The sequence below is a fragment of the Escherichia albertii NBRC 107761 = DSM 17582 genome (assembly GCF_000759775.1).
Taxonomy (GTDB): domain Bacteria; phylum Pseudomonadota; class Gammaproteobacteria; order Enterobacterales; family Enterobacteriaceae; genus Escherichia; species Escherichia albertii.
In genome coordinates, this window is record NZ_BBMY01000003.1 from 1 (window position 1) to 55,903 (window position 55,903).

Here is a 55,903-nt window from a genome sequence, read left to right on the forward strand (position 1 = left end):
ACAAAAAAAGGCCTGACATTGTGTCAGGCCTTCTGCGCTTATCAATCGCGCTTTTCCAGAAGGGTCCGGTAAATCAGACCACCGATAATGCCGCCGACAATTGGCACTACCCAGAAGAACCACAACTGCTCTAACGCCCAACCGCCCTGGAAGATGGCAACCGCAGTACTGCGCGCCGGGTTAACGGAAGTATTAGTTACCGGAATACTGATTAAGTGAATCAGCGTTAATGCCAGACCAATGGCGATTGGTGCAAAACCTGCCGGAGCGTGTTTGTCGGTCGCACCGTGGATAACCAGCAGGAAACCTGCACTCAGTACCAGTTCAACCACCAGGGCAGAAAGCATGGAATAACCGCCAGGTGAATGCTCGCCATAACCGTTAGAAGCAAAGCCGCTGGCGGCAGCATCAAATCCAGCTTTACCGCTGGCGATTAAATATAACAGCGCCGCCGCAACAATACCGCCGACAACCTGAGCAATCACGTAGCCAATCACTTCTTTGGCCGGGAAGCGGCCGCCAGCCCATAAGCCAATAGTGACCGCAGGGTTAAAATGCCCGCCGGAAATGTGACCGACAGCAAAAGCCATCGTCAGTACGGTCAGACCGAACGCTAACGCGACACCGACAAAACCAATGCCTAATTCCGGGAATGCTGCCGCCAGCACGGCGCTGCCGCAGCCACCAAAAACAAGCCAGAAAGTACCAAAACATTCGGCTGCTAATTTTCTGAACATATCCACCTCAATTAAAAATTGACCCTGTGAAAATACGGTCGTTTTATATGGTCGCCGTAAAAAAGTGGCGACAGAAATAATGCGTGGCTATTGTAAAAACGAAAACAATATATTCACCAGATAAATAAATACATTAAGTTTGATTTAGGGCAACTGGCGCTTCCCCCATATAGTCATTTGTCTGATTGACAGTGTAGTGCAAACGGCTGAATTAAGCCTTTAGGCGTAATAAAAAATAATTTAGCTTGCTAATCATTTGATTTTGTTATTTTTGCTGACAAACCGCAAACGGATCATACGATCCAATTATTCGCTCATTTTTCAGACATTTGCCATGCTTAAATGTGAAGTCATCACGTATTGCTATGGCCTTTCCCGTTATACTGCCAGAGTAAAGGATAAGTTACATATTTCTGGAGGGGATATGATTCTTGAGCGCGTTGAAATTGTCGGCTTTCGCGGTATCAACCGATTGTCGTTGATGCTGGAGCAAAACAACGTCCTGATCGGGGAGAACGCGTGGGGCAAATCCAGTTTACTGGATGCTTTAACCCTGCTGTTGTCGCCAGAGTCAGATCTCTACCATTTTGATCGCAATGATTTCTGGTTTCCACCGGGCGACATCAATGGTCGGGAACATCATTTACATATTATTCTGACCTTCCGCGAATCGCTGCCAGGACGACATCGGGTACGGCGATATCGTCCGCTGGAAGCCTGTTGGACGCCGTGCACTGATGGTTATCATCGCATTTTTTATCGTCTGGAAGGGGAAAGTGCAGAAGACGGCAGCGTGATGACGCTACGTAGCTTTCTCGATAAAGACGGACATCCGATTGATATTGATGATATTAACGAGCAGGCGCGCCATCTGGTGCGCTTAATGCCAGTTCTGCGCTTACGCGACGCTCGCTTTATGCGCCGCATACGCAATGGTACGGTGCCGAATGCTCCTGATATAGAAGTCACCGCACGCCAGCTTGATTTTCTTGCCCGTGAATTATCTTCACATCCGCAAAATCTCTCTGACGGACAAATTCGTCAGGGACTTTCCGCAATGGTGCAATTACTGGAACATTACTTTTCGGAGCAGGGGGCCGGACAATCGCGATATCGCTTAATGCGTCGGCAGGCTAATAATGAGCAGCGGAGCTGGCGTTATCTGGACATCATCAACCGGATGATTGACCGACCAGGAGGGCGTTCGTATCGGGTTATTTTGCTCGGACTATTTGCGACTTTATTGCAGGCAAAAGGTACGCTACGGCTGGATAAAGATGCGCGTCCGCTATTGCTGATAGAAGATCCAGAAACGCGTCTGCATCCGATTATGCTTTCAGTCGCCTGGCATCTGTTGAATCTTCTGCCTTTACAGCGTATTACCACCACCAATTCTGGTGAGTTACTTTCGTTAACGCCAGTGGAACATGTTTGCCGCCTTGTACGGGAATCTTCCCGTGTCGCCGCCTGGCGACTGGGGCCAAGTGGGTTGAGTACCGAAGATAGCCGGCGTATCTCGTTTCACATTCGCTTTAACCGTCCGTCATCGCTATTTGCCCGTTGCTGGCTGCTGGTGGAAGGCGAAACGGAAACCTGGGTTATCAACGAGCTGGCGCGTCAGTGTGGGCATCATTTCGATGCAGAAGGGATTAAGGTGATTGAGTTTGCCCAGTCTGGATTAAAGCCTCTGGTCAAATTTGCCCGTCGGATGGGCATCGAGTGGCATGTGCTGGTTGATGGCGATGAAGCCGGTAAAAAATATGCCGCTACGGTACGCAGTCTGTTGAATAACGATCGTGAAGCCGAGCGTGAACACCTGACAACGCTACCGGCGCTGGATATGGAACATTTTATGTATCGTCAGGGGTTTTCCGATGTGTTCCACCGTGTGGCGCAAATCCCGGAAAACGTGCCGATGAATTTGCGCAAAATTATCTCGAAGGCGATCCATCGTTCCTCCAAGCCCGATCTTGCCATTGAAGTGGCTATGGAAGCCGGGCGTCGCGGTGTGGAATCTGTCCCCACTCTGTTGAAAAAAATGTTCTCGCGTGTGCTGTGGCTGGCGCGTGGTCGGGCCGATTAACCGCGAAACATTGTCGCCATTTGTGGCTGAATTGTGTCGAGCATCTCATAGCGTCGACGATATTCGGCCCGTTTTTTGCTGGCGATATCGGCAATCTCTTTGCGAGCGATGCTTGTCGGAAGACGGTAGTGCCGTTCAGCATCGCACTCACCGCCAACTGACTCCCAGAAGGCGTTGTAATCAGCGTGGATTTTGCCTTCTTTATCACGATAACGCAGGCTACGATAAATATGTGTTTCATTGCTGACAGCGATAATTTGCTCAACCTGTAAGCGTTGGGCAAAGATACAGGCTGCTTCCATCACGAGGCGTTTTGGAAACAGGCCGTGGCAGGCTTTCGTCGCATTTTGTATTTCCTGATGCGGCACTTCCCATTTCGCGCCTTGTAGCCCGCCAATAAACATCGTTCTTTTCCCCTGATATTCACAAAGAGTAAAGGTGAGCTCCGCCAGAGGGATACCGTCGCCGTTACGGAACAGAATTGTGCTGTCGCCTTCTTTATCCATAGAGATCATCATGGTCAGCTCAAGCGTAAACTGCTCGCCGTTTTTTCCTTCCAGCTTCGCCAGTTGCAGCCCGGGGGTATTCAAATATAAGCTGAACTCCTCTGCCGACATACACGCGCGCAGCAACGCATAATGATAACGTAACGCCCCCAGCAATTGCTTGCGATTAAGATTCGCAGCAAGGTAAGGGCGATGCAGACGAACAGGCAGACGCGGCTGGCGCGTTAACAGGGTATTGAGGTTAGGCCAGTGGGCAAGCTCGTTCATCCACTCGACGCTTAAACGCGGCATAATCAAAGAGCGCAGCAAAAATTTCTGGCGAAAGCTACGGCGATGCCAGAATTTACCCGGTCGCCATTGACCACCAGCCAGACGAAGGAAAAGAGACATGCTGCTAAGAGGTTCAGATGGTGTAAATGCCTGTTCAGTGAGCTGCGACATATTCATAAAATCAATGGTTATACATAACATCGATTTCACTATTACTTACCTTAACAAAACATCAATCATGTAATTACTAACGGAAATTTTAGGGGGTTGTTGATATTTTGTTGAAGTTAGCGACTCAGTTGCGCATATGGAGTATTCAGAATATTTATGAAAAAGCGGAGAAACGTGAAGAAGCGTTACGTTATTGCGTTGGTGATAATCATTGCTGGGCTGATTGCATTATGGAAAATTCTTAATGCGCCTGTGCCAACGTATCAGACACTGATTGTACGCCCTGGAGATTTGCAGCAAAGCGTGCTGGCGACCGGAAAACTGGACGCACTGCGAAAGGTTGACGTGGGGGCGCAGGTCAGCGGTCAGTTGAAAACGCTGTCGGTAGCGATTGGCGATAAAGTGAAAAAAGATCAGCTTTTAGGGGTTATTGATCCCGAACAGGCAGAAAACCAGATTAAAGAAGTGGAAGCGACGCTGATGGAGCTGCGTGCGCAACGTCAGCAAGCGGAAGCAGAACTGAAACTGGCGCAGGTGACATATTCGCGCCAGAAACGGCTGGCGCAGACGCAGGCGGTTTCTCAGCAAGATCTTGATACCGCCGCCACAGAAATGGCCGTTAAACAGGCGCAAATAGGCACTATAGACGCGCAAATTAAACGCAATCAGGCTTCTCTCGACACGGCTAAAACCAACCTTGATTACACGCGTATCCTTGCACCGATGGCGGGTGAAGTTACGCAGTTACGCAAATCACTACCCTGCAAGGGCAAACGGTGATTGCCGCGCAACAAGCGCCAAATATTCTGACGCTGGCGGATATGAGCACCATGCTGGTAAAAGCGCAGGTTTCTGAAGCGGATGTTATCCACCTGAAACCAGGGCAAAAAGCCTGGTTTACCGTGCTGGGTGATCCGCTGACGCGTTATGAAGGGCAGATTAAAGATGTGTTGCCGACGCCGGAAAAGGTCAATGACGCCATTTTCTACTACGCCCGTTTTGAAGTGCCAAACCCTAATGGCCTGCTGCGTCTGGATATGACCGCGCAGGTGCACATTCAGCTTACTGATGTGAAAAATGTGCTGACCATTCCTCTGGCAGCGTTGGGCGAGCCGGTTGGCGATAACCGCTATAAGGTTAAATTACTGCGTAGTGGCGAAACGCGTGAACGCGAAGTGGTGATTGGCGCACGTAACGATACCGACGTTGAGATTGTCAAAGGATTAGAAGCGGGTGATGAAGTGGTGATTGGCGAGGCCAAATCAGGGGTAGCGCAATGACGCCTTTGCTCGAGCTAAAGGATATTCGCCGCAGCTATCCCGCGGGTGACGAGCAGGTCGAGGTGCTGAAGGGCATCAGCCTGGATATTTATGCTGGCGAGATGGTGGCGATTGTCGGTGCTTCGGGCTCCGGTAAATCAACTCTGATGAATATCCTCGGCTGCCTGGATAAAGCAACCAGTGGCACGTATCGCGTTGCCGGACAGGATGTTGCCACGCTGGACGCCGATGCGCTGGCGCAACTGCGCCGTGAGCATTTTGGGTTTATTTTCCAGCGTTATCATTTGCTTTCACACCTAACCGCTGAGCAGAACGTTGAAGTTCCCGCAGTGTATGCTGGTGTTGAACGCAAACGGCGACTAGCACGCGCCCGGGAATTACTGCAACGGTTGGGGCTGGAAGAGCGCGTAGATTATTATCCTGCGCAACTGTCCGGCGGTCAGCAACAACGCGTCAGTATTGCCCGCGCATTGATGAACGGTGGACAGGTGATCCTCGCCGATGAGCCTACGGGCGCGCTGGACAGCCATTCCGGCGAAGAGGTGATGGCTATTTTGCATCAGTTGCGCGATCGCGGACACACGGTGATTATTGTCACCCATGATCCACAGGTTGCTGCCCAGGCTGAGCGGGTGATCGAAATTCGCGACGGCGAAATCGTGCGTAACCCTCCCGCTACTGAAAATATGAATGTCGTCGCCGGGACGGAATCAATAGTTAAAATGTCTTCTGGCTGGCGGCAGTTTGTCAGCGGTTTTAACGAGGCGCTGACCATGGCGTGGCGGGCGTTGGCAGCGAATAAAATGCGTACCTTGCTGACTATGCTGGGGATTATTATTGGTATTGCATCGGTAGTTTCTATCGTGGTGGTGGGCGACGCTGCCAAACAAATGGTGCTGGCGGACATTCGCTCTATTGGTACTAACACGATTGACGTTTATCCCGGGAAAGATTTTGGTGATGATGATCCACAATATCAACAAGCACTCAAGTACGATGATTTAATCGCCATTCAAAGACAGCCGTGGGTTGCTTCTGCCACGCCTGCCGTCTCGCAAAATCTGCGCCTGCGTTACAGCAATGTTGATGTTGCTGCCAGCGCCAACGGTGTAAGTGGTGATTATTTCAATGTTTATGGTATGACTTTCAGTGAAGGGAATACGTTTAATCAGGAGCAATTGAATGGCCGTGCCCAGGTGGTGGTTCTTGACAGTAATTCGCGTCGTCAGCTTTTTCCGCATAAAGCTAATGTGGTTGGTGAAGTGATTTTAGTTGGCAACATGCCTGCGAGAGTCATCGGCGTGGCGGAAGAAAAACAGTCAATGTTTGGCAGCAGTAAAGTGCTACGCGTGTGGCTGCCTTATAGCACTATGTCCGGGCGGATAATGGGGCAGTCGTGGCTGAATTCCATTACTGTAAGGGTGAAAGAAGGCTTTGACAGCGCCGAAGCTGAACAGCAGCTCACTCGTTTATTGTCATTGCGTCATGGCAAAAAGGATTTCTTCACCTGGAATATGGACGGTGTCTTGAAAACGGTTGAAAAGACTACACGTACATTACAACTGTTTTTGACGCTGGTAGCGGTGATTTCTCTGGTAGTAGGCGGTATTGGCGTCATGAACATTATGCTGGTGTCGGTGACCGAGCGAACGCGGGAAATTGGCATTCGTATGGCTGTAGGAGCGCGTGCCAGCGATGTTCTGCAACAATTTTTGATTGAAGCTGTGCTGGTCTGCCTGGTGGGCGGCGCGTTGGGGATTACGCTTTCGCTGTTAATCGCTTTCGCCTTGCAGCTTTTTTTACCCGGTTGGGAGATTGGATTTTCTCCGTTAGCGCTGTTGCTGGCGTTCCTTTGCTCGACCGTTACTGGCGTTTTATTTGGCTGGTTGCCTGCAAGAAATGCGGCGCGCCTGGATCCAGTGGATGCTCTGGCGCGAGAGTAATTATGAGATAAAAATGCCAGCCGATCGGGCTGGCATTTTGCCTCCAGGATGTACACAATGAAACAGAAGAGCTATGCGACTGCTGCTTCTACTTCAACGGGCACAATGACACTGGCATGATTGCCTTTTGGCCCTTGGTGGACATCAAACTGAACGGATTGTCCAGCTTTTAGCGTTCTGTAACCATCCATCTGAATGGTGGAATAATGAGCGAAAATATCTTCGCCGCCGCCTTCAGGGCAGATGAAACCAAACCCTTTGGCATTGTTGAACCACTTAACAGTACCCTTTTCCATGCTTCGACATCCTTCGCAAATCTTATACAAGTAAGATGGAATAAACCGGGGTCAGAGAGGGGGCTGTTCAAAACCTCGCCAACTCTAGAAATACAATTTAGAGAAATAGGGCGAGCCGTCAAGCGTTTGACAGGGGCCTGGGGGCAGGTATGAATCAAAAATTTGAAGCAGTTAACGCTATTGGCAGGAATGTGACAGATGTCGCTGATGCCAACGATAGATGATAGTTATCTATCATGTGAAGTAGATTGGTCAGGCAAATAAGCTCTTGTCAGCGGCAGAGCGTTCTGCCGATAACCGTAACCGAAGATGATAACTGACAATGGGTAAAACGAACGACTGGCTGGACTTTGAGCAACTGGCGGAAGAAAGAGTGCGCGACGCGCTAAAACCGCCATCTATGTATAAAGTGATATTAGTCAATGATGATTACACTCCGATGGAGTTTGTTATTGACGTGTTACAAAAATTCTTTTCTTATGATGTAGAACGTGCAACGCAATTGATGCTCGCTGTTCACTACCAGGGGAAGGCCATTTGCGGCGTCTTTACCGCTGAGGTTGCAGAAACCAAAGTAGCGATGGTGAACAAGTATGCGAGGGAGAATGAGCATCCATTGCTGTGTACGCTGGAAAAAGCCTGAATGCAGGCATAAAAATTGGGGGAGGTGCCTATGCTCAATCAAGAACTGGAACTCAGTTTAAACATGGCTTTCGCCAGAGCGCGCGAGCACCGTCATGAGTTTATGACCGTCGAGCACTTGTTACTGGCGTTGCTCAGTAACCCATCTGCCCGGGAGGCGCTGGAGGCGTGTTCCGTAGATCTGGTTGCGCTCCGTCAGGAACTGGAAGCCTTTATTGAACAAACCACGCCCGTTCTGCCTGCCAGCGAAGAAGAGCGCGACACGCAGCCGACATTGAGTTTTCAGCGTGTACTACAACGTGCGGTATTCCATGTTCAGTCCTCCGGTCGCAATGAGGTTACCGGTGCGAACGTTCTGGTCGCTATCTTCAGCGAACAGGAATCACAGGCGGCTTATCTGTTGCGCAAACATGAAGTCAGCCGCCTTGATGTAGTGAACTTTATTTCTCATGGCACGCGTAAAGACGAGCCATCTCAGTCTTCTGAACCAGGAAACCAGCCGGGCAGTGAAGAACAAGCTGGTGGGGAGGAGCGTATGGAGAATTTCACGACTAACCTGAATCAGCTTGCACGAGTGGGCGGCATTGACCCACTGATTGGTCGTGAGAAGGAACTGGAACGCGCCATTCAGGTTCTTTGCCGTCGCCGTAAAAACAACCCGCTGCTAGTTGGTGAGTCTGGCGTCGGTAAAACTGCGATTGCGGAAGGTCTCGCCTGGCGCATCGTCCAGGGCGATGTGCCGGAAGTGATAGCTGACTGTACGATTTACTCTCTGGATATCGGTTCTTTGTTAGCAGGCACCAAATATCGTGGTGACTTTGAAAAACGTTTTAAGGCGTTGCTCAAACAACTGGAACAGGATACCAACAGCATTCTTTTTATCGATGAGATCCACACCATCATCGGCGCAGGGGCAGCATCTGGCGGTCAGGTGGATGCGGCTAACCTGATCAAACCGTTGCTCTCAAGCGGTAAAATTCGCGTTATTGGTTCAACGACATATCAGGAATTCAGCAACATTTTCGAGAAAGATCGTGCTCTGGCGCGCCGCTTCCAGAAAATCGATATTACTGAGCCGTCGATCGAAGAAACCGTTCAAATTATCAATGGCCTGAAACCGAAGTACGAAGCGCACCACGACGTGCGTTATACCGCGAAAGCAGTGCGTGCGGCGGTAGAACTGGCGGTGAAGTACATTAACGATCGCCATCTGCCGGATAAGGCGATTGATGTCATTGACGAGGCCGGCGCGCGTGCGCGACTGATGCCGGTCAGCAAGCGTAAGAAAACCGTCAATGTAGCGGATATTGAGTCCGTGGTAGCTCGTATCGCGCGTATCCCTGAGAAGAGTGTTTCTCAGAGTGACCGCGATACGCTAAGAAACCTCGGCGACCGTCTGAAAATGCTGGTTTTCGGTCAGGATAAAGCTATTGAGGCGCTTACCGAAGCTATTAAGATGTCGCGTGCGGGTTTAGGCCATGAACATAAACCGGTCGGTTCGTTCTTGTTTGCTGGTCCAACCGGGGTCGGTAAAACTGAGGTTACAGTGCAGCTTTCCAAAGCTCTGGGCATTGAGCTATTACGCTTTGATATGTCCGAGTATATGGAACGTCACACTGTTAGCCGTCTGATTGGCGCGCCTCCGGGATACGTTGGTTTTGATCAGGGCGGTTTGCTGACCGATGCGGTAATTAAGCATCCGCACGCGGTGCTGCTGCTGGACGAAATCGAGAAAGCGCATCCAGACGTGTTCAACATTCTGTTGCAGGTGATGGATAACGGTACGCTGACCGATAACAACGGACGCAAAGCAGACTTCCGTAACGTGGTATTGGTGATGACCACCAACGCTGGGGTACGAGAAACCGAGCGTAAATCGATTGGCCTTATCCAGCAGGATAACAGCACCGATGCGATGGAGGAGATCAAGAAGATCTTTACGCCGGAGTTCCGTAACCGCCTCGACAACATTATCTGGTTCGATCATCTTTCTACTGATGTGATCCATCAGGTGGTGGATAAATTCATCGTCGAGTTGCAGGTACAGTTGGATCAAAAAGGCGTTTCTCTGGAAGTGAGTCAGGAAGCTCGTAACTGGCTGGCCGAAAAAGGTTACGACCGGGCAATGGGTGCGCGTCCGATGGCGCGTGTAATTCAGGACAACCTGAAAAAACCGCTCGCCAACGAACTGCTGTTTGGCTCGCTGGTGGATGGCGGCCAGGTGACCGTTGCGCTGGATAAAGAGAAAAATGAGCTGACCTACGGCTTCCAGAGTGCGCAAAAGTATAAACCGGAAGCCGCGCATTGATCTGATGGTTAGGTAAGTTGATGAAGTCCGTAATCTCGTCAGAGGTTACGGACTTTTTGTTTGTAGGCTGGGGCGGTGAAAACCCTGTTTTTGGAGGTGAAGGTAAGTTGTTGATAATTAGTGCTGCTGGAAGGTAAGAATAAAAAAGGGGGGCAGCAGGAAAATGAGATGGTTTTGCTTTATTAACAACGGGCTAAACGTGTAGTATTTGAGTTCACTGCTGAGCAGGCAGCTTAGAAAATTCATGCCGGTAAGGTTGATAACTACGCGCAGTTCACTGCCGTACAGGCAGCTAAAATGCGAAAAAAAAGCCCGTACTTTCGTACGAGCTCTTCTTTAGAAGATGGCGGTGAGGGGGGGATTCGAACCCCCGATACGTTGCCGTATACACACTTTCCAGGCGTGCTCCTTCAGCCACTCGGACACCTCACCAAATTGTTTTGCTGCCCGACCTCATAGGTGGCAACGGGGCGCTACTATAGGGAGTTGTAGTAAATCGGTCAAGCAGAATTTATTAAGAACGATTCATTTGGTTACGCATTGTACATGCAGTTCGTTTGAATGAGATAATTGCAGAACGTGTTCTGAGCATTTGTTTATCAAAACTACGCAGAAAATATGAGATTGAAGCAATGTTAGACTAGCCCTTTTTGTGGTATGAAATGTAACTTATTGATTTTGTTTGGTGTTTTTTATGGCTGTAAAAAGACGTTAACCTGTTATTTTGTAAGTTTTGGCAGTAAATCAATCGGATAGCCAGTTATCATTTCTGCTCACTGCCGTGCAGGCAGTTTCCGAACTCCCACATCATCTCCCGATATTTATTCCCCGTAACTCCAAATGCAAAAAAGGCCGGTTAAACCGACCTTTTATTCGTTCTTTCTCTTCGCCCGTCAGGCGGTAAAACAATCAGCGACTACGGAAGACAATGCGGCCTTTGCTCAGGTCGTACGGGGTCAGCTCAACAGTCACTTTGTCGCCCGTCAGGATGCGGATGTAGTTTTTACGCATTTTACCGGAGATGTGTGCAGTAACCACGTGACCGTTTTCTAACTCTACGCGGAACATGGTGTTAGGTAACGTTTCCAGTACGGTACCTTGCATTTCAATATTGTCTTCTTTGGCCATCTAATCCTCTGGGGTATCACTACCATAATTTGAACCGGCAAGATAATGCCGAAGTTCTGTAAATAAGTAAAGATTTGTGCGCTAAATCGCAACAAACAGGTTTTGCACATAACTCCAAAAACACACGGCTAAGCCGCACCATAAGCGCAACATATAAGGGAGCGGTGAGATAAACGATGGGCGTTACCTGACGCGAAAAGTTCCTTATCGGCAGCGGAGTAATGAGCGTAACCAACTCTGCGATCGCAATTATAACACTCTGGTGAGAAATGTGCCGAAAACATTCATTCTTGCGGTGAAAACAATCGTCGCGGCACCCAGAAATTATTCGGTAATCGTCCGAGACGCATCTGATTGAGATAACTCAGATAATCCCGACGGGGAATTTCGCAGGCGCCAAGCGAAGCTGTATGCTCATTAAGCACCTGGCAGTCGATCAATTTACCGCCATGATGGATAAATTCTTCACAGAATACTAATAGAGCAGTTTTAGAAGCATTCTCCATCCGACTGAACATCGATTCGCCGCAAAACAGTGTTCCCTGCGCCACGCCATACATGCCACCGACAAGCTCGTTTTCACGCCATACCTCTATTGAATGGGCATGACCTAACTCGTGAAGACGGTGATAAGCTTCGATTACGCTGCGCGTAATCCAGGTCCCTTCTTCGCGATTGCTGGCACATCCTTCTATGACCTTACCAAAAGCATAATTCAGAGTGACACGATACGGTGAGCGTTTATGAAAGCGTTTCATACTACGGCTGATATGCAGTGATTCCGGCCATAGTACCGCGCGAGGATCGGGCGACCACCAGAGGATGGGGTCGCCTGGAGAAAACCACGGAAAAATACCACGCTGATAAGCCATTAGCAGGCGTGCCGGGCTAAGATCGCCTCCCAGCGCCAGCAGGCCGTTAGGCTCACGTAATGCGCCTTCCGGGGAAGGGAAGGCTATTGAATGGCGAGAAAGCTGAACCAGGCGCATGACTGCAAAACTCCACTACGCAAGTTGGATCGTTCAATAATAGCTTACAAACCCTGCTTAAACTGGTAATAACGCCCCTGTCTGGCAAGCAGTTCTGCGTGGCTACCTTGTTCAATAATTTGCCCATTGTCCATGACTATTATTTGCTGGAAATGAGAGAGGCCGCGAAGCCGATGGGTCACCATTAATACCGTTTTTCCGTGCATCATTTCAGCAAGCAATTCAAGGATCTGGCTTTCGGTTGTGGCATCTAAACCTTCGGTAGGTTCGTCCAGCAGAACCAATGGCGCATCATGCAGCAGCGCGCGGGCAATAGCCAGACGGCGCAGTTCACCACCGGAGAGTTGGCGTCCGCCTTCCCCTAGCCAACTGTTAAGTCCTGCATCTTCGAGCAGTTTCTCCAGGCCGACACGACGCAATACCTCCGCCAGCGCTTCATCACTGGTGCCAGGTGCTGCAAGTAACAGGTTATCGCGCAATGTGGCGCTAAACAGATGTACACGTTGCGGTACAACGCTGATGGCCTTGCGTAACGTTGACTCACTCAGGCTGGAGATTGGGTTACCATTAAATAAAATCTCGCCATGTTGCGGGTCCCATGCGCGGGTTAGTAGTTGTAACAGCGTCGATTTGCCGCATCCGGTTCGTCCCAGAATAGCAATATGTTCCCCGGTGTTTGCCTGAAGGGAGATCCCTTTTAGCGCTTGTTGGGATTGCTCGGGGTAAGTGAACGCAACATTGCGCAATGTCAGTGAAACGTGCTGTGGAACATCAGTGCTGGTGTCAGGGAAAGCCACTTCTGGTTTTTGTTCCGTTAAATCAGTGATGCGCATGGCAGAGGCAATGACTTGCCCCAGATGCTGAAAAGCGCCAGTCACTGGAGCCAGTGCCTCGAATGCAGCCAATGCACAGAAGACAAACAGAGCAATTAACGCACCGGGTTGGCTATTACCGCCAACGCCGCCGGAGGCCATCCATAACATCAGGATCACCGCCAGCGCGCCAATCAACAACATAATTGCTTGTGACAAAGCAGTCAGCTCAGATTGACGGCGCTGTGCTTCCAGCCACTGAATTTCGGTATTCTCTAACTGCGTGCGATAACGTTCGCTGGCGCCAAAAATGGTCAGTTCGGCCTGGCCTTGCAGCCAGGCGGTTAATTGCTGCCGATACTGGCCGCGCAAGTGAGTCAGATTTTGTCCTGTACTTTTTCCCGCACGATAAAACAGCGGCGGCATCAGGAACAGCGTCAGCAACATAATGCCGCCCAGCGTGAAGGCGAGGGTGAAATCAAGGAAACTTAACCCGACAGTTACCACCATAATCACCACAAAAGCGCCCACCAATGGCGAGATAACGCGCAAGTAAAGATGATCGAGCGTATCAACATCCGCCACGACACGATTGAGTAATTCGCCCTGACGATAGCGCGCCAGCCCGGCAGGGGAGAGGGGCAGCAATTTGCTGAAGGTGTAAATGCGCAGATGCTGCAATACGCGGAACGTCGCATCGTGGCTAACCAGACGTTCAAAATAGCGCCCGGCGGTACGGGTGATCGCCGCACCGCGCACTCCTGCGGCAGGCAACATATAGTTAAAGCTGTACAGTCCTGCAATGCCCGCAACCGCTGAGGCTGAGAGGAACCAGCCGGAAAGCGTCAACAGACCGATACTGGCGAGCAGCGTGACAATTGCCAGCACAATACCAAGACTTAACATCCACTTATGGCGTTTATACAGTGCCAGATAGGGTAGCAAAGCGCGCATTTAAATTTCCTCCTGACGATGGGCCAGCAACGTGGAGAAAGGACCGTTAGCTACGCTTAAATCCGCGTAATGGCCTTGTTCTATGATCTGACCGTCCTGCATTACCCAGATGACATCCCAGTCAGCAAGATCTTCTAACTGGTGGGTGACCATTAAGGTTGTCTGGCGCAGTGATGCGGCGGTAAGCGCCTGCATCACACGCTGTTCACTGTGTGCATCGAGGCTGGCTGCGGGTTCATCCAACAATAATAATGAACAGGGATTAAGCAATGCTCGCGCCACCGCCACGCGTTGCGCCTGGCCCACGGAAAGACGAGCAGCCTGATCACCCACGGGAGTATCGACGCCTTGTGGCAGTGACGGAAGGAACTCACTGACCCAGGCATTATCCAGTGCAGTCTGTAACTCTTGCTCACTGGCATCAGGGCGTGCCAGCAGAACATTTTCTCGTAGTGTTGCCGCGGGTAATTGCGGGTTTTGACCAACCCAGGAGAGGTGCTTACGCCACGATTCTGGTGATAAATCTCGCAATTCTATCCCGTTGAGCCGTAGCGACCCCTGATAGGAAAGAAAACCGGAAATCGCGTTCAACAGAGAACTTTTCCCTGATCCGCTACGACCAACTAACACCGCACGTTTTCCAGCTGATAGTGTGAAGTTCAGCGGGCCAGCCAGGGTTTTGCCTTCTGGTGATGTGATAAACAGATCCTCAGCCTCAATGGTTACCGGTTCGGTAGACGTCAATTCAGTCTCGCCGCGCTGTGGATGGGCGAGCGGAGTTTCCATAAACGTTTTCAGGCTATCTGCCGCGCCGACAGCCTGAGCTTTGGCATGATAAAAGGTGCCGAGATCGCGTAATGGCTGGAAAAACTCCGGGGCGAGAATCAGTGCCAGGAAGCCCGCGGCCAGCGTTACGCCAGTGTCGTAGTGACCAAAATCCAGCTCGCCGAGATAGGAGAAACCAAAATAGACCGCCACCAGGGCAATAGAAAGGGAGGTAAAGAACTCCAGAATGCCGGAGGATAAAAACGCCAGACGTAGCACTTCCATTGTCCGTTGGCGGAAATCTTCTGAGGCTGAACGGATACTTTCAATTTCAGCTTCTCCACGACCAAAAATACGCAACGTTTCCATGCCACGCAGACGATCAAGAAAATGTCCACTTAAGCGAGCAAGCGCGAGAAAGTTACGTCGGTTAGCATCAGCAGCGCCCATCCCAACTAAAGCCATAAATAAAGGGATTAATGGCGCGGTGCCCAGCAGAATGAGCGCCGCGGCCCAGTTAGAGGGGAAGATCGCTATGACAATCAGTAGCGGCACTGATACTGCCAGCGCCATTTGTGGTAGATAGCGAGCATAGTAATCATGCATATCGTCAATTTGTTCTAGCACTAACGTCGCCCAGCTTCCCGCCGGTTTGCCCTGAATCCACGCTGGCCCGGCCTGTTGCAGCCGATCCAGAACCTGACGGCGGATGGCAAAGCGGATATGTTGCCCGGCGTGATAACCCACTCGTTCGCGCAACCAAACTACCCACGCGCGCAGTATAAAGGTCAGCACCAGCATGGCGAAGGGAAGCAATAAAGCTTCTCTGGGAATGTTTTCCATGATCATATGTTGCAGAATACGCGCCATAAACCAGGCCTGGGCAATGATCAATATGCCGCTCACAAAGCCCAGCAGACGAGAAATATTCAGCCAACGTTGGGAGATGACGCTTTGCTGTTTTAACCAGCGAGTTAACTCTTTTTGACGAGATTTATTCATTGCACGCTTAGCAGGTGAGTTATCAGAATTTTTGCAGGGCAATGTTACAACGAGGAAAAAATAAAGGCGACCCATAGTCGCATGGCGCCGCCTTTTTTACCTTTGTTACTGATTTGTAAATTATTTTGCGTCAGCTAAACTGTCGAGATAGCGTTCTGCGTCCAGTGCAGCCATGCAGCCAGTACCGGCAGAGGTGATGGCTTGACGATAAATGTGATCCATTACGTCACCTGCGGCAAATACGCCCGGAATGCTGGTTTGGGTGGCGTTACCATGAATACCCGACTGTACTTTGATGTAGCCGTTTTCCAGTTCCAGTTGCCCTTCAAAGATGGCGGTATTCGGGCTGTGACCGATAGCAACGAACAGACCAGCAACGTCGAGGGATTCGATGTTATCGCTGTTTTGCGTATCACGCAGACGCACGCCAGTGACGCCCATCTGATCGCCAGTCACTTCTTCCAGCGTACGGTTGGTGTGCAAAATAATATTGCCGTTTTCCACTTTATCCATCAGACGCTTAATAAGAATTTTTTCTGCACGGAAACCGTCGCGGCGGTGGATCAAATGCACCTCGGAAGCAATGTTGGAAAGATACAGAGCTTCTTCAACAGCGGTATTACCGCCACCGATAACTGCCACTTTCTGGTTGCGATAGAAGAAACCATCGCAGGTGGCGCAGGCCGAAACGCCGCGGCCTTTAAATGCCTCTTCAGACGGTAAGCCGAGGTAGCGTGCAGAAGCCCCGGTGGCAATAATCAGTGCGTCACAGGTATATTCGCCGCTGTCGCCAGTCAGGCGGAACGGACGATTCTGCAAATCTACTTTGTTAATGTGATCAAAGATGATTTCAGTTTCAAACTTGGCAGCATGCTCATGCATACGTTCCATTAACAACGGTCCGGTCAGATCGTTTGCATCGCCTGGCCAGTTTTCCACTTCTGTGGTGGTGGTCAGTTGGCCGCCTTTTTCCATGCCGGTAATCAGAACCGGTTGCAGGTTGGCGCGCGCCGCGTAAACGGCGGCTGTATATCCTGCCGGGCCTGAGCCCAGAATAAGCAGTTTGCTGTGTTTGGTCGTGCCCATGAGATCCCCATAGTTGTTGGCAGACAATGAGCAGGATTGTAGGGAATTTACAGCCGTAAAAAAAGAGTATGGCAATTTTGTTAACAATTTGTGCAATCGTCAGAAGCGATGGATGCGCAGGAGCTGTGCGTCATTATCACGTCTGCTACTTAATTTTTTCGGTGTATGAGCTGATTAAATGATGATTAAACGTCACTGTTAATGAATAACTGGCATGTTGTACTAAAAAACGATGTTTTGCTTTGACAATCACCTGGCGTTTTGCGAAAACATTCGAGGAAGAAAAAAACAGTATTCTTATATGCGCATAATCATGCATGTAAATACCATGTTTACCGTGCTAGTGAAATCTACGTATGGCGTGGACAGACGCCATTCGTGATGTCGATAGCTGCCTCAAGGCGACGGTCTTCTCACCGTAGACCCAGGCATTGCGCGCCGTGAATCATCGTGATTTCGGTCTATCGTGACGGGTAGCGACTCTGAACAGTGATGTTGTAAGGGTCAGACAGGAGTAGGGAAGGAATACAGAGAGACAATAATAATGGTAGATAGCAAGAAGCGCCCTGGCAAAGATCTCGACCGTATCGATCGTAACATTCTTAATGAGCTGCAAAAGGATGGGCGTATTTCTAACGTCGAGCTTTCTAAACGTGTAGGTCTTTCTCCAACGCCGTGCCTTGAGCGTGTGCGTCGACTGGAAAGACAAGGGTTTATTCAGGGCTATACAGCGCTGCTAAACCCGCATTATCTGGATGCATCACTGCTGGTATTCGTTGAGATTACTCTGAATCGTGGCGCCCCGGATGTGTTTGAACAATTCAATACCGCGGTACAAAAACTTGAAGAGATTCAGGAGTGTCACTTGGTGTCCGGTGATTTCGACTACTTATTGAAAACACGCGTGCCGGATATGTCAGCTTACCGTAAGCTGTTGGGGGAAACCTTGCTGCGTCTGCCTGGCGTCAATGACACCCGGACATACGTTGTTATGGAAGAAGTCAAGCAAAGTAATCGTCTGGTTATTAAGACGCGCTAACACGGAACAGGTGCAAAATCGGCGTATTTTGATTACACTCCTGTTAATCCATACAGCAACAGTACTGGGGCAACCTGGTACTGTTGTCCGTTTTAGCATCGGGCGGGAAAAGCCTGTAACCTGGAGAGCCTTTCTTGAGCCAGGAATACACTGAAGACAAAGAAGTCACATTGACAAAGTTAAGCAGCGGGCGTCGACTTCTCGAGGCGTTGCTGATTCTTATAGTCCTGTTTGCCGTCTGGTTGATGGCAGCATTGCTTAGCTTTAACCCTTCGGACCCCAGCTGGTCGCAAACGGCCTGGCATGAGCCCATCCACAATTTAGGCGGAGCTCCTGGCGCGTGGCTGGCAGATACGCTGTTCTTCATTTTCGGCGTCATGGCCTATACCATCCCCATTATTATTATTGGTGGTTGCTGGTTTGCCTGGCGTCATCAGGACAGTGACGAATACGTTGATTATTTTGCCGTTTCGTTACGCATTATTGGTGTGCTGGCGATCATTCTCACTTCTTGTGGTCTGGCGGCAATTAACGCTGACGATATCTGGTATTTCGCTTCTGGCGGTGTGATCGGGAGTTTATTAAGCACAACGTTGCAGCCGTTGCTACATAGCAGTGGGGGAACAATTGCTCTGCTATGTGTCTGGGCGGCCGGACTGACGCTGTTTACCGGTTGGTCATGGGTGACCATTGCTGAAAAGCTGGGCGGCTGGATTTTAAATATCCTCACTTTCGCCAGTAATCGCACTCGTCGCGATGATACCTGGGTTGATGAGGATGAGTATGAAGACGACGAAGAGTACGAAGATGAAAATAACGGCAAACAGCGTGAATCACGCCGTGCCCGTATTCTTCGTGGCGCGCTGGCGCGTCGTAAACGTCTGGCGGAAAAATTCATCAATCCAATGGGGCGTCATACCGATGCCGCCTTGTTCTCTGGTAAACGGATGGATGATGAAGAAAATGCAACTTATAGCGCTCGCGGCGTCACTTCCGATCCTGATGATGTGCTTTTTTCGGGCAACCGCGCGACGCAGCCTGAATATGATGAATACGATCCATTATTAAACGGCGCGCCGATTATCGAACCTGTTGCCACAACCGCCGCAGCTAGCACGACGACGCAAAGCAGGGCTACGCCGATGGAGCCCCAAACTCCGCCTGTTGTGCCTGTTGAAGTTCCGCCGGTACAGCCTGGAGTGGCCTGGCAACCTGCGCCGCAAATGGGTGAATCGGCGAACGCTCCTGCATCTGAAGGATACCCGCAACAACCGCAATATGCGCAACCTGCGGTGCAATATAATGAACCGTTGCAACAACCGACTCAGCCGCAACAACCATATTACGTATCTGCACCGGAGCAATCTGTTCAGCAGCCGTACTACACGTCTTCGCCGGAACAACCAGTCCAGCAGCCGTACTACGCACCTGCGCCAGAACAACTGGTTCAGCAACCGTATTATGCGCCTGTACCGGAACAGCTGGCGACAGATAACACCTGGCAAGCTGAGGCGTTGCATTCCGCTTATGCTCCACAGTCTGCACACCAGCCGGAGCATACGTATCAACAGTCAGTAGCGCAACAGCCGCTGTATCAGCAACCGCAACCCGTTGAACCGCAACCCGTTGCGGAGCCTGAACCAGTTGTAGAAGAGACAAAACCCGCTCGCCCGCCGCTTTACTATTTTGAAGAAGTGGAGGAGAAGCGAGCGCGTGAACGTGAACAGCTGGCGGCCTGGTATCAACCTATTCCTGAACCGGTTAAAGAACCGGAACCGATCAAGCCGGTGATGACACGGCCGAGCGTTGCAACAGTGCCGCCGGTAGAAGCCGCGGCGTCTGTTTCGCCGCTGGCATCAGGCGTGAAGAAAGCGACTCTGGCGACAGGTGCTGCTGCAACCGTTGCTGCGCCAGTCTTCAGTATGGCGAATAGCGGGGGACCGCGGCCTCAGGTTAAAGAGGGCATTGGACCGCAGTTGCCGCGACCGAAACGCGTTCGTGTGCCGACTCGTCGTGAGCTGGCATCGTATGGCATTAAGCTGCCATCGCAGCGAGCTGCGGAAGAGAAAGCTCGCGAAGCTCAGCGTAATCAACCTGATTCTGCTGAACCGTTTGACGATGACGAAATAGATGCAATGCAGCAGGCCGAACTGGCGCGTCAGTTCGCTCAGTCGCAGCAGCAGCGCTATGGCGAGCAATATCAGCATGATGTGCCGGTAGATCAGGACGATGAAGATGCCGCGGCAGAGGCTGAGTTGGCACGTCAGTTTGCCCAGACGCAGCAGCAGCGTTATTCCGGTGAACAACCGGCAGGATCAAATCCGTTCTCGCTGGATGATTTTGAATTTTCACCGATGAAAGCGTTGGTCGATGATGGTCCGCAAGAGCCGCTGTTTACGCCAATTGTTGAACCAGTGCAACAACAACCTGCTGCCGCTGCCGCTGCCGCTGCCGCTGCCGCGCCGCAGCCACAATATCAACAGCCGCAACAGGCGGTAGCACCGCAGCCGCAGTATCAACAGCCGGCAGTGCCGCAGCCGCAAGATACTCTGCTGCATCCGCTGCTAATGCGTAACGGTGATAGTCGTCCGCTACATAAGCCAACAACGCCATTGCCATCGTTGGATCTGCTAACGCCTCCACCGAGTGAAGTTGAGCCGGTGGACACTTTTGCTCTTGAGCAAATGGCGCGTCTGGTGGAAGCTCGTTTGGCCGATTTCCGTATTAAGGCTGATGTTGTCAACTACTCTCCGGGCCCCGTTATCACTCGTTTTGAGCTGAATCTGGCGCCGGGAGTGAAAGCTGCGCGTATTTCTAACTTGTCACGTGACCTTGCTCGCTCGTTATCGACTGTGGCAGTGCGTGTGGTAGAGGTTATTCCAGGCAAACCATACGTGGGCCTTGAATTACCGAACAAAAAACGACAAACCGTATACTTGCGAGAAGTGCTGGATAATGCGAAATTCCGCGATAATCCGTCACCGCTGACAATTGTATTGGGCAAAGATATCGCAGGCGATCCGGTCGTGGCCGATTTGGCTAAAATGCCGCACTTGCTGGTTGCAGGGACCACCGGTTCCGGTAAGTCTGTCGGTGTGAACGTCATGATTTTGAGTATGCTCTATAAAGCACAGCCGGAAGATGTTCGTTTCATCATGATTGACCCGAAAATGCTGGAGCTTTCGGTTTATGAAGGTATCCCGCATCTGCTAACGGAAGTCGTCACCGATATGAAAGATGCCGCTAACGCGCTGCGTTGGTGTGTCAATGAGATGGAACGCCGTTATAAGCTGATGTCTGCATTGGGTGTGCGTAATCTGGCGGGTTATAACGAAAAAATTGCTGAAGCAGACCGTATGATGCGTCCGATTCCAGACCCTTACTGGAAGCCGGGTGACAGTATGGATGTTCAGCACCCAGTGCTGAAAAAAGAACCGTACATTGTGGTGCTGGTGGATGAATTTGCCGATTTGATGATGACGGTCGGTAAAAAAGTGGAAGAGCTGATTGCGCGTCTGGCGCAAAAAGCTCGTGCTGCCGGTATCCACCTCGTACTGGCAACGCAGCGTCCATCGGTGGATGTTATTACGGGGCTGATTAAAGCGAACATCCCGACGCGTATTGCATTTACAGTATCCAGTAAGATCGATTCACGCACTATTCTTGATCAGGCTGGCGCGGAATCATTACTGGGGATGGGGGATATGCTCTACTCCGGGCCGAATTCCACTATGCCGGTGCGTGTTCACGGAGCCTTTGTTCGCGATCAGGAAGTTCATGCCGTGGTGCAGGACTGGAAAGCGCGTGGTCGTCCGCAGTATGTTGACGGCATTACTTCCGATAAAGACAACGAAGGTGGTGCTGGTGGTTTTGATGGTGCTGAAGAGCTCGATCCGTTGTTTGATCAGGCAGTGGCATTTGTTACTGAAAAACGTAAAGCGTCGATTTCCGGCGTTCAACGTCAGTTCCGTATTGGCTATAACCGTGCAGCGCGTATCATCGAACAGATGGAAGCGCAGGGGATTGTCAGCGAACAAGGCCACAACGGGAATCGCGAAGTACTGGCGCCTCCACAGTTTGACTGATTAGTGCATTGTAGGCCGGATAAGACGCGATAGCGTCGTATCCGGCATTCGATTCCCTGAGAATTCAGTATTTTCTTCTTTCCTCAAGCTGATGATTAGCCTGGAATAGAGAGTAGAGGGAACTCCCGATCGGGAGTGACATAATTTGAGGAACAATGATGAAAAAAATTGCCATCACCTGTGCATTACTCTCAAGTTTAGTAGCGAGCAGCGTTTGGGCTGATGCCGCAAGCGATTTGAAAAGCCGCCTGGATAAAGTCAGCAGTTTCCATGCCAGCTTTACCCAAAAAGTGACTGACGGCAGTGGTGCCGCAGTACAGGAGGGCCAGGGCGATTTATGGGTAAAACGTCCAAATTTGTTCAACTGGCATATGACCCAGCCAGACGAAAGCATTCTGGTTTCTGATGGTAAAACCTTATGGTTCTACAATCCATTTGTTGAACAGGCTACGGCAACCTGGCTGAAAGATGCCACCGGCAATACACCGTTTATGCTGATTGCGCGTAACCAGTCCAGTGACTGGCAGCAGTACAATATCAAACAGAATGGCGATGACTTTATCCTGACGCCGAAAGCCAGCAATGGCAATTTGAAACAATTCACTATCAACGTCGGTCGCGATGGCACGATCCATCAGTTTAGTGCTGTAGAACAAGACGATCAGCGTAGCAGTTATCAGCTAAAATCCCAGCAAAATGGCGCAGTGGATCCAGCAAAATTTACCTTCACCCCGCCGCAAGGTGTCACGGTAGATGATCAACGTAAGTAGAGGCAGATGAGTGAGTAATTTGTCGCTCGATTTTTCAGATAATACATTTCAACCTCTGGCCGCGCGTATGCGGCCAGAAAATTTAGCACAGTATATCGGCCAGCAACATTTACTGGCTGCGGGGAAACCGTTGCCGCGCGCAATCGAAGCCGGACATCTGCACTCCATGATCCTCTGGGGGCCGCCGGGAACCGGTAAAACGACCCTCGCTGAAGTGATTGCTCGCTATGCAAATGCTGATGTGGAACGTATTTCTGCCGTTACCTCTGGCGTCAAAGAAATTCGCGAAGCGATAGAGCGCGCGCGGCAGAATCGTAATGCCGGCCGCCGTACTATTCTGTTTGTCGATGAAGTACACCGCTTCAATAAAAGTCAACAGGATGCTTTTTTACCGCACATTGAAGACGGCACTATCACTTTTATCGGCGCGACAACTGAAAATCCGTCGTTTGAGCTAAACTCGGCGTTACTTTCCCGCGCCCGAGTTTACTTGCTGAAATCTCTGTCTACAGAGGATATTGAGCAAGTACTGACTCAGGCGATGGAAGACAAAACCCGCGGCTATGGTGGTCAGGATATTGTTCTGCCGGATGAGACGCGGCGTGCTATTGCTGAGCTGGTGAACGGTGACGCGCGCCGGGCATTAAATACGCTGGAAATGATGGCGGATATGGCCGAAGTCGATGGCAGCGGTAAGCGTGTCCTGAAACCTGAATTATTGACGGAAATTGCCGGGGAACGTAGTGCTCGTTTCGATAACAAAGGCGATCGCTTTTATGATCTGATTTCCGCGCTGCATAAATCAGTACGTGGCAGTGCGCCCGATGCGGCGCTTTACTGGTACGCGCGAATTATTACTGCCGGTGGTGATCCGTTATACGTTGCGCGTCGCTGCCTGGCGATTGCTTCGGAAGATGTCGGCAATGCCGATCCGCGTGCGATGCAGGTGGCAATAGCAGCCTGGGATTGCTTTACCCGCGTTGGTCCGGCAGAAGGCGAACGCGCCATTGCACAGGCGATTGTTTATCTCGCCTGTGCGCCAAAAAGCAATGCTGTTTATACGGCGTTTAAAGCCGCGCTGGCCGATGCTCGTGAACGCTCGGATTATGACGTGCCAGTTCACTTGCGCAATGCGCCGACCAAACTGATGAAGGAAATGGGATACGGGCAGGAATATCGTTACGCCCATGACGAAGCAAACGCTTATGCTGCTGGTGAGGTTTACTTCCCGCCAGAAATAGCACAAACACGCTACTATTTCCCAACAAACAGAGGGCTTGAAGGCAAGATTGGCGAAAAGCTCGCCTGGCTGGCTGAACAGGATCAAAATAGCCCCATAAAACGCTACCGTTAATGTTATCGTTGCGGTAATGTTGTTACTGTATCCCTGTGGTCGCAGGCTGTGACCACATCTCCCATTTAATTCGATAAGCACAGGATAAGCATGCTCGATCCCAATCTGCTGCGTAATGAGCCAGACGCAGTCGCTGAAAAACTGGCACGCCGGGGCTTTAAGCTGGATGTAGATAAGCTGGGCGCTCTTGAAGAGCGTCGTAAAGTATTGCAGGTCAAAACGGAAAATCTGCAAGCGGAGCGTAACTCCCGATCGAAATCCATAGGCCAGGCGAAAGCGCGCGGGGAAGATATTGAGCCTTTACGTCTGGAAGTGAACAAACTGGGCGAAGAGCTGGATGCAGCAAAAGCCGAGCTGGATGCTTTACAGGCTGAAATTCGCGATATCGCGCTGACAATCCCTAACCTGCCCGCAGATGAAGTGCCGGTAGGTAAAGACGAAAATGACAACGTAGAAGTCAGCCGCTGGGGTACCCCGCGTAAATTTGATTTCGAAATCCGTGATCATGTGACGCTGGGTGAAATGCACTCTGGCCTGGACTTTGCGGCGGCAGTTAAACTGACCGGTTCGCGCTTTGTGGTAATGAAAGGGCAGATCGCTCGCATGCACCGCGCACTGTCGCAATTTATGTTGGATCTGCACACCGAGCAGCACGGTTATAGCGAAAACTATGTCCCTTATCTGGTTAACCAGGATACGTTGTACGGTACGGGTCAGCTGCCGAAATTTGCTGGCGACCTGTTCCATACTCGCCCGCTGGAAGAAGAAGCGGACACCAGTAATTACGCGCTGATCCCAACAGCAGAAGTTCCTCTGACCAACCTGGTGCGTGGCGAAATCATCGATGAAGATGATCTACCTATTAAGATGACCGCCCATACTCCATGTTTCCGTTCTGAAGCGGGCTCTTACGGTCGTGATACCCGTGGTTTGATCCGTATGCACCAGTTCGACAAAGTTGAAATGGTTCAGATTGTGCGCCCGGAAGATTCAATGGCGGCGCTGGAAGAGATGACCGGTCATGCAGAAAAAGTCCTGCAACTGCTGGGCCTGCCGTACCGTAAGATCATTCTTTGCACCGGTGACATGGGCTTTGGCGCATGCAAAACTTATGATCTGGAAGTGTGGATCCCGGCGCAGAATACTTACCGCGAGATTTCTTCCTGCTCTAACGTCTGGGATTTCCAGGCTCGTCGTATGCAAGCACGCTGCCGCAGCAAGTCTGACAAGAAAACCCGTCTGGTTCATACTCTGAACGGTTCTGGTCTGGCTGTTGGTCGTACGCTGGTTGCGGTAATGGAGAACTATCAGCAGGCTGATGGTCGTATCGAAGTGCCAGAAGTTCTGCGTCCGTACATGAACGGACTGGAATATATTGGCTAATATCCAACTTTTCTTACTCTAAAAAGCGCCTGCGGGCGCTTTAAGAAGAGGTTTAGCTATTTGAAAATAAATGGATTTTATTTTTAAGTGTCCATATAACGTCCATCTTTGAATGCAAAAAGCCCACAGATTCTATGTTGTGGGCTTTGTTCTTGGTGTCCTCATGAGTGAGGGAACCAAAAAGAAAACCCGCAGTTTTTACGCTGCGGGTTTCTGCTTTGGGATGTGTATAGGGTGCCTTATCGACCTTACCCTGGCAACCGATTGACGGGGAAGTTGCCTTCCCCGTCGCGGTTTTCTTACTGTCTACACTGTAAGAACGCCGCAAACTCCGCTCCCCAGAAGCTCATCCGTATCTCGCAGAGCGAACCCCGCAACATCCAGATGATGAGGATTGCCGTCACGCACAGTGTGGTGATGGCGATTAGCGATTTTTGCGACATAGCACTTGCTCCTTTTTCGGAGAGGCGCTAACCTACGACTTGCGAAGGTTGTATGGCTAGGGCCTCGGGTTAACGTTAAAGTTGACTCGGGGCCTTTCCACATCCGGCCTTCAGGTATTCCCTCCAGCCATCAGCCGAAAGGCACCCGCGCGAATTCTAGCCTGGTTTTTTCCCTTGTTTCAATCCGTTGAGGCCTGTCAGTCTTCTGATATAAAATTCCCGACCGCAGACATTATTCAGTCACGCATTTGATACATGCTTCCGCCGGCGTTCGCGCCGGTTTTTCGTCCTGTTGCTGCATAGATCGTCATGTGCGATCGAGGCGCGGCATTGATCCTTTTTTCAGTTTAATTTCGACTCTCAATTTTACGCAGGCCGCGCCGCGTCTGGCTTCGTTGTTTGACGATTTTTCTATGCGATCCTTTCGCGATCGTGTCTTACCCCACGTAAAGCATGAAAACTCTTTTAATATCATGCGGTTTCGTTGACCCCGCCATTTATGGGATCGTAAAAAACCTCTCTGAAAACTGCAAAAAATTTCAAAACGTGAAATTTCAGATCTTCGCTTTTCCCTCAGTTGCTGCGCGGGCTGGCGGTCATTTTTGCACGGCAGAAAACTGAAAAAGTGTTTCGACACAAAACCCGCGGGTTGGAGGGGGTAGCGCGGTTTACGTCACCTCACGCTTTACGTCACACCGTTTACGTGGTGTGCGCATACAGCGCCGGAATGGCACGCAGAACGCATTAATCAGGTGGCGGATATGAAAACGCACGACCGGAGCCGTGCGTTGCGTGATGGGGCGTTTATGGGGGTTTTATGCCCGGTGATCAGGCGATAAGGTCACAGTATTTTTCGCGCAGGCTCGTAGCCTGTTGGGCGTCTGCAGCAAGTTCGCTGCTGTTTGTTGGTGCGCCGGTGTTGCTGTGGGTGTGGTTTGCAGTGTGTGTGGCCAGCAACTGAACCAGATCCAGAATATCAATCAACAACGTCAGCAGATTAAGTCCGGATTTTTCCCGTGAGTCACCGCGACCAATAAATACTGTCGGGGCTGTAAACTCCAGACCACCGTCCGCTCGGCATGTTCTGCGACCTCCCACGTTTTCAGTAAGGTCGTGTTCAATCGTGGATGTCGCCCCTTTGAGTTTAGTCAGCAAATCCTGCGCTACCATCTGGATATGCTCACTGGCTGCGATCGCGTAATGACCGGTAGTAAGGTGCTCTATTTGTCCTGCCATTAGCTTGCTGGTTCCCAGAACGCTGGTTATATCGTTTGCCTGTACTGTGGTTGTTCTGGTTGTTGTTGTGCGTTCCTCCTGATCGCTGTTAATGGTTCGCCGGGCTGAATGTTCTCTGATTTGCTGGTCGGTTTCTCTGTGCCAGCTTCCGTCAGCCGTGACGCGCTGAAACACTTCTGCGCGCTGTTGCTGCAGCTGTTCGCCGGGCTTTACATCAGGCAGGTTATGGCCAGCGGGTAAGATTTGCCTGATAACGGGTTTGTCCGGACGTCCTTCAATGTTGGATATTTCCACGATGGTGCCTGCCGGTGGGTAGGCAAAACATCCCGCCTCACTGCCAGCCATGGGGACGGGGAGCGGTACTGCCGGGTAAACGGGCGTGTCGCTTTTATCGTTGCCGTTCTCATCAAGCAACTGCACATCGACGGCGTAGCGTGGGCGGAAACTGTCGGCCACATCGCCCAGGGTAGTTGGCTCCGTTGGCGCAATGACGCGCGCCAGCCGGGTATGTAGCGTACCGCTGGCCAGTTCCGGGAACTGTGTTTCCATTTGTCTGCGTAATGGTGATTTGGAAACAGGGTTACCCGTGGCGGTAAGGCGCTCCCATGTCAGGGTCATTTTCTCGTTGTTGAGGGCTACACGGGTAATGCGCCCGGCCGGTAGGTTCACGCCCGGTCGCACAGTTTCCATAAACATGATGTCGATGCTGTTTCCGCCGCTTTGCCCGAGTGTGTACTGTTGCGGAATATCCGGCATTGTAATACTGGCAAATCGTGAATCAGCTGCGCTTCCCACAAATACAGAACCGTCCGGCATAGGGTGCCAGACGTAATCGCTGATACTGAATGCTCGCCCCAGTTGGCTGAGCAGTTGTGCTCCGCTGCCGCTGTGGGTGATGTAGGGAGTTGGTATACTGGCATAATCCGCATCCGGAGTGATAAAAACGATACCGCTTTGTCGCCCCAGATTATCGAGTACCCCCCGCAACGTCGGGTGTTGCATGGAGCAAGGGAAATCAAAATCCAGCACAGCAGCCGCTTCACGAATAAAAAGGCGACGTGAGCCATTTTCAGCAGGTTGATCGCGCTCAATGTAGCCGGAGAAATAGCGCCATGCTTCACCGTCACGGCCGAGATCAATTTGTACCATTGCGCCGGCAAGGCTGTGTTCGGGTGACAGATTGTTAACAGAAATGAAGCCACGACCGGCAGCATTCAGGGTAAGAACAAGGTTTATATCGGCAATTTCCACCCGTTCGCCATTAATAATACAGCGTTGTATTAATTTCATGTTTTCCCTTCCTTTTTCACGCTCCCGATGCCAATCCAGTCCAGCCCGGAGCCAATACCATCATTGATATTTTTCCAGAAAGTTTCCTGGGTATTCATTCCTTTATCCGGCGTCAGCTCACTGCCGTTCTGTGTCTGCTGCTTTGCGATTGTTTTCTGTGAGCCACTGCGTGCCGATGCTTTTTCCGGCACGCTTAATTTTTCCCTGAGAGTAAAGGTGACCTGCCAGTGCATTTTCCCCTGTTGTTCCGTGGCATCAATGCCACCAGAAAATACCCCCTGTCGCATATTGATTGCCTTCGCGGTAGCGTTGGCAATGCGATACGTTTTTTTAGCTCCGTTACTTTCTGTTGCCTCCGCAAGCTGAAAAATACGGGTCAGAATAGCTTCATCGTTAAAGTCAATAACCCCCGACACGCGCAGCTCTTTAGCCTTGTTTCCCTGCTGAGCGCTCGTGGTGCTGGTTGACTGTCCGGACATATCTTTATCCGGTAGTTGCATGGTGGCGCTGACGGTGATGTTGCGCAGCAGAATGGCTTCCCCGTCAAGCGCAAGGACAATCATCTGGGTCATGTAGTGCTTCCCTTAGTGATGAGAGATCATCGCCGACGAACAGCATCACAGCTGTAAAAACCCACTCGGGGTGTGGGATGTTTTTTTGTATCAGCGCTGCGGCCTGGCTAAGGACTCCCTTGTAGCAAAAGCGCCACACCGGGCAAAATTTTTGCCGGAGTGCGGCCTGCTGATCAGCGATTTCCTGTAGAGCTTTATCTCTCGCATTCGCGAACTGACGCAGCTCTGATGACAATGTTTCCGGTGATGTGGCAGCAGGAGTAGCTGCCTGTGCAATGGTTGCAGCCAGCGACATGCTGCGAGTGGTCTGTGTCGACAGCATTATCGGTTCCGGAAGTGATGTTACCGGTCTGGCGGGGATTTGCATTCTGCTGATGGTCAGCGAAAGTTGGCTGGAGATCATACGGGACATTCTCCCTATTTCTGGCAACGGAAATGCACCTGAAAATTGTCTGGCAAGCGATAAAAACTCAGCAACAGACGGGGCGCAGAATAACATCGCCACGACGTCTTTTTGTGTATTTTCTGTCAGATACGGTAAAAGTGCAGACACTGCATTATCCGGACTGAGGTAGCGTCCCGATGGTGTGGTATTCCCTGTATTTACTGACCATGGGTGGAAACAAATCATTGAACTGGTGATGTTTATGGGGTGCGGGTGCAGAATTGAGACCGCCCAGTCAGGGCGGTTATTTTTATTGTCTTTCAAATGAATATTCATAGGTGTGTGAGATATTGCTGGTACTTGCGCGGTTACTGTCGGGAGGTTGTGGGTTGGTTATATAACTCCGTTGCAAAAATTATCTCTCCTTCAGTAAATGGGATATCTCCGTCAGGCTGTGTCGTAAAACTCTGTGAGACAGTCGTCCAGCTGTTTGTGTCAGCCTGCACGTCATTCTCTGTAACTGTTTCTCCTTCATGGCTTCCGCTTTTTACACTCCAGGCCAGGCAGTTATTGGGGGCGTCCGCACTGCGATAAGTGACAGCCGCCATAACTGCGACCAGATCGCCATTGCTGTTATCTACCGCACCAAACGTAACCTGTGCCGCCTCCGGGGACGGTGAGAGCATCAGGTATCCGGCATCACTGTCAGAGGTGTTCAGTCCCGTGACGATATCTTTATCCAGCGAGTTTTTCGCACTCCCCCCGGTAAATGCGGTTACCGGGCTGTATCTGACCTCAATAGCCCCAAGCAGGGCGGGTTCCGCGCTGTTATTTTTTCCGTATGCCACTGTTCCACAGTACATATCACCCAGCATTAACGTGCCGGATGCACCCGATGAAAAAATATTGTCACCACTACCAATACTCACCTGAATTTTGTCAGTCCGGTCATCTGATACATAAAACGATGTATTTCCAGCTAATGAGCGGTTGCAGTACAGACTGGCTGAGACATAGCCGTTTTCGTTTCGCGTTGCGAAAATTTCATAGTAATAACTGGCTGCTTCATCAGGATACGGGGTTGTAAATGAATAGCCATTAATCCTGATGTGGGATGGCGAAGATGAATATTTCTTTCCCGCACTTAATGTCAGACGAAATCCCAGCTGTACAGCTGAGGTCTTTAAGTCCGGGAGTGTGCTGTACAGTGTGACATATGAGGGTGTCGTAAAAATCAGCCCCGTTCTTTCTACAGTATTTACGGCCTGAGTGCCACGACAGACGGATGTTACAGAACCGGACATATCATTGATAAGCGTGACACCGTTTTCGTTCAGTGCTGAAATAATATTTGTTGAATAATAGTTCTCGCACAATCCCTCATTCGCCGGAATTTGTCGGAACCCTTCCAGATTAATAATATTCAAAATATTCCCCTTATTTAGTTTCTATTAAGCAGCAGATAAAACCGCAAACTGCAGTACTGCCCGAGCTACTGTCAGTGGCTCATTGGTTTGATATGCTGGTACAAATAAGCCCCTGTTAACTGTTACCGGCTCGCTCATCAGACGTCCGGTTTGTAATTGTATGTTGTTAATGGTTATCGGTTCGTGGATGGTGCGCCCTGACTGAACAAATTTTCTATTAATTGTTAAAGGCCCCCTTGTCTGTTCCCCGGACTGAAGCAGTACTCTGCTGATTTGCAAAGCGGGCTTTGGTGTTTCCGGTGGGAGGGCAGGTTTTTCCTGAGGAGCCATTGCCTCAGCTATCAACATTCGTACAAATCTGGCATTAACAATCTCAAGACCCGCTGCATCATTTGGTGGTGTTGGAGTGGTTGGCGCTCCGGAAAACGACGGGCTTTCCAGAGGAGCCTTGTTATTTAATTCAGAAAAAAAATCTACCTGCCAGCTTTGTGGCGGAGTAGTAATATGAGCGATTTGTGGCAGTCCGCTAAAAATGATGGCGAAATTCCGGATGATAGTTTCTCCTGTGTGTTTATGTCGAACAGGACCACTTATAACTCCGCACAATGTGTTACTGGCTTGATGAACCAGGCAAATCCAGTCGTAGTTGAAATTTTCGTTATCAGCAACAATGGCACTACACACAATGCTGTTTTGATCCAGTTTTCCATAATGTAGGTTATTTACCCTGTGCGTGATTTTTTCAGGAGGAATAATCGTATCATCTCTGGAAGGCTCTCTCTCCATCAGTGCAAAAACAATAGCGTCAGGGCGTGCCGGTAAATTACTGGCGGTGCATTCAGCAACCCATTTCTCAAATGCTTTCGTCAACAGTGCGCTCATTACTTCTTAATTCTCGCTAATGTTCTGCGGTAATTCTGGCCATACAATCGCGGCATACGATGCTTTATCTGTAACCTGGCTGAATGTCATCTCCCGTAACGTTTTTGTATAAATACGGCAGGCTTTCAGTTTTTCCCTGTCTTCGTCGCTGATTAATCCCAGCAGCAGGTCTTTTTCCCATTCGCTGGTCATGATGCTGACCTGTTTTAACAGTGCATCACGCTCATCTTCCGCTTTAAGTTTGTAGTCGAAGATAAAATTGCCATCGCGGTAAAACCAGTAACCAGGCACGGTAATACGGCGATTAGCGGTAATATCCGGAACTTCAATAACACTGGCATTACGGGGTTCAATGCCTGTCACATCCTTACCGACCCACACCACGCGCCCGTCCCCGGTGTAAACCATTTTTATTGTGTCGCTGGCAAAGTTCTTCTGTTCTTCATGCCAGTTTTTGTCGTCTTCCGAAAAAAGCCAGGTGACACCATATTGTTTTGTCATCTGATATTGTTCTGCGGTTTTCGGATTGCCCGCAGTAATATTTTTTAAATGCAACATTGTTAAACACTCGTCACGTTATACCAGGTGCCGTTAATCAGTTTCTGAAGCGGTCGGTAATACACGCCGCCGATGTTATCTGCCGAATTACTTCCGGTTTCCTGCACATTAATACCAGATAATCCATGGCCTGAAGGTGAGCGAAATGTCCAGGATATCTGGTTACCTCCCGGGTTGTAATACATTTCGGAACCATAACGCACATCCTGCACGCCGCCTGTTTTGGTCTGGTAACGGGCATCAAAGTTTCCGTAGTCTGACGGTGTTACCCGCCCGGTAACGTTTACAGGTTTATTGCTCTGAATGCTGCCACTCTGAAAACGCAACACATGCACGCTATTGGCATAAACATCCAGCAGGCCATCACCATTCTGTTTCAGGCCGGTATCGTTATCCCCGAAAGCAATTGAGTTTCCGCCCAGCGCGTTCTGAACGCCGATACCCAGCGCACCATTCACCTGAGAGCCGCCACCAACAGACACTTTATGCGACATGGATATTTCACCCGTCCGCAGATTAATAGTGAACGGACGCAGGGGACCAATATCGCCATTTTCGCCCTGATTTTCCCGGGTGGGAATAAGATGCAGGCACTCTTCAGAGCGACGAAAAATCAGGCCAAAAGCTTCGTTGAAAATCCTCAGTGCATTAACACCACGGACTTTCAGCTCCCCGGTCATGGTGTCGCCGTCGCGCTCAACAGCGTCTTTTGCTTTATCCATTGCAGCTTTTACTGCCTTTGATGTGGCGGCGCGGTCTTCTGCGTCGCTGTCGGTGGAGTTGCTGTACTGCGCAAAGCCTTTCTCCTTCAGTGTTGCATCCGGATGATGGCGGGATTTTTCGTGCTCTGCCAGTGCATTGCTCTGTTCCTCGTCGGGTGTCTCCGGGCGCAGGTCCTGTGGGCCGTCTCCTGTCATTTTTGCAAGTGGCGCGACAAAGTGTCGGAAGCCGTTACCGTCTGTATAAGACGCATGTTCCTGGCGGGCGCAGAACGTAAAAACGGTATTCCATTCGCCGGTAACAAATCCCTGCCAGCTTGCATCAATCCAGAGGGTATCCCCGACCGCAGCCGGCAGGCTGTAAGGTTTGCGCAGACTGACGCGCAGACCTCCCACATAACCCACGCCGGCGGCAACAGTAGCGGTACCATCCTGATAGCTGACCTGAAAACCATCCCCCAGAAAAGCGGCTTCACCGTAGTGATCAAACGCCAGCAGCCGGCGGGCCTCATCCATTCCTGCAAGGCGCGCAGTGAAATCAATCTGCCAGACATCGGCGCTGACATCGATATGCATTGCTGCGGCCGCGCCGTCAAACTCCATGGAAAATGTGCGGATCAGGTTGTTTCCCTGCACGCCGTTCGCTGTTTTAATTTTTTGCTGACGAGGTGTGTGTGCAATCATGCAGAGCACGCCGCTTTCTTCGTTCAGCAGACCGATCCAGTTGTATTCGAAGTCGCCGACTGTCGTGTCCAGAATGATGGAAAACGCGGTCGCGTTCGGCGACAGGAGGCCGTACTGGGTGACCGGCGCACGATACTGAATCATGGATTCATCAGGGAGTATCTCATCGCGGGGGATCTCTGCGGATTCATCCTGTCCCGGAATATATCCAAAAACAAATGTATCCGGGCGCGCAGGTTTTCCACTGATGAGCTGATTCGCACACCAGTGTTCGTACTGTTCAGTAATAATTGTGCTCATGCTTCGTCTGCCTGTAATGTGTAATGCTCCACGGACAGGCCGTAATGTCCTGCCTGTAGCGAAGCGGTTAACCAGATGGTGTCCTTTCTCACCGTTGCTTCTGCTGTGTGATACCTGTAATGACCATCAAATGTGCCGGCTGTCAGCCGGGCAGTGGTTGTATTGATTACCTGAAAGAAATAGCGCCTGCAGGTACGACCATACTGGCGCACGAGCTGCATCATCAGCGCGTTGTTTTCACTTAACTGGGTGTCATTAATGCGCAGTAAAATAACGTCCCAGTCATGCTGCAGTTGCCGTTCCAGTGTTTTAACGTCTCCCACGCCAAGACGCTTAAAGATGCGTTCGAAGCCGGCGCGTTCGCCAGAGTCCTGAGCGTTAATAAACGCGTGTTTCACTCTTAAGCGAAATAACGAAACCGGCTCACCTTTAAATCGGGTGATATTGCGCTGATAAGCCAGCAGGTTAAGTAAAGGCTCTGCGCAGGTGTCGACATCAATCTGCTGTAGTGGCCACGTCAGCCAGCTGTATACCTTTTCCCAGTAGCGATGCGATGAATGTGCCAGCGTTAACGGCTCGCCTTTATTCATCCAGGTGGGGAGCGGGAATTCAGGGATCTCCGGAAGTTTCACGCGCTCACCTCCACAGTAAGGGATTCCAGACGAGGAACAGCCAGATCACTGAGAATATCCGGAAGAGAAAATGTAACCGACTCCACCTGCGGAAATACCTGGTGGATCTCTTCGCCCAGTCTGGACATGCTGAAACGGCTGTACGGCCATGTTTTCTGAACGTCATAATCGCTGTTTTCTCGAAATGCACAGCGAACCAGATTTTCCACATTGCGCAATAACGTCTGAATTTCCTCATCGCTGAGGTTCAGTGTTGCATATAACCAGAGTGTCACGGTCAGGGTGTGGCGTGTTTCAGGCATGGAAAAACAGCGCAGATCATCACCGTGTCCGTGATGACCTTCATCGTTAATGAATGCGTTTACGGCATCAACGAACGGTTCGGATGCGATGCCGGTATCCAGCAGAATGTAAGCGTTTGCTGTTCCGGGGCCGCGTGGTGCGTCATGCAGAAAATAGATGCGGTCGGCACTGATGCCGGCAACGCCGGCAATTAATCCCCGGTAAACAGCATCTGTGTGATAAGCGCCGGCAAGATTAAACTGATTGCGAACACGATCACGCAGCTCGTCATCGCTTTCTTCGTTGGCACCCGGTGTGGTCAGCCAGTTTTCATCGTTCTCAACGCCGGCAATACCATCAATCGCCACCGGAAGGATGCGGTAATATCCCGGCGCAAGATTAAAGCCGGCTCCGGCCTGTTCCGCAGAAACATCGATGTTCATGCTGAGTGTTCCTGCCGGAATAACGGTATCCCTGACAACGGTCAGCGTATAAATCACGCCGTTAATGCGTTCTGTCTGAATCTGCGTACCGGCCGGCACGGTAACTGCGCGATCAATGTCGTTCTTGGTGAAACGAATCACGCCGGCTGCGTGCGTGGCGGCCTTGCGTTGCAGGTTTACCGCCCAGGCAAAAACATCAACGAATACACCGCTGGCATCGGCCAGAAACAGGTTTTTCATCACCACATTAACCAGCGCATCTTTCAGCCACATCACGGGTTTTGTGGTGATGGCTGTAATCAGTCGCCAGAACGGCGACATGCGGGATGTGTTGGTGATAAGCCCTTCGTCTTTGATAATGGCTTCAAATTCAGCGCGTGCCTGTTCTTCGGTTACCGGCATGCCGTTATCAGCCAGAATGCGCTCGTAATCTGCGGTGGGTTTGCCGTTAATCATCAAGAGATACCGTAAAAGTCAGGGGTTCAAAAAAATCTTCGGTGTGGGCGCTAATCAGCAGGCGACCAGAAAGCGGGGTTTCTTCTGTCACACTGACCGTGCCGGGTGTGATGCGCTCATCATCTTCAATCAGCAGTGTCATCTGCATCATGATGTCGGCACGAAGTGTCGGGCTTTTTTCAGCCAGCAGGCGCGTTGCCAGTCCGCTCTCAATGATGGCGTGCTGGCAGTCCTGGGCAATACTTTCCCTGTTGTTGCATAACACCGGCTCACTGGCGCTGTTCAGCGTGAGATTGCGGCCGGTGATGAGCAAATCAATGTAAAGCGGTTTATCAGTATGCATGCAGCTCCATCCACTCGTTAAGACGGGCAGGGGATGGATCCTGCACATTGACGTTAACCACACGACGGGAGTTGTCGATGGTGGTCTGGTTTTCGCTGTTGTTCTGCATCTCTGCCGCAATGCCGCCCGGTCCCGCACTGATGGCTTTGCCGCCGGTTAATACGGAGCCTTCGCCACTTCCTGTGCTTTCCGGTGTGTCGATATTGACGCCGGGGATCATGTTGAGCTTGCCTACAATCCAGCCCCATGAATCACTGAAGGACTGTTTCACCAGTTCCCAGAGGTTACTGAAAATATTCAGGATGCCGCCCGCGAGATCCTTCAGGGCATCCAGTGGTGAATGCGTGGAAAAATAGTTAACCAGTGCATTCCAGCCGTCCTGGATTGTGTTCCATGCATTGCCGAACCATGCCCCCATACTGCCGACCATTTCAGCCACCCACTGAAAGGCGGCAGTATCCATCAGCGCGACTTTAATCTCATCCCAGCGGGTGATCAGGAAATAAATGCCCACGCCCAGCGCAGCCAGTGCCAGGATGATTAATGTGATGGGGCTGAAAAGTAACTGTGTTGCAATTGCAGCTCCGCTGGTGACTGCGGTGTAGATTTTCATTGCTATGCCGGCGGCACCCAGCGCAACAGAATAAAGCCAGAGTCCGGCGCGCTGTAATTTCAGCAGCGCCAGCTGAATTTTTGCTTTGACGTTGTATGTTCCCATAGCAATGGACATGGCCAGATACAACGCCCTGACCGTTCGGGCAACTACAGTGAATGCCCACATGGTAGCCGTCAGTGTGCGTTTCAGCAGAATGAGAATCTTCAGGGGTGCAACTGCTGCCAGCCAGACCAGCCGCAGTCCTGTCCAGACAAACTTCGCCACACCCACCATAATGTTGACAACGGCACCCACTGCGGCAATGCCCAGCAGGGCGGCAGACAGTAAACCAATAGCCCGTGTGATATTGGGATACAGACGTAACCAGGCAACAAAGGATTTACCGCCTTCGTTGCTTTTCTGGATAAACGGGTACAGAACAGGCAGCAACTGCGTGCCGATTTCGATGCGAATGCCGTTAATAATTGCGGCGGCCTGTTCCCATGGATCAGCCATGGCCTGCGCCATTTCGACAGCCTTATCCATACCTTTGATATTGCCCAGCGTGGCGATATTCTTTTCAAGTCCGCCAATGTCCGCATTGAGTAATTTAATCATGGCCACAGCTTCATCGGAGCCAAAGGCGCTTTTCAGCAAATCGGAATCAGCCACTTTTGACAGATCACCAAATTTACCCCTGATAAGTTTCATGATCTCGACAACACTTTTCATCGTGCCGTCTTTATTCACGAAATTAAGCCCCAGCTTTTTCTGGGCGCTGCCTACTGCGGCAAGAAATGCCTTGTATTTTGTCCCGGCCTCGCTGCCACTCATGGTGGCCTGTAGTTGTCCCAGCACGGCGAACTGTTCAGCCGCATCGATACCGGCCGCTTTTGCACTGGCACCCAGCGTGGTGAACGCTGCTGACATGTTATCGCCGGTTGTTTTAAACATTTGCACGGCGGTGGCGGTTTGCCCGGCGACCTGCTCCACCCATTTGCTTTTTCCCATGGCATCAGCCTGGTCTTTAAAGATGCCGTACATGGTGCCCATGTAGGCGGTAATGGTCTGGCTGCTGGATTTGGTTGCTGCTGCCACCGTTGCTGATGCGGTGGTGAAGCGCGACAGCTCATCGTCAGTTAACCCGGCAATGGCTGACTGGATGTCGTAAGAAGCACGCACAAAATCCTGCGCAGCCCCGCCGTATTCCATAGTGAAATCAACGGCGGCGCGGCTGAGTTTACGCAATCCGGACTCTGCGACGCCCAGTGATTTCACCTCACCGAGCGCCCTGTCCATTTCAATGGCTGGCATCAGTGCCCCCTGAATGGCTGCACCCACTCCCCAGAGCGCAGCGCCTCCGGTAGCAATGTCCCGAAAGGCTCCCCGACTTGTTGCAGCAAATCCCTGAACCTGTCGCCCGGCTGCACGCAACGGCCTTGTCAGGCGGTCTGTCAGTTCAAGAAGTAATTCAAGGCGCTGTTGTGACATTACGATCCCTTAAAAGCACGGATAATGCCGTTATTGACGGCGATGCTCATATTTTCCCAGTAGTGGTTATCCAGCCAGACGGCGGCAGCCAGTGACTGCGGCGAGTCATCCTCGCCGGGCAGCCAGTGGCGGCGCAGGATCAGCATCCGGGTAAGGTCATTGCGATCAATGGCCCCCAGATGGCTTTTTATTTTTTTACGGTGATTTCCACTTCCGGCACAAACTCGTTATTCACGGCTGTTGCCAGGCTGGCCGGCATTCCTGGTTTTTCCAGCAACTGGTTAAGCAGATCGCGGTGCTCTTTAATCACGATACGGCGCAGGTAGTTTTTCAGCGGCGCGATTTTGTTATCCGGCATGAAGTCGTTCTGCAGGTCGTTGTAGGCTTTTACGGTCGGGATAAACGTCAGTTCATGCTCGCCGACCTGTAAAGTGATGGTGTTCTCTGCGGTAGTCTGGGTGTTTTTATCGTTCATCATCATTTCCTTTTAAAGTCAAGAATAAGAGGGCTTAATAAGCCTGCAGGAAGGCTTATTAAGCGTAAAATCAGCGCACGCCGTCGTGCTCAAGGCTGAAATGATTGCCATCCGGGCGTTTTTTAAAACGACCGCCCCATGCGCCACCAAGAGACTCCCAGTACTCGCCCAGCTCGCGGTAGGCCTCTGTGCGGGTCTGATATTCACCGTTAATAAACAGGTTAAAATCCACGGCCAGCCGCTGGCAGTGCAGGCTGTTGGCAATGCCGGATCCCTTTTGTGCGTTGAGTTTTGCCTGTTCTGGCGTGCGGTACGCCTCACCGAACGTCAGGCCATAACCGCGCTGATGGGCAAACTCGATGAGTTTTCCGATCATGACGGTAAATTGTTGTTGCTTATCGGAGAGTTTCATTTTTGCTCCTTATGAGGTTGCTGAGGTTTGCGCAGCCAGCGCCACAACGCCCGGATAATTTTCCATGCAATGGCGGCAGCTTTTTGTTCCCTGCGGGACAGCATTGCTGTTACTCCTCTTTGTTCTCTTTCTCGCCCAGCTTCCGGCGCATATGACGCAGGAAGATTTCCACAACCTGGTAACCGGCAACGCCCATTGCAGTGCCTGCGCCGGCAATGGCCAGTGGGTCAAGGTTCGGGTAACGAACCAGCAGGGCGGCGGCAGAAACACCCAGCGCGCTCCCCAGCAGGGTTCGACCCACAAACAACCGCAACGTAATCGGCTCTGCGCCAGCCAGCACCCGACTTGCGGCAGCGATTCCGCCCAGAATGCCCAGGGTGATAATGGTGCGCTCATGCTCCTGCATGGTTCACCCCATCAGTCCGCGCACGTCGTTCTCTGAGAGAACGGGCACGCCGTTGATACGCACAAAGTCAGGGCTTGCCACCACGTACTTGATTTTGTGCGTGGTCAGATCTGCGCTCTCGGTGTCAATGCTTAACAGGCCGGAAAGCATCAGCTCGCAACCGAAGGCTTCGACGCGGATTTCTTCAGTGCCCGTGTTGGCGTAAAACACAAAATCCATTGGCGGCAGATCGCGCCACGATCCCGCCTGAGCAGCTACTTCCCCGAGCTGGTTAAAGCTGCGGGTACTCATTTCGATTTCACCTTCGGCACTGACAGGTCCACGCAGTTTACCGTCAGGGATGCCACGGGTTTTGGCAACGGCGCTTTCATCGCTGATGTCCAGTGAGATGCTTTTCACATGGATATCCGTTCCACCGATAAAGGTGTCAAACGCCATGCCGTTAATGCGGGTCGTCATGCGTTTTCCTCCAGAGATTTATCCAGCTGAATGCCCACTTTGATGGTTTTAGGGCAGGCGTAAGGGCGGACAACAATGCTGATGCTGACCGTCTTTTCGTCCTGCCAGGTGATAACCACGTCGCCTTTCTTGGGCGATTTCACTTCGCCCGGAAACGTGATGCCGTTAATCTGCGTGGATTTCGCCATGGCACGCAGTGGGCGGGCAAACAGCGTTTCATGTGCGGCAATGCTGCCCGGCGTGCTGTTCAGCGAGCGATCTGCAATCTTGGGGATGGCCATCAGCCGCACGCGGCGCGCCACCTTATCAGCAATGCGGACATGCTCAATGACGTTGAAGTCCCCGCCTTCCACCTCAAGTGTTACACCGTCAGCCCAGTAAAGACCCTCATAGTCGGCATACCACATGGGCACGCTGTAGCGGGCGGTTGCCAGTGCCTGCAGGGTGTCGAGATCAATTGCCTGCCCTGCGCTGTCTTTCGGGCGCTCTGTGGTTTTCAGTGCGGACAGCGCCCCGGTTGCCACACGTGCCGGGCTGTCAGCAATGGTGACGGCGCTGTTACACAGACGACCGGCAAGAACGCCCGGTTCAAATCCAAAAATCTCCGGAACCAGCATGACCTGCGGGGCTGCAATGCCTTTCTGTAGCGTGGTCAGCTCGGCAACGTATTCCGCCCAGGTTTTACTGTTGTCGTTGGCGGCGATAGTCAGGATGAACCAGATGCGGCGCTGATATTTATTGATGATGGTCTGACGTAACGCCTGTATGGCGTTGATGTCATCCTTCGTGCTGACCGGTTCGGTGATCACCACGCCTTCAACTGAAACAGTTTCCTGAGCCGCCAGTATGGCGTTCTGCCATGCCTGGCAGGCTGGCGTCGCTTCTTTGCCCTTGCCGGCTTCCGGCAGAACGGCAACATAGAAAAAGGCATTCTGTCCGGCATTGGTCAGTGCGGACTGAAGGAAGTTCTTCAGCGGGGTGGCTTTCGTTCCCAGTAGCTCGTCCAGATCACTGTTGGCATTAACCGGCAGAACCTTACCTTTGTTGTTTTGTGCATTGCCCACAAACAGCAGCGTATTTTCCACGCCGTCCGGTGAACTGCTGAATGTGTTGTACTGTTCAATCGTGACAGATGGCCATGTCATGGTTTGTCTCCTGATTTTGTTATCTCGTGCCGCCGTAATGCAGGCTGCGCAGCTGCGCTTCCAGAATGCGGGCAAATTCAGCATCGCTGGCTCCCAGAAATGCGCGGGAGGGGATTTTGATTTCCCATACACGTTTTTTCTGCTCGCCTTTCAGAATGCTGATCACCAGTCCGGCCTGCGCCATACTCATGTTTTCCATAATCCATTTCAGAGAAGGCTTTCTGCGTCCCCTGCGTCCGGTTTTTTTGCTGACTGCGCCGACGGGGGCGCGAAAGCCCAGAGAAAGAAGGCGTTCTGCCTGCCGTCGTGTGGCGGGACGGGTGCGCATGGCTTCGCTGTCCCGGCGTTTTGTGGCGCGGCCTTTGATGGTTGCGCCGTGCTGTTGCACCCACGCGACCGCCCCACCATGAGAGCCGGTGTTGTAATCCCCTTTTTTGAAGAAAAGGCGGACACTTTTCCCGCTGCCGTCAACCCTGATGGTCAGCAGTTTCGGCAGTCCCAGCAGCATTTTGTTTTTATACCTGCCGCTGGCTTTATCCGGTCTTTTTCGTGGTGCCCAGGCTGCCCCCTCCGGTGTTCGCTGTGCTTTCACATTGCGTCGTGCAGCCGGTATCAGGCCGTATTTCGCAATGCGAACCAGCAGCTTTCTGGCCTTTGCCGGCGGAAGTTCTGCCTCTCTGATGGCGCGACGAACCTGCCGGAGTTGTGACTCGTTAATCACTGGGCGCGTCATGGCATCACCTGACAGTGAAGCTGATGCGCCTGAGCCACCCAGATTTCAGGCTTTTCCAGCTGGTAACGTTTCCCGCCTCTGGGGATGGGGCCGTTTTCATCCTCAACCAGGGTGATGGGATCAACCAGCGGCAGACTGATTTCCAACCATGCAACTTCATTTTCATCATCCACTTCGACGTCAACGGCTGGCGCATCCGGTGCCAGGCGCTGGCGCAGGTCGCCGGCGTTGTCTGCCAGCCAGGCTTCAACCAGAGAAAACACCAAATCCGGATTGAGCTGACGATAGGGCCATGCGTCCCATCGCAGAAAAGCTGTATATTTTCGGACCTGCGTACATAACTGCCCGTGCCCCAGCGACTTCGTAAACGGAAGGAGCGTTATGTCATCCATGTCACTGGTGAACGGAATGCGTGCGCGTGCCGGCAGATTGTTTTCAATGAATGCCGTCAGGCTGGCGAGTTGCGTCATACCATTTCCTTAATCAATCAGCGCGATGGATGCACGCGGTCGGCCCAGCAGCGCCCGCACCGCCATTACCGCTTCAGCCAGCAACGTCCGGCGGCTCTCGCTGGCTTCTGATGAGGGCTGCGCCTCGCGTCGCCCCACGCTGGCAGATTCCGGCAAAAGATCAGCCTTTGCGCGTGCATACACAGCCTTGGTGTACAGTGCTGTAATGTGGTTCTGCATCTGTTCAGGTTGTGCATCCGTATTGCGCGGCTCTGGTTGCAACACGGTGTAACCCGGAATATCAGCGGCCCGGATGTAGCCCTGTTCCTGCCAGTATTCACGGCGTGCAGCCAGTTCAGTGTTAATCTCTGTTACCGCGCAAAGCAGCGCCGTCAGCACCGTTTCGTGTGACGTGACGGCGGGGATGCTGCGGCTCTTTTCAAAATCGCCGGCATCAATATCCGGCCAGAATCCATCGTTCTGAATAATGGCCTGCTGATAGTGAATGCTTTTCCCGTCAAACATGCTCACTCCGGGGAAAGGCGGGCTGACCGGTTTCCGCAGTGTGCTGATGGCTTTTGCCGGCACACCTCCACCGCGCCCGCCCGGTTGTTGGGAGTCGTTTACGTGCCCTGCAACGCGCGCAGTCTTGCGGCAATGCGCTGGCGCAGGGTTTTCACCTGAATTTTTGGATGCAGCCAGGCAGCCTGTTCCAGACACTGGTCGGCCTGTTGCAGTCTCTCCGGATCGTTAATTGCACTGGCCAGCGGTTTACCGTCATCGCCGCGCAGCAGCAGGACGCCTGCAAAGCGCCAGTAGCGGGCAGCAAGGCGTTCATTCACGCGCCATTTGTCACGGATTTTTTCAAACACCTGCTGAAAATATGGCGCGATACTGTTCCCGCGTTCAGCTTCGGTTTCTGCCCATTCAAGAATGAAATGGGCCACAAACGTTGGCAGCTCGCTTTTGAAGTTCTCCGGCGTCTTTTGCCCCTGCTCAATGGCAATGTCAGCCCACCGCAGCGCCATCTCAAACTGCCCGGTATCGAACAGCCAGATGATGCAGTACACCAGAATGGGATTCTGATAGACGCGTTCCCCCTCCAGATAAGCCTGTGCGTGTGGCAGCCAGCGGGGCAGCAGCGTGTTCCGTTTGAATTCCAGCTTGTCAGACAGCAGCTCCATGTTGTGCAGTTGTCTGATGTCGTTATCCAGTGCCAGCAGCTTAATGTGCTGACTCTCTGTGCTGATGGCGCTCCCGTCCGTTCTGGTCATGAGCGCCGCACGGCGCTCATCCATCTGTCGGGCACGTTGTCGCTGCATTGGCGTTGGCATACCGTGCGCTCCGTTTATCAGGCGATGGTGACCGCAGACTCATCTACGGCAGCATATAAATCCGGATCGCCCAGGGCGTACCCCTCGTAACGCCAGTATGAGTTTTCGAACTGTTTGCGATCGCCCACATCTTCTGCCTTGCGGCGGCGGGAGCCTTTCAGCGTCAGGATCTGCAGGTTTGGCAGCATGGTCACCACCATACGTTTGCCCGGCATAAACGGCGGAATGATGGCCTTGCGGCCTGCAATGTTCTTCGTCAGCAACTGTGCGGCCACTTTTTCGGTAGGCTTATCCTCTTTGTTGTAGAGGCGTAGTTCTTCAGCAGCCACAAGGTCTGCGCCGACCAGTACGGTAAGTCGTGGGTCGTTGTGATACTGTGCCGGGATGTAAGTGCGGATCAGGTCTGAGGCCATGGCATCAAGACCGACATAATCGCCGCCTTCGCCCAGGGTAACGGCGTCTGTCAGAATACGGGAGGTATTGCCGGGCTGTTCTCCCCACTTTTTGGCGATTTCATGCCAGCCGATGTTGACGTCTTCGCCGTTCGGGTGACTTTCCGGGTCAGAGTTTTCCGCTGCTGTTTTACCGTTAAAGCCAATGCGCAGCATATCCAGCGCAAAGTTGGTAACGGCGGCGGAGTTCATCAGGTTGAAAAATTCCTGCGGGCTGCCGGCATTCGCCCAGATGGCGAGTTGTTCCCAGGTGATCACGCAGCAGGAATCAGTTTCAACGAGTTTAAATTCGTTGCCTTTGATGCCCGAACCTTTAGCGAAACGACCGCTTTTCACGCGACCGGTGCGCAGTGTGGATTCGCCCACGGTGACGACCTGCCCCTGCGGGTGCGGAACGTCCATGCAGGTGATGAAACTCAGAAACTCCGTGCTTTCCAGCAGGGCTTTACGCAGAGCAATACTGCGTGGCTCGGTCAGCGAAAAGAAACGATCGCTTGATTTCCCGCAGTCACTGAATGTTTTTTGCAGTTCGCTGATGTACTGATTAACCAGCTTTTGTGCTTCTGGTGTCATGTTCATTGCGTTCTCTCCGGTTACACCAGGTTAAAAGTTTCGCCACCGGCCGGATTGTTGCCCGGCAGCTTCGTGGCGTCCTTGCTGAGTTCAGCAAATGCGGTTTCCATACTGGTAACCTTCTCCGCGATGGCGTTCACTGTGGAGAACAGCTTTTCGCCCTGCTCGGTGGTCAGCGTGAAGGTTTTGTCGTCCTTGTTGTTCTGTTCTGCGTTGTCCTGCCCCTGATCGCCGGTGCTGCCTTCCGGCTTGTTATCACTGGTATCTTTCGGGGCATCCTTCGCGCTGAACTGCGCGACGTTTTCTTCCAGTTTGTCCAGGCGTTCGCCGGTTTTGTTGATAGCGTCCATCAACTGGCCGAACTGTTTTTCGTTCATATCGTTTTCCTGTTTGTTGCGTCCCACGGAGAAAAGGCCGGAAAAGAAACTGCGTTTGGCCTGCTCGTCGTCAGACTGCAGCGTGAAATTCAGTTCTTCTGCATTCCCCATGTGAATGGAATCTCCCTGCGAAAATTGCAGGCGGGTGGTGTTGATGCTGGCCGGTGTGTCAGTCACAGCGATACCGGATACAAAGAATTTGCCTGTTCCCAGGTAGTTTTCCTTTACCTCTATGGAGGTGAAAAGTTTTTGTCCAGCCTCGTTGGCTTCGGTCAGAAAGCGGTTGGGTATCAGGCGGGCTTTCAGCTGCACTTTATCACCGACTTTTTCCGCCTTCAGTGCATCAACAAGACCATAGTTATTGGTGAAAGCACGCCAGCCGGCGCTGGCATGAAACGGCCAGAGCATGGCGGTGTGTTCGTCCGGGTTATAAACCTCGGCGGCATCCGTCAGCCACTTTGGATCAATTTCCCGACCGTCGATGGTGGGGCCTGAAGTGGCTACGACCACCCAGTCTGTTTTCAGTTTCGACATCTGAATTAACCCGCTGATAAAAATTAAACTGGCGTTATTTAACGGAGAAATAAAAATGTCGTCATCTGATTAATTTCCGGTACTTTCGGATATGCGTATATATCCGAAAAATACCGAAAAGCGATATTCGTTTTTAAAAAAGCCTTTGCTGAAAATGCATAAATTAAAATTGCATCAGCAGGTGAGGTTTATTTATGGCGTATTCTGATGAGGTGATTGCTGCTGCAAAATCGCTCTATCTGAAAAGGCACACACCAAAAGAAATACAAAAGAAACTCGGACTGAACAGCCCGCGAATTGTTTATTACTGGGCGACAAAGTTTGAGTGGTACACGCAGCTCAATACGGAAGGTGTGGAGGATGTTATCGCCCGGCGTCTCGCTGTACTGGCGGAGCGTGACCATAAAACGCCGGAAGAACACGATGAACTCGACCGCCTGATTGGTCATCACGTCAAACTAATGTCGGTCAGAAACAAGCACACGGAACGAATGGCTGAGATTGCGCGAATGGGAGTGGACATCCCCCAGCCGGGCCGTTATGGAAAAGAAGAACGCGGAGAAAAAGGTGCAGGTAAGAAAGAGCGTCCCCGCAAAACTAATGACGTTTCCGGACTGACTGCTGAAAGTTTTGAGCCGTTTACGAAGAAGTTGTTTGCTTATCAGTTGCGCCTGCGTGAAAACAAATTCCGCCGTGTACGCAACCTGCTTAAATCCCGTCAGATTGGGGCGACGTATTACTTCGCGTTTGAGGCGTTTGAAGATGCGGTATTAACCGGCGACACACAGATATTTTTATCGGCATCAAAACGTCAGGCCGAAGTGTTCCGTACTTATATTGTAAAAATTGCACAAACAGAGTTTGGCATTCCCATTAAAGGCAATCCGGTTAAGTTAAGTAATTTGGCTGAACTGTATTTTCTGGCGACCAACAGCAACACGGCACAGTCAAACAGCGGCCACCTGTACATTGACGAATACCTGTGGATCCCCGGTTTTCGCCGTCTCAATGAAGTGGCGTCAGGGATGGCCACCCATAAACACTGGCGCATTACCTATTTCTCCACGCCGTCATCCAAAACACACCAGGGTTATCCGTTCTGGTCTGGCGATGAATGGCGCAAAGGTGATCCGAAACGAAAAGGGGTTGAGTTTCCGTCCTTTGATGAACTGCGTGATGGCGGGCGCGAATGCCCGGACGGTCAGTGGCGCTATGTGGTTACGCTGGAAGATGCCATTGCCGGCGGCTTTAACCTTGCTGACATCAACGAGCTGCGCGAGCGATACAACGAAACAGCGTTCAATATGCTGTTTATGTGTGTGTTTGTGGATGACAAAGAGAGCGTCTTTAAATTCGATGACCTCGTGCGCTGTGGCGTTGATGTCAGTACGTGGGAGGATTTTCACCCGGAAGAACCCATGCCATTTGGTAACCGTGAGGTGTGGGGTGGCTTTGACCCTGCGCGCTCCGGCGATAACGCCACGTTTGTGGTGCTGGCACCGCCGCTGGTTTCGGCAGAACGATTCCGCGTGCTGGAAAAACACCACTGGCGCAGTATGTCATTCCAGTTTATGGCAGAGCGTATCCGCAGCATTAAGGCGCGCTATAACATGACATTTATCGGCATTGACGTCACCGGTCTTGGCTACGGTGTCTTTGAGCTGGTTCAGGGATTTGCCCGCCGTGAAACAGTGGCCATTCATTACAGCGTTGAATCCAAAAACCGCCTGGTGATGAAGATGCTGGATCTGATTTACGCCAACCGTATTGAGTGGGATGAAGAAGCCACAGATATTCCGGCATCGTTCCTGGCCATTCGTCAGGAGTCCACTAACAGTGGCAATAAAGTCACTTTCACCGCCGAACGTAGCGAAAAAACCGGGCACGCAGACATCTTCTTTGCCATAGCTCATGCCGCAAGTAATGAACCCCTGAACTATAAGCACAAGCGCAAATCAACATGGATCCTGTCAGATGAGTAAAAAGAAAAAATCCCCCGTGCTACACGATGGCGTGGCAAAAAAAACAGCCAGCAAAATGACGTTTATTGAATTTGGTGACCCGGAACCAGTCGCTGCATGGGGCTGTTATTACGGCTCGCTCTGGGATGGCTATAACGGCTGGTACACGCCGCCCATTGAGCGCATGGATCTCGCTATGTTGGCCAATATCGCACCGTATCACGGCGCGGTATTGCGTGCGCGCGTCAATATGATCATGCAGGGTTTTCGGGGGGGCGGTGGTATGACACACGCCGCCATGGCGGCAGCGGTGACCAATCTGCTGATATTCGGGGATATGGGTCTGCTTAAAGTGCGCAATGGCTTCGGTCTGGTAGTGCGCCTGCACACACTGCCGTCGCTGTACCTGCGGCGTAACAACGAGGGTGGCACGGTGATTGTGCAGGCGGCACTGGAAGATCTCGTTTACCCGCCAGGCGAAGTGGTGTTCGTGGCCATTTATGACCCGCAACAGCAGGTTTACGGTGTACCGGATTATATTCACGGGATGGAATCCGCCATGCTGAATGTGGATGCCACCCGCTTTCGCCGCAAGTATTACAAGAACGGCGCACATCTTGGTTATATCCTGTATTCCACTGACCCGGACATGGATCCCGAGCTCGAGGCGGAATTCCGTAAAAAGATAGAGGCGTCAAAAGGGGCGGGCAATTTTAAATCCATGTTTATCAATATACCGGGCGGAGACAAAGAAGGCGTTAAGGTGATCCCTATCGGGGATTCAGGTACAAAAGATGAGTTCCTGAATATAAAAACCATCAGTGCCCAGGATCAGCTCGTCGCGCACCGTTTCCCACCCGGACTTGCCGGCATCATTCCCGCAAATACGGCCGGGCTTGGTGACCCACTGAAATCCCGCGAGGCATATTACAGGGATGAGGTTATCCCGATGCGCCGCCTGATTATGGAGGGGATCAACAGCGACCCGGATATCAGACGACTGGGGGAGGTGAAATTTATTCTTGATTTTGATGAACCCATGGAGTGATGTGCGGTATGGGGAAAGAGCGGGTAAAATCGGTGGCAGTAAAACGCTGTTCCGGGAGGTGGAAAATGCGCAGACAGAAAGCGCGATGTCATTGCTGCGGTGCACATGCAGTGATTGAGAAAACAGCCTGGAAAACCGATCAGTTTGCTGATGTGTATTACCGTTGCACCCGTCTCGAGTGCGGACATACCTGGGTGATGAATCTGACCTACTCGCACACACTGGTGCCCAGCGGGCTGGAGAATGGTGTGTTAAAGCTGTTGATTGAGCGGATGCGTCCGGAAGAAAAACAAATGGCTCTGGAGTTGTTGCAGGCCGGATAGCTGACGCGCTTCGCTTGTCCAACCCGGAACGGGCGCACAAAGAATTTGCGCACCCGTTCCGGGTTTTCTTATTCAATGGCAGACAACTGATAATTTGTGTCTTCCTGCAGGCTGGTTAAAGAAATATTATCCAGTGCAGCCAGAATAACGTGCTGTGTATATAATCCGGAACATTTCATTGCCCGGACAATATCACCAACACTGTAATTTTCTTTTGTCGGGATATATCCACCACCCGGGCCGCGTGTGGCTTTTACCAGGCTACTTTCCCGTAAATATCTGAATATTTGCTCCAGATATGACAGTGAAACGGTTTCTTTGCTTAATTGCCGGAGTGAGATTGGCTTTCCGGTGTACTGTTTCACAAATTTAATCATTACCATAACTGCAACTGATGCACGCTGGCTTCCGGAATTATCTTTCATCATGATTACTTCCATTAATGGCATAAATTGATGGGGCGGGTCAGTGAATAAAGAGGCAATACATTCCATCCCTTAGAGCGCCAGCTGTCTGCAACATCTTTACTTCTTGTTATCGCCGGTATTCCAATAGGATTATTTGCGTGCATCCATGCCACTGGCTCTGCTTCCAGTGATGCAAGTGCGATTTCCAGTGCGATTAACATATTGTGATCGTCTTCATCAAGACCGAACGGGATGTCTTCGCGCCACGATTTAAACTCTGTGATTTTACGTTGTAACCATTCTTTGGTAATGGTGGACATAGTTACTCCTGTTTTCACTTCGGGAAAAACGCCTGAATATTCTTTTTCACCTGCTGCATATGGGGGGCGCTGTCTGCTGCTGGTTGCGCCGGTTTTTCAGGCTGTACTGGTAGCGGTGGCATCCGTATTTCGTCTTCTGACCATTCTGCCAGCGAATACGCCAACGCGGGGGTGCGTTTTATAAGAGCCAGTCCAGCCAGAAAAGCCGCGCGTTGTGCGCGGCTGCGTTCGGAGGCTGGCAGGCTGTCGAGGTAACTGCACGCCTCCCGTTCGCTCTTGACGACGGCGGGCTTCAGATAGAAACTTATCCGTCTGGTTGGTGTCGTCATTGATTTACTCCTTGTCCATTGCGTACAGCCCATTAACCAGAGCAAACTGTGGCACCCCGTCCGCGATGAAAGTCGCATTAACTCCGCAGGCTTCGCGGATAGCGGGTGCCACAATCTCCGCTCCTCCACCTACAACCATCACCCGCCCGTAACCCGAAAAAACCGCCAGCGCGCGGATCACGCGTTGTTTCAGTGTTTCCTCCTTTTCACGAATAACTGCCATCAGGCTGGCGTAATGCGCGTCATTGTGGATGTGCTGGCGCAGCCAGGCTTCATCGTGGCGATGTTCGATAATGGTATTGGCGATGTGGTGACTGGTGCGCATACCGTTGGTGGCCATCACCGACAGCACGGCATCGGCCATCAGAGAAACGCCTACGTGTGGATCGCAAAACACCTGGCTGATACCTGCCAGTTGCCCCTGAACCTTTGCCACATCCAGCGTGGTTCCGCCCAAATCCACAATCAGCAGGGATTCAAACGGACTCATGTCAGCCAGTGCCTTAAAACCAGCCGGAATGGATTCAGGCATAACCCGCACGTTACGGATAGTGAATGCCTCGCCGTTCTGGTACTCCACCGGGCGCATAACGTTCGCTTTTTTGCGGTTGATGTTGGCCATGTCCGGCTGTGCGTTTGTGTCGAAATACTCGCTCAGTGGCAGGGTAACAACCACATCCACTTCCTGTGGTGTGATGCCTGATTTGACCAGCGCGTGGTGAATGGCGATTACATTCACATCGCTGTACTGGTATTGCGTGTCGGTCGTCTGGACAAAGCGATCGCTGACCGGATCAAAACCATAGCGCACGCCATCAAGCATGTAGTTCGCGGGCTGCGTGCCACCGAACGGCGCAGACCATTCCGACTTGAAGCTGTTCGGGCTGATGGCGTTGCGGCGTTCGCCGTTCTCAGTCCATGCCAGCTTGATGTTGGTGGAGCCGTCGTCGATACAAATTTTCATGTCGCTTTTCCTTATGTTGATTAATTAATCGTTTACGGGATTTTTAAATCCCGTTTTCGCCTGTTTTGTGCGCGCTTCATATATCGCGGCGCGTTTTTTGCTCATTTACGGGATTTGTGAATCCCGTTTCTGTCTGTTTTTTGTTTCTACTGGTCAGGCCACCCCGCAGCAGGTCTGCTTTGCGGCGGGCGCGTTCAGTTGTTTCACTGATTCTCTGTGCGTGCTCTGCGTCACGGATGGCGCGCAGCATGTCAGAAAGCACGGTAACGGGGGTTTTCATGGTGTTCTGGTCCTGCTGAAGTGTGGATGCCAGACGTGCGGCGGCTTCGGGGTCTGATGCCCCCAGCTGTGCCAGATAGCTGGCGACCGGGTTATGGCGGATCTCCGTGCTGCTTACGCCGTGATTACGGCTCAGGTGCTGCCAGAGCTGCGTGATTCGGCTGTCCGGGCGGGTATCCGGTTTGCGTACAATTTCAAATCCCTGTGGTGCAATGATGCTGCCGTCAACGTACAGGCTGCCGCCCCGTAACAGGTGCTGCATCTGCTGTTCACCGATATGCAGGCCGAGAGATTCGGCAGATTCCCGCCATTCTTTAGCGAGTAATTCGTGGTTATCAGGCAAAGGCCGTGGCTGTTTGCGGCTCTGTGTCCAGTTCTGCATTTCATCACTGCTGTTTTTTGCCTGCTTGTCACGCAGCGAACGCATCAGAGCCCGGCGTTCGTGCCGTTTCAGTGAGCGCATCCATTCGTTCACTTCAACGCCGTCAGGGAGCTGCGGCCACGGTGCTGGCCGTTCTTTCGGCTGTTCTGTCCCGTTGTTGTCCGTTTCCTGTACACGGGGACAGTTATTGCCACGAGTCCAAGGGGCGGCAGGGCCGCCCTGAAGGTCAAAACCATTTTCGCGGGCGCTGTCTTCCGCTTCCGGTTTACGTCTTACCAGCTTCCAGTTATCCGGATGTGTGCACACACGGGAAGACTCCCCGATGAGTGGTGACCAGATCCCGTAAATCTGTACGCTCTGTTCGCCGTAATCGTTCAGCTCATCTGCGAGGTCGTAGGCGGTGCGAATCAGGTAGTCTTTGCGTGGAACAAGTACGCCGCCCTGTTTTTCAATGTAGGAGGCAAAACACCCGGCATCAGCGGCAGCGAGCACTGCATCCATTGCGTCATCCTTCAGCCGTTGCGGGCCTTCCGGGTTGCGTGCCATCTGGCTGGCAAGGCGGCGCAGTTCACGCCACACCTGACGGGAGGGGATGCCAAAGAACTGGAACTGGCGGACCCGGTGAAGGCGCGCCCAGCCGATGGCGCGCTCCACGCTCTCGGCCATTGATTTTCCGGTTTCGTGGTCAACGCGTGGCTTGCCCGTTTTCGGGTCGATACCATCCACGGCGCGGCTGTCCAGGTTCTTTCCGATGTAGGTGGCGATGTAGCTGGTTGGCGTGCCTTTTGAGCCGTCGACGTACTCCGCTTTAAAACGCGGAGTTATGTCATCGCCCAGCTCGTGGCGGTCTTCCTGAATGGCAATATCGCAGACGTGGGACACGATGGTTTCAATCTCGTCCGGATGTGCAAAGACCATCATATGCCAGTGCACAGTGCCGTCATGGTGAGGCTCCACCGTGCGGATGCCATACCAGCGAAGACCGTCGCGGTTCAGTTTTTTGCGGACCGCCGCAAAAAACGTGTTAACCAGGTAATCGCTGGAGTCGCGCATGGTGGCCCCGTTCCATTTGGGATTCGGATGACCGTTCTCCGTTGTTGCGTGGTATTTTGACGGGCAGGTGACAGTCAGAAACACCGCTCTGTCGCCACGGGCTTCGGCCAGAAGTTCCAGCCCCTTCATGGTGGCCATCATTTCTGCCTTACGGTGAACCGGGTTACTTACTCCCGCGTAATACACCGTCTCGAGATCAATCGTGAACCCGTCTTCATTTTCCAGCATGAAACTTTTCAGGAAATCGCGTGTTTTCTCGCGCTGTGCGCGAAACTCGCTTAATGCGTCCTGGCTCAGATAGGGCGATGTTTTTCTGGAAACCAGACAGGCGGCGCGGAGTTGTTCTTCTCTCCACTCGCAACGTAACAGCCACAGTTTGCGTTTCCACCATTCCGCACAGGTCAGGCGAAGGACTGCGCCCGGCAGCAGCTCCGTGTCCGGTTCGTTCCTCCGGTCTTTATCTGTTGTCAGTGCGTCATAATGTGGAGGCATGATGTGCAGGTGTAACGCCATGCGGGCCAGCATCTGATACGTCTTCAGCGTTACATCCATGGTCAGTTCGCCATCGGTCGCGCCAAAGCCATCGCAGAGTTTTTCGAAGGTGCTGCTGAACATCGCCGCCGTCATGGTGGCCAGCGTCTGTATCTGGTGTTTGTTGAGCTGCGGCAGGTAAAGCAAATCGTCCAGGCGTTCGCGTCCGGCAAGGGAGCGATAACCCGGTGTCAGCCAGCGTCCGTCAGTGCGATCCAGACGTTCGAATATTTTGCGCAGGGTTCCGCGTGCATAGCGTTCCGCCTGCCAGCTCTTTTTGCCTTTCCGGCGATCGGCTTCCTGTTTTTTGCGCAGGAAGGAGAGGTGGCGAATAAGCGGATCGCGCAGATAGGACGGCAGCAGGCGCAGCGAGGCCATGGCTTCATCCACCGCGCCGCGTGCCTGTTTTCTGGCGTCTCCTGCCAGTGTGATGGTTTTGTCCTGTTTTTCCTGTGCATCCAGGCTTTTATTAATCAGGTTGCCCAGCGGCGTGGCGGAGAACGCCGCATCAGCCTTTTCCTGTCGGCGCTCGTTCTCTGCCCGGTAGGCATCCAGCCAGGAGGAAAGCGCGGATTCAGGTGCGGGGATCCCCGTTCCTTCACGCCCCACTGCGTGGCGCGGTTGTTGCCAGTCCCTGATGTACTCTGTCGTCATACTGATTTACTGCGTCATACCGTTCAGGGTGTCACGGCAAACGGCAGCCAGCCGCTGAATTTCCAGCACGGTGTCTTCTGTGTCGGCATGGCGATGTGTGATGCGGATGCTGTCGGCAATCACATCGACGATTGCAGAGGATGGGCGCTGGTAAATGCCAATAACGGACGGAGTGCCACCTTCAATGCGGTAAAGCCTGTAATTTCCCTCGTGGCTGTCAATCATGTAGCGACCATCAATAACAATCTTTCCGTCAGCGAGCTGCGGTACAGGCAGGGATTTCAAGTACATGTCATAACGTTCACGCACGCGAACGGCAAGATCACGCTCTGTGTTGAGCAGGTATTCAAGAAAGTCGTTGGCGAGAATCATTGCGGCAATCCTCTTGTTACAGATGTGCGAAGGCCTCCCGCCGCAAGGTGCAGGAAAGGCCCGGAACAGGAATTAATGGAGTTTGTTTTGCTGCTGGATGAGCTGCTGAAGCTCGCGCAGATCATCCGCCAGATAACTGAAAACAGCGGATGAGTAGAGGTTTGAAAGTTCGCAGCTACGCTCATGCAGCATATTGATGTGCATGATTTTAGCGACGCGGAATGCGCGGGAAAGTCTGCGGTTGATTTCAGTCTGGATGTGACGACGCTCCGCGATAGCGCGGTGCTGTTTGCGGTTTGCCATGGTGTGGTCTCTGTAGTTGCAAGTTTTGAAAACTCACCATCCAGAGGTTGCAATTCTGGGTGGCGAGGCGTATGGGGTTGCAACCACCGGCAACTACAGAAACCGGCCCGACCGAAGTCGGCCCCATGCGCCCCACCATAATTCGTGTGCGAAAAAGACGTGGCGATACGGTACGCACAAAAAAACCGCTGGCGCGGTTGTGCGCTGTAGTTGTCAGCGGGGGTTGCAATCCCGGCACCCGTTTTATGGGGTGCAGCGGAAATGTAACCTGATTGATTGCGGCAGGGCAAGCGGTTTTTTTGTGTGTGCATGTTCTGGTTTCTTAGTGGTTCAGAAAAAAATCAAAAACCTTGTCAATGCGTTGCAGCAGCTCTTGCTGTATTGCTTCCGGCGTTTCCGGTTCGCCTGGCGCCTCCAACGTCGCGCAGAAATCCTCGATTTCATGACGGAGCGTCAGGCGAATGGCGAGAGGTGTGGTTCTGGCGTGCTCCAGCTCATCCAGCAGCGCCAGCACAGCAGACGGCGAGAGCATTGCGCGAAACGCCAGTAATTTTTGAGGCGTTGCCATTCGTTGCAGGTCAGTCGCCAGTTCGCGTAATTCCTTGTGGTTGATGGCGCTCATGCTCTGGCTTCCTTCAGTAGCTGGTTAAACATGTTGGTAAGTGGATTGCCGCACCCGAACGGCATCGGGTTTATCTGGTAAGAAAAGCGACCGCCTGTTTTGCGCTCTTTTCTTATGACTGAACCGCTGCGCCAGAGTCGGCGTAACTCCGCATTAATGGCTGTGGTTGGGGTATTCAGTGCTGCGGCGATTTCTCCACCGCTACACCCCGGATTGGCAGCGATATAATCCAGAACGGTCATCTGCGTGACTCCTGTACCTGTCGGATAAGGTTCACCCGCACCACATTCGTGGCGCAGAAGTAAGTGCCGTCAGTGAGATAGATGTGATGTGCATCCTTTTCTGAACGGTGTTTGTCGATTGTGGTAATCAGGCGTTCATCGACTTCGTATTCGCTCCCTCTGGAGGTGAAGCGAACGACGGTAAATTGCTTAATTGCCATTACATTTCCTTAACCTGGAAGGCCTGCACCATTTGGTGCAGGCGGTACATGGTGCGAAAACGCGGGCGGGTGCGACTGGTGTCAGTTTCGCGTCCGTTAACGCGGTTCAGCCAGCCGTAGCCGTACCAGCGATTGGCAATCCATACTTCAACGACGTTGTCGTTGTGATGAAAAATCGCGTTGTGCTCATTCGTTGCGACGAGAACGCCTTCATTCAGTAGCT

Annotated in this window: 56 protein-coding genes, 1 tRNA gene and 1 pseudogene (1 of these 58 cut by a window edge); 14 read left to right on the plus strand and 44 right to left on the minus strand. The window is 51.9% G+C overall.

Features of this window, described 5'->3' with window-relative positions; all coding sequences use genetic code 11:
* Positions 1-41: 41 nt before the first annotated feature.
* Positions 42-737: an aquaporin Z gene (aqpZ, locus tag EA14781_RS01225; RefSeq protein ID WP_002462422.1), complete on the minus strand. Its 696-nt coding sequence runs from the start codon at positions 735-737 to the stop codon at positions 42-44.
* A 424-nt stretch (positions 738-1,161) separates the two neighbouring features.
* Between aqpZ and EA14781_RS01230 the strand changes: the two genes are divergently transcribed.
* A complete protein-coding gene (locus EA14781_RS01230) occupies positions 1,162-2,820 on the plus strand; it encodes an ATP-dependent endonuclease (RefSeq protein WP_000599780.1) in 1,659 nt (552 codons plus the stop codon).
* On the opposite strand, the gene EA14781_RS01235 is transcribed toward EA14781_RS01230, so the two are convergent.
* On the minus strand, positions 2,817-3,773 hold the full coding sequence (locus tag EA14781_RS01235) for a VirK/YbjX family protein (protein ID WP_129560754.1): 957 nt from the start codon (positions 3,771-3,773) through the stop codon (positions 2,817-2,819). The genes EA14781_RS01230 and EA14781_RS01235 overlap by 4 nt on opposite strands.
* Positions 3,774-3,923: 150 nt before the next feature.
* Here EA14781_RS01235 and macA point away from each other — a divergent pair.
* Both macA and macB read left to right on the plus strand, forming a co-directional pair.
* Positions 3,924-5,047: pseudogene (gene macA / locus EA14781_RS01240) on the plus strand (macrolide transporter subunit MacA).
* Positions 5,044-6,990: a macrolide ABC transporter ATP-binding protein/permease MacB gene (macB, locus tag EA14781_RS01245; RefSeq protein ID WP_000188155.1), complete on the plus strand. Its 1,947-nt coding sequence runs from the start codon at positions 5,044-5,046 to the stop codon at positions 6,988-6,990. The pseudogene macA and the gene macB overlap by 4 nt, the downstream one beginning before the upstream one ends.
* Before the next feature lie 71 nt (positions 6,991-7,061).
* Here macB and cspD read toward each other — a convergent pair whose 3' ends face one another.
* Positions 7,062-7,286: a cold shock-like protein CspD gene (cspD, locus tag EA14781_RS01250; protein WP_000410785.1), complete on the minus strand. Its 225-nt coding sequence runs from the start codon at positions 7,284-7,286 to the stop codon at positions 7,062-7,064.
* A 149-nt stretch (positions 7,287-7,435) separates the two neighbouring features.
* Between cspD and yljB the strand changes: the two genes are divergently transcribed.
* The 3 genes from yljB to clpA all read left to right on the plus strand — a co-directional run bounded on the left by yljB (position 7,436) and on the right by clpA (position 10,236).
* Positions 7,436-7,510 carry a hypothetical protein gene (gene yljB, locus EA14781_RS25400; protein WP_212741660.1) on the plus strand — a complete coding sequence of 25 codons (75 nt, stop codon included), beginning with the start codon at positions 7,436-7,438 and terminating at the stop codon, positions 7,508-7,510.
* Positions 7,511-7,608: 98 nt separating this feature from the next.
* The gene (gene clpS, locus EA14781_RS01255; RefSeq protein WP_000520793.1) at positions 7,609-7,929 is read left to right on the plus strand and encodes an ATP-dependent Clp protease adapter ClpS; all 321 of its coding nucleotides are present in this window, start codon (positions 7,609-7,611) and stop codon (positions 7,927-7,929) included.
* Between the two features lie 30 nt (positions 7,930-7,959).
* The gene (clpA, locus tag EA14781_RS01260; protein WP_000934028.1) at positions 7,960-10,236 is read left to right on the plus strand and encodes an ATP-dependent Clp protease ATP-binding subunit ClpA; all 2,277 of its coding nucleotides are present in this window, start codon (positions 7,960-7,962) and stop codon (positions 10,234-10,236) included.
* A 344-nt stretch (positions 10,237-10,580) separates the two neighbouring features.
* Here the strand turns inward: clpA and EA14781_RS01265 are convergent.
* From EA14781_RS01265 to trxB, 6 genes are all read right to left on the minus strand, one after another.
* A tRNA-Ser gene (locus tag EA14781_RS01265) sits at positions 10,581-10,668 on the minus strand.
* 477 nt (positions 10,669-11,145) lie between these two features.
* Positions 11,146-11,364 (minus strand): translation initiation factor IF-1, encoded by a 219-nt coding sequence (infA, locus tag EA14781_RS01270; protein ID WP_001040187.1) that lies wholly within the window; start codon positions 11,362-11,364, stop codon positions 11,146-11,148.
* A gap of 284 nt (positions 11,365-11,648) precedes the next feature.
* A complete protein-coding gene (gene aat, locus EA14781_RS01275; RefSeq protein WP_001241661.1) occupies positions 11,649-12,353 on the minus strand; it encodes a leucyl/phenylalanyl-tRNA--protein transferase in 705 nt (234 codons plus the stop codon).
* Positions 12,354-12,397: 44 nt separating this feature from the next.
* A complete protein-coding gene (gene cydC, locus EA14781_RS01280; RefSeq protein WP_001202158.1) occupies positions 12,398-14,119 on the minus strand; it encodes a heme ABC transporter ATP-binding protein/permease CydC in 1,722 nt (573 codons plus the stop codon).
* Positions 14,120-15,886, minus strand: a complete 1,767-nt coding sequence (gene cydD / locus EA14781_RS01285; RefSeq protein ID WP_024164827.1) for a heme ABC transporter permease/ATP-binding protein CydD — start codon at positions 15,884-15,886, stop codon at positions 14,120-14,122.
* 120 nt (positions 15,887-16,006) lie between these two features.
* Positions 16,007-16,972, minus strand: a complete 966-nt coding sequence (gene trxB / locus EA14781_RS01290; protein ID WP_000537396.1) for a thioredoxin-disulfide reductase — start codon at positions 16,970-16,972, stop codon at positions 16,007-16,009.
* 544 nt (positions 16,973-17,516) lie between these two features.
* Between trxB and lrp the strand changes: the two genes are divergently transcribed.
* The 5 genes from lrp to serS all read left to right on the plus strand — a co-directional run bounded on the left by lrp (position 17,517) and on the right by serS (position 25,603).
* On the plus strand, positions 17,517-18,011 hold the full coding sequence (lrp, locus tag EA14781_RS01295; protein WP_000228473.1) for a leucine-responsive transcriptional regulator Lrp: 495 nt from the start codon (positions 17,517-17,519) through the stop codon (positions 18,009-18,011).
* 134 nt (positions 18,012-18,145) lie between these two features.
* Positions 18,146-22,096, plus strand: coding sequence for a DNA translocase FtsK (locus EA14781_RS01300; RefSeq protein ID WP_000076984.1), 3,951 nt, complete (start codon positions 18,146-18,148; stop codon positions 22,094-22,096).
* A 158-nt stretch (positions 22,097-22,254) separates the two neighbouring features.
* Complete coding sequence (gene lolA / locus EA14781_RS01305) at positions 22,255-22,866, plus strand: outer membrane lipoprotein periplasmic chaperone LolA (RefSeq protein WP_002462419.1); 612 nt, start codon at positions 22,255-22,257, stop codon at positions 22,864-22,866.
* Between the two features lie 10 nt (positions 22,867-22,876).
* A complete protein-coding gene (gene rarA / locus EA14781_RS01310; RefSeq protein ID WP_000067763.1) occupies positions 22,877-24,220 on the plus strand; it encodes a replication-associated recombination protein RarA in 1,344 nt (447 codons plus the stop codon).
* Positions 24,221-24,310: 90 nt separating this feature from the next.
* Entirely contained in the window at positions 24,311-25,603 is a 1,293-nt protein-coding gene (serS, locus tag EA14781_RS01315) for a serine--tRNA ligase (RefSeq protein WP_000886690.1), read from the plus strand.
* A 299-nt stretch (positions 25,604-25,902) separates the two neighbouring features.
* Here serS and EA14781_RS01320 read toward each other — a convergent pair whose 3' ends face one another.
* The 24 genes from EA14781_RS01320 to EA14781_RS01430 form a co-directional block, all read right to left on the minus strand.
* A complete protein-coding gene (locus EA14781_RS01320) occupies positions 25,903-26,046 on the minus strand; it encodes a Hok/Gef family protein (protein WP_000078906.1) in 144 nt (47 codons plus the stop codon).
* Between the two features lie 828 nt (positions 26,047-26,874).
* Entirely contained in the window at positions 26,875-28,572 is a 1,698-nt protein-coding gene (locus EA14781_RS01325) for a hypothetical protein (RefSeq protein WP_000767295.1), read from the minus strand.
* Complete coding sequence (locus EA14781_RS01330) at positions 28,569-29,144, minus strand: baseplate complex protein (RefSeq protein WP_000192893.1); 576 nt, start codon at positions 29,142-29,144, stop codon at positions 28,569-28,571. Before EA14781_RS01330 ends, EA14781_RS01325 begins: the two co-directional genes overlap by 4 nt.
* Complete coding sequence (locus tag EA14781_RS01335; protein WP_001300966.1) at positions 29,116-29,865, minus strand: hypothetical protein; 750 nt, start codon at positions 29,863-29,865, stop codon at positions 29,116-29,118. Before EA14781_RS01335 ends, EA14781_RS01330 begins: the two co-directional genes overlap by 29 nt.
* Before the next feature lie 32 nt (positions 29,866-29,897).
* Positions 29,898-30,956: a hypothetical protein gene (locus EA14781_RS01340; RefSeq protein WP_001021519.1), complete on the minus strand. Its 1,059-nt coding sequence runs from the start codon at positions 30,954-30,956 to the stop codon at positions 29,898-29,900.
* 24 nt (positions 30,957-30,980) lie between these two features.
* On the minus strand, positions 30,981-31,838 hold the full coding sequence (locus EA14781_RS01345) for a phage tail-collar fiber domain-containing protein (RefSeq protein ID WP_001275089.1): 858 nt from the start codon (positions 31,836-31,838) through the stop codon (positions 30,981-30,983).
* Between the two features lie 6 nt (positions 31,839-31,844).
* Complete coding sequence (locus tag EA14781_RS01350) at positions 31,845-32,396, minus strand: tail fiber assembly protein (RefSeq protein WP_000902865.1); 552 nt, start codon at positions 32,394-32,396, stop codon at positions 31,845-31,847.
* A 2-nt stretch (positions 32,397-32,398) separates the two neighbouring features.
* The gene (locus EA14781_RS01355) at positions 32,399-34,099 is read right to left on the minus strand and encodes a phage tail-collar fiber domain-containing protein (RefSeq protein WP_000104018.1); all 1,701 of its coding nucleotides are present in this window, start codon (positions 34,097-34,099) and stop codon (positions 32,399-32,401) included.
* The gene (locus EA14781_RS01360) at positions 34,096-34,731 is read right to left on the minus strand and encodes a phage tail protein (RefSeq protein ID WP_000775221.1); all 636 of its coding nucleotides are present in this window, start codon (positions 34,729-34,731) and stop codon (positions 34,096-34,098) included. Before EA14781_RS01360 ends, EA14781_RS01355 begins: the two co-directional genes overlap by 4 nt.
* Positions 34,728-35,912, minus strand: coding sequence for a baseplate J/gp47 family protein (locus tag EA14781_RS01365; RefSeq protein ID WP_000606946.1), 1,185 nt, complete (start codon positions 35,910-35,912; stop codon positions 34,728-34,730). The genes EA14781_RS01360 and EA14781_RS01365 overlap by 4 nt, the downstream gene beginning before the upstream one ends.
* On the minus strand, positions 35,905-36,255 hold the full coding sequence (locus EA14781_RS01370; RefSeq protein WP_000556623.1) for a DUF2590 family protein: 351 nt from the start codon (positions 36,253-36,255) through the stop codon (positions 35,905-35,907). Before EA14781_RS01370 ends, EA14781_RS01365 begins: the two co-directional genes overlap by 8 nt.
* Entirely contained in the window at positions 36,245-38,341 is a 2,097-nt protein-coding gene (locus tag EA14781_RS01375) for a phage tail tape measure protein (RefSeq protein WP_000082776.1), read from the minus strand. The genes EA14781_RS01370 and EA14781_RS01375 overlap by 11 nt, the downstream gene beginning before the upstream one ends.
* Positions 38,341-38,487 (minus strand): DUF6890 family protein, encoded by a 147-nt coding sequence (locus tag EA14781_RS25140; protein ID WP_000906384.1) that lies wholly within the window; start codon positions 38,485-38,487, stop codon positions 38,341-38,343. Before EA14781_RS25140 ends, EA14781_RS01375 begins: the two co-directional genes overlap by 1 nt.
* A gap of 41 nt (positions 38,488-38,528) precedes the next feature.
* Positions 38,529-38,816, minus strand: coding sequence for a putative phage tail assembly chaperone (locus tag EA14781_RS01380; protein WP_000998379.1), 288 nt, complete (start codon positions 38,814-38,816; stop codon positions 38,529-38,531).
* A gap of 70 nt (positions 38,817-38,886) precedes the next feature.
* Positions 38,887-39,228 carry a M15 family metallopeptidase gene (locus EA14781_RS01385; RefSeq protein ID WP_000777015.1) on the minus strand — a complete coding sequence of 114 codons (342 nt, stop codon included), beginning with the start codon at positions 39,226-39,228 and terminating at the stop codon, positions 38,887-38,889.
* A gap of 109 nt (positions 39,229-39,337) precedes the next feature.
* The gene (locus EA14781_RS01390; RefSeq protein ID WP_001155242.1) at positions 39,338-39,634 is read right to left on the minus strand and encodes a phage holin family protein; all 297 of its coding nucleotides are present in this window, start codon (positions 39,632-39,634) and stop codon (positions 39,338-39,340) included.
* A gap of 3 nt (positions 39,635-39,637) precedes the next feature.
* The gene (locus tag EA14781_RS01395) at positions 39,638-40,093 is read right to left on the minus strand and encodes a phage protein (protein ID WP_000213187.1); all 456 of its coding nucleotides are present in this window, start codon (positions 40,091-40,093) and stop codon (positions 39,638-39,640) included.
* A complete protein-coding gene (locus EA14781_RS01400; RefSeq protein ID WP_000220195.1) occupies positions 40,090-41,238 on the minus strand; it encodes a DUF2586 domain-containing protein in 1,149 nt (382 codons plus the stop codon). Before EA14781_RS01400 ends, EA14781_RS01395 begins: the two co-directional genes overlap by 4 nt.
* A 19-nt stretch (positions 41,239-41,257) precedes the next feature.
* A complete protein-coding gene (locus EA14781_RS01405) occupies positions 41,258-41,971 on the minus strand; it encodes a phage virion morphogenesis family protein (RefSeq protein ID WP_000197972.1) in 714 nt (237 codons plus the stop codon).
* A complete protein-coding gene (locus EA14781_RS01410) occupies positions 41,968-42,441 on the minus strand; it encodes a phage tail protein (RefSeq protein WP_000192585.1) in 474 nt (157 codons plus the stop codon). The genes EA14781_RS01405 and EA14781_RS01410 overlap by 4 nt, the downstream gene beginning before the upstream one ends.
* Positions 42,442-42,450: 9 nt before the next feature.
* The gene (locus EA14781_RS01415; protein ID WP_000459494.1) at positions 42,451-42,945 is read right to left on the minus strand and encodes a head completion/stabilization protein; all 495 of its coding nucleotides are present in this window, start codon (positions 42,943-42,945) and stop codon (positions 42,451-42,453) included.
* A 98-nt stretch (positions 42,946-43,043) separates the two neighbouring features.
* Positions 43,044-43,754: a phage terminase small subunit gene (gpM, locus tag EA14781_RS01420; protein WP_001142999.1), complete on the minus strand. Its 711-nt coding sequence runs from the start codon at positions 43,752-43,754 to the stop codon at positions 43,044-43,046.
* 17 nt (positions 43,755-43,771) lie between these two features.
* Positions 43,772-44,785, minus strand: a complete 1,014-nt coding sequence (locus EA14781_RS01425; protein WP_001057495.1) for a phage major capsid protein, P2 family — start codon at positions 44,783-44,785, stop codon at positions 43,772-43,774.
* 14 nt (positions 44,786-44,799) lie between these two features.
* A complete protein-coding gene (locus EA14781_RS01430; protein WP_000040310.1) occupies positions 44,800-45,690 on the minus strand; it encodes a GPO family capsid scaffolding protein in 891 nt (296 codons plus the stop codon).
* A 194-nt stretch (positions 45,691-45,884) separates the two neighbouring features.
* Here EA14781_RS01430 and EA14781_RS01435 point away from each other — a divergent pair, with 194 nt between their 5' ends.
* The 3 genes from EA14781_RS01435 to EA14781_RS01445 all read left to right on the plus strand — a co-directional run bounded on the left by EA14781_RS01435 (position 45,885) and on the right by EA14781_RS01445 (position 49,022).
* A complete protein-coding gene (locus EA14781_RS01435) occupies positions 45,885-47,672 on the plus strand; it encodes a terminase large subunit domain-containing protein (RefSeq protein WP_000331668.1) in 1,788 nt (595 codons plus the stop codon).
* A complete protein-coding gene (locus tag EA14781_RS01440; RefSeq protein ID WP_000038258.1) occupies positions 47,665-48,699 on the plus strand; it encodes a phage portal protein in 1,035 nt (344 codons plus the stop codon). Before EA14781_RS01435 ends, EA14781_RS01440 begins: the two co-directional genes overlap by 8 nt.
* A gap of 65 nt (positions 48,700-48,764) precedes the next feature.
* Positions 48,765-49,022 carry an Ogr/Delta-like zinc finger protein gene (locus EA14781_RS01445; RefSeq protein WP_001254198.1) on the plus strand — a complete coding sequence of 86 codons (258 nt, stop codon included), beginning with the start codon at positions 48,765-48,767 and terminating at the stop codon, positions 49,020-49,022.
* Between the two features lie 68 nt (positions 49,023-49,090).
* Here EA14781_RS01445 and EA14781_RS01450 read toward each other — a convergent pair whose 3' ends face one another.
* The 11 genes from EA14781_RS01450 to EA14781_RS01500 form a co-directional block, all read right to left on the minus strand.
* Entirely contained in the window at positions 49,091-49,450 is a 360-nt protein-coding gene (locus tag EA14781_RS01450; RefSeq protein WP_000974052.1) for an RrF2 family transcriptional regulator, read from the minus strand.
* Positions 49,451-49,461: 11 nt separating this feature from the next.
* A complete protein-coding gene (locus tag EA14781_RS01455) occupies positions 49,462-49,749 on the minus strand; it encodes a hypothetical protein (protein WP_000104417.1) in 288 nt (95 codons plus the stop codon).
* A 14-nt stretch (positions 49,750-49,763) separates the two neighbouring features.
* Positions 49,764-50,078, minus strand: a complete 315-nt coding sequence (locus tag EA14781_RS01460) for a plasmid partitioning/stability family protein (RefSeq protein ID WP_000211287.1) — start codon at positions 50,076-50,078, stop codon at positions 49,764-49,766.
* Positions 50,079-50,082: 4 nt separating this feature from the next.
* Positions 50,083-51,042: a plasmid segregation protein ParM gene (locus EA14781_RS01465; RefSeq protein ID WP_000686521.1), complete on the minus strand. Its 960-nt coding sequence runs from the start codon at positions 51,040-51,042 to the stop codon at positions 50,083-50,085.
* A gap of 76 nt (positions 51,043-51,118) precedes the next feature.
* Entirely contained in the window at positions 51,119-53,941 is a 2,823-nt protein-coding gene (locus EA14781_RS01470; RefSeq protein WP_000206323.1) for a replication endonuclease, read from the minus strand.
* A gap of 6 nt (positions 53,942-53,947) precedes the next feature.
* Positions 53,948-54,313, minus strand: a complete 366-nt coding sequence (locus tag EA14781_RS01475) for a hypothetical protein (RefSeq protein WP_000599409.1) — start codon at positions 54,311-54,313, stop codon at positions 53,948-53,950.
* Positions 54,314-54,385: 72 nt separating this feature from the next.
* Entirely contained in the window at positions 54,386-54,616 is a 231-nt protein-coding gene (locus tag EA14781_RS01480) for a derepression protein (RefSeq protein ID WP_000013452.1), read from the minus strand.
* A 322-nt stretch (positions 54,617-54,938) separates the two neighbouring features.
* Positions 54,939-55,238, minus strand: a complete 300-nt coding sequence (locus EA14781_RS01485) for a hypothetical protein (RefSeq protein WP_001274214.1) — start codon at positions 55,236-55,238, stop codon at positions 54,939-54,941.
* Positions 55,235-55,480: a MarR family transcriptional regulator gene (locus EA14781_RS01490; protein ID WP_000217073.1), complete on the minus strand. Its 246-nt coding sequence runs from the start codon at positions 55,478-55,480 to the stop codon at positions 55,235-55,237. Before EA14781_RS01490 ends, EA14781_RS01485 begins: the two co-directional genes overlap by 4 nt.
* Positions 55,477-55,680 (minus strand): hypothetical protein, encoded by a 204-nt coding sequence (locus EA14781_RS01495; RefSeq protein ID WP_000985681.1) that lies wholly within the window; start codon positions 55,678-55,680, stop codon positions 55,477-55,479. Before EA14781_RS01495 ends, EA14781_RS01490 begins: the two co-directional genes overlap by 4 nt.
* Positions 55,680-55,903, minus strand: the 3' portion of a protein-coding gene (locus EA14781_RS01500) for a hypothetical protein (RefSeq protein WP_000517253.1). 106 nt of this gene lie beyond the right edge of the window; the window shows 224 of its 330 coding nt (coding positions 107-330); its start codon lies beyond the right edge, outside the window — the gene reads right to left on this strand; it ends in the stop codon at positions 55,680-55,682. Before EA14781_RS01500 ends, EA14781_RS01495 begins: the two co-directional genes overlap by 1 nt.

Excerpts from the sequence above, each read along its gene's own strand:
- aqpZ (WP_002462422.1), bottom strand. The coding sequence starts at position 737 with ATGTTCAGAAAATTAGCAGCCGAATGTTTTGGTACTTTCTGGCTTGTT.
- EA14781_RS01230 (WP_000599780.1), top strand. The coding sequence starts at position 1,162 with ATGATTCTTGAGCGCGTTGAAATTGTCGGCTTTCGCGGTATCAACCGA.
- EA14781_RS01235 (WP_129560754.1), bottom strand. The coding sequence starts at position 3,773 with ATGAATATGTCGCAGCTCACTGAACAGGCATTTACACCATCTGAACCT.
- macB (WP_000188155.1), top strand. The coding sequence starts at position 5,044 with ATGACGCCTTTGCTCGAGCTAAAGGATATTCGCCGCAGCTATCCCGCG.
- cspD (WP_000410785.1), bottom strand. The coding sequence starts at position 7,286 with ATGGAAAAGGGTACTGTTAAGTGGTTCAACAATGCCAAAGGGTTTGGT.
- clpS (WP_000520793.1), top strand. The coding sequence starts at position 7,609 with ATGGGTAAAACGAACGACTGGCTGGACTTTGAGCAACTGGCGGAAGAA.
- clpA (WP_000934028.1), top strand. The coding sequence starts at position 7,960 with ATGCTCAATCAAGAACTGGAACTCAGTTTAAACATGGCTTTCGCCAGA.
- infA (WP_001040187.1), bottom strand. The coding sequence starts at position 11,364 with ATGGCCAAAGAAGACAATATTGAAATGCAAGGTACCGTACTGGAAACG.
- aat (WP_001241661.1), bottom strand. The coding sequence starts at position 12,353 with ATGCGCCTGGTTCAGCTTTCTCGCCATTCAATAGCCTTCCCTTCCCCG.
- cydC (WP_001202158.1), bottom strand. The coding sequence starts at position 14,119 with ATGCGCGCTTTGCTACCCTATCTGGCACTGTATAAACGCCATAAGTGG.
- cydD (WP_024164827.1), bottom strand. The coding sequence starts at position 15,886 with ATGAATAAATCTCGTCAAAAAGAGTTAACTCGCTGGTTAAAACAGCAA.
- trxB (WP_000537396.1), bottom strand. The coding sequence starts at position 16,972 with ATGGGCACGACCAAACACAGCAAACTGCTTATTCTGGGCTCAGGCCCG.
- lrp (WP_000228473.1), top strand. The coding sequence starts at position 17,517 with ATGGTAGATAGCAAGAAGCGCCCTGGCAAAGATCTCGACCGTATCGAT.
- lolA (WP_002462419.1), top strand. The coding sequence starts at position 22,255 with ATGAAAAAAATTGCCATCACCTGTGCATTACTCTCAAGTTTAGTAGCG.
- serS (WP_000886690.1), top strand. The coding sequence starts at position 24,311 with ATGCTCGATCCCAATCTGCTGCGTAATGAGCCAGACGCAGTCGCTGAA.
- EA14781_RS01320 (WP_000078906.1), bottom strand. The coding sequence starts at position 26,046 with ATGTCGCAAAAATCGCTAATCGCCATCACCACACTGTGCGTGACGGCA.
- EA14781_RS01325 (WP_000767295.1), bottom strand. The coding sequence starts at position 28,572 with ATGAAATTAATACAACGCTGTATTATTAATGGCGAACGGGTGGAAATT.
- EA14781_RS01330 (WP_000192893.1), bottom strand. The coding sequence starts at position 29,144 with ATGACCCAGATGATTGTCCTTGCGCTTGACGGGGAAGCCATTCTGCTG.
- EA14781_RS01335 (WP_001300966.1), bottom strand. The coding sequence starts at position 29,865 with ATGAATATTCATTTGAAAGACAATAAAAATAACCGCCCTGACTGGGCG.
- EA14781_RS01345 (WP_001275089.1), bottom strand. The coding sequence starts at position 31,838 with ATGAGCGCACTGTTGACGAAAGCATTTGAGAAATGGGTTGCTGAATGC.
- EA14781_RS01350 (WP_000902865.1), bottom strand. The coding sequence starts at position 32,396 with ATGTTGCATTTAAAAAATATTACTGCGGGCAATCCGAAAACCGCAGAA.
- EA14781_RS01355 (WP_000104018.1), bottom strand. The coding sequence starts at position 34,099 with ATGAGCACAATTATTACTGAACAGTACGAACACTGGTGTGCGAATCAG.
- EA14781_RS01365 (WP_000606946.1), bottom strand. The coding sequence starts at position 35,912 with ATGATTAACGGCAAACCCACCGCAGATTACGAGCGCATTCTGGCTGAT.
- EA14781_RS01370 (WP_000556623.1), bottom strand. The coding sequence starts at position 36,255 with ATGCATACTGATAAACCGCTTTACATTGATTTGCTCATCACCGGCCGC.
- EA14781_RS01375 (WP_000082776.1), bottom strand. The coding sequence starts at position 38,341 with ATGTCACAACAGCGCCTTGAATTACTTCTTGAACTGACAGACCGCCTG.
- EA14781_RS25140 (WP_000906384.1), bottom strand. The coding sequence starts at position 38,487 with ATGCTGATCCTGCGCCGCCACTGGCTGCCCGGCGAGGATGACTCGCCG.
- EA14781_RS01380 (WP_000998379.1), bottom strand. The coding sequence starts at position 38,816 with ATGAACGATAAAAACACCCAGACTACCGCAGAGAACACCATCACTTTA.
- EA14781_RS01385 (WP_000777015.1), bottom strand. The coding sequence starts at position 39,228 with ATGAAACTCTCCGATAAGCAACAACAATTTACCGTCATGATCGGAAAA.
- EA14781_RS01390 (WP_001155242.1), bottom strand. The coding sequence starts at position 39,634 with ATGCAGGAGCATGAGCGCACCATTATCACCCTGGGCATTCTGGGCGGA.
- EA14781_RS01395 (WP_000213187.1), bottom strand. The coding sequence starts at position 40,093 with ATGACGACCCGCATTAACGGCATGGCGTTTGACACCTTTATCGGTGGA.
- EA14781_RS01400 (WP_000220195.1), bottom strand. The coding sequence starts at position 41,238 with ATGACATGGCCATCTGTCACGATTGAACAGTACAACACATTCAGCAGT.
- EA14781_RS01405 (WP_000197972.1), bottom strand. The coding sequence starts at position 41,971 with ATGACGCGCCCAGTGATTAACGAGTCACAACTCCGGCAGGTTCGTCGC.
- EA14781_RS01410 (WP_000192585.1), bottom strand. The coding sequence starts at position 42,441 with ATGACGCAACTCGCCAGCCTGACGGCATTCATTGAAAACAATCTGCCG.
- EA14781_RS01415 (WP_000459494.1), bottom strand. The coding sequence starts at position 42,945 with ATGTTTGACGGGAAAAGCATTCACTATCAGCAGGCCATTATTCAGAAC.
- gpM (WP_001142999.1), bottom strand. The coding sequence starts at position 43,754 with ATGCCAACGCCAATGCAGCGACAACGTGCCCGACAGATGGATGAGCGC.
- EA14781_RS01425 (WP_001057495.1), bottom strand. The coding sequence starts at position 44,785 with ATGAACATGACACCAGAAGCACAAAAGCTGGTTAATCAGTACATCAGC.
- EA14781_RS01430 (WP_000040310.1), bottom strand. The coding sequence starts at position 45,690 with ATGTCGAAACTGAAAACAGACTGGGTGGTCGTAGCCACTTCAGGCCCC.
- EA14781_RS01435 (WP_000331668.1), top strand. The coding sequence starts at position 45,885 with ATGGCGTATTCTGATGAGGTGATTGCTGCTGCAAAATCGCTCTATCTG.
- EA14781_RS01440 (WP_000038258.1), top strand. The coding sequence starts at position 47,665 with ATGAGTAAAAAGAAAAAATCCCCCGTGCTACACGATGGCGTGGCAAAA.
- EA14781_RS01445 (WP_001254198.1), top strand. The coding sequence starts at position 48,765 with ATGCGCAGACAGAAAGCGCGATGTCATTGCTGCGGTGCACATGCAGTG.
- EA14781_RS01450 (WP_000974052.1), bottom strand. The coding sequence starts at position 49,450 with ATGATGAAAGATAATTCCGGAAGCCAGCGTGCATCAGTTGCAGTTATG.
- EA14781_RS01455 (WP_000104417.1), bottom strand. The coding sequence starts at position 49,749 with ATGTCCACCATTACCAAAGAATGGTTACAACGTAAAATCACAGAGTTT.
- EA14781_RS01460 (WP_000211287.1), bottom strand. The coding sequence starts at position 50,078 with ATGACGACACCAACCAGACGGATAAGTTTCTATCTGAAGCCCGCCGTC.
- EA14781_RS01465 (WP_000686521.1), bottom strand. The coding sequence starts at position 51,042 with ATGAAAATTTGTATCGACGACGGCTCCACCAACATCAAGCTGGCATGG.
- EA14781_RS01470 (WP_000206323.1), bottom strand. The coding sequence starts at position 53,941 with ATGACGACAGAGTACATCAGGGACTGGCAACAACCGCGCCACGCAGTG.
- EA14781_RS01475 (WP_000599409.1), bottom strand. The coding sequence starts at position 54,313 with ATGATTCTCGCCAACGACTTTCTTGAATACCTGCTCAACACAGAGCGT.
- EA14781_RS01480 (WP_000013452.1), bottom strand. The coding sequence starts at position 54,616 with ATGGCAAACCGCAAACAGCACCGCGCTATCGCGGAGCGTCGTCACATC.
- EA14781_RS01485 (WP_001274214.1), bottom strand. The coding sequence starts at position 55,238 with ATGAGCGCCATCAACCACAAGGAATTACGCGAACTGGCGACTGACCTG.
- EA14781_RS01490 (WP_000217073.1), bottom strand. The coding sequence starts at position 55,480 with ATGACCGTTCTGGATTATATCGCTGCCAATCCGGGGTGTAGCGGTGGA.
- EA14781_RS01495 (WP_000985681.1), bottom strand. The coding sequence starts at position 55,680 with ATGGCAATTAAGCAATTTACCGTCGTTCGCTTCACCTCCAGAGGGAGC.